The organism is Chelativorans sp. ZYF759 (assembly GCF_012911015.1).
GTDB lineage: Bacteria > Pseudomonadota > Alphaproteobacteria > Rhizobiales > Rhizobiaceae > ZYF759.
Window position 1 is genome coordinate 222,388 of the sequence record NZ_WVVV01000003.1, and the last position, 56,814, is coordinate 279,201.

The 56,814-nt window shown below is 64.5% G+C and carries 53 protein-coding genes and 1 tRNA gene (2 of these 54 cut by a window edge); 25 read left to right on the plus strand and 29 right to left on the minus strand.

Translation table 11 applies throughout. The features are described from left to right. The 5 genes from GRZ55_RS07200 to GRZ55_RS07220 form a co-directional block, all read right to left on the minus strand. Positions 1-1,524, minus strand: the 5' portion of a protein-coding gene (locus GRZ55_RS07200) for a carboxyl transferase domain-containing protein (RefSeq protein WP_169286225.1). Its footprint begins 84 nt before the window's first position; the window shows 1,524 of its 1,608 coding nt (coding positions 1-1,524); the start codon lies at positions 1,522-1,524; its stop codon lies off the left edge, out of view. 14 nt (positions 1,525-1,538) lie between these two features. After that, positions 1,539-1,940 carry a DUF1622 domain-containing protein gene (locus tag GRZ55_RS07205; protein ID WP_169286226.1) on the minus strand — a complete coding sequence of 134 codons (402 nt, stop codon included), beginning with the start codon at positions 1,938-1,940 and terminating at the stop codon, positions 1,539-1,541. Between the two features lies 1 nt (position 1,941). Then, on the minus strand, positions 1,942-2,322 hold the full coding sequence (locus GRZ55_RS07210) for a type II toxin-antitoxin system VapC family toxin (RefSeq protein WP_169286227.1): 381 nt from the start codon (positions 2,320-2,322) through the stop codon (positions 1,942-1,944). Then, positions 2,322-2,645, minus strand: a complete 324-nt coding sequence (locus tag GRZ55_RS07215) for an AbrB/MazE/SpoVT family DNA-binding domain-containing protein (protein ID WP_169286228.1) — start codon at positions 2,643-2,645, stop codon at positions 2,322-2,324. The genes GRZ55_RS07210 and GRZ55_RS07215 overlap by 1 nt, the downstream gene beginning before the upstream one ends. Before the next feature lie 73 nt (positions 2,646-2,718). Then, positions 2,719-3,882 carry an isovaleryl-CoA dehydrogenase gene (locus tag GRZ55_RS07220; protein WP_169286229.1) on the minus strand — a complete coding sequence of 388 codons (1,164 nt, stop codon included), beginning with the start codon at positions 3,880-3,882 and terminating at the stop codon, positions 2,719-2,721. A 179-nt stretch (positions 3,883-4,061) separates the two neighbouring features. On the opposite strand from GRZ55_RS07220, the gene GRZ55_RS07225 reads away from it, so the two are divergent. Continuing rightward, positions 4,062-4,985 carry a DUF4189 domain-containing protein gene (locus GRZ55_RS07225; protein WP_169286230.1) on the plus strand — a complete coding sequence of 308 codons (924 nt, stop codon included), beginning with the start codon at positions 4,062-4,064 and terminating at the stop codon, positions 4,983-4,985. A gap of 37 nt (positions 4,986-5,022) precedes the next feature. Here the strand turns inward: GRZ55_RS07225 and GRZ55_RS07230 are convergent, their stop codons facing one another. After that, on the minus strand, positions 5,023-5,511 hold the full coding sequence (locus GRZ55_RS07230; RefSeq protein ID WP_169286231.1) for a hypothetical protein: 489 nt from the start codon (positions 5,509-5,511) through the stop codon (positions 5,023-5,025). A 223-nt stretch (positions 5,512-5,734) separates the two neighbouring features. Between GRZ55_RS07230 and metH the strand changes: the two genes are divergently transcribed. Then, positions 5,735-9,532 carry a methionine synthase gene (metH, locus tag GRZ55_RS07235; RefSeq protein ID WP_169286361.1) on the plus strand — a complete coding sequence of 1,266 codons (3,798 nt, stop codon included), beginning with the start codon at positions 5,735-5,737 and terminating at the stop codon, positions 9,530-9,532. Positions 9,533-9,534: 2 nt separating this feature from the next. Here the strand turns inward: metH and GRZ55_RS07240 are convergent, their stop codons facing one another. The 4 genes from GRZ55_RS07240 to GRZ55_RS07255 all read right to left on the minus strand — a co-directional run bounded on the left by GRZ55_RS07240 (position 9,535) and on the right by GRZ55_RS07255 (position 14,628). Beyond that, positions 9,535-11,244 carry a SulP family inorganic anion transporter gene (locus tag GRZ55_RS07240; protein ID WP_169286232.1) on the minus strand — a complete coding sequence of 570 codons (1,710 nt, stop codon included), beginning with the start codon at positions 11,242-11,244 and terminating at the stop codon, positions 9,535-9,537. Then, on the minus strand, positions 11,241-12,356 hold the full coding sequence (locus GRZ55_RS07245; RefSeq protein WP_169286233.1) for a pyridoxal phosphate-dependent aminotransferase: 1,116 nt from the start codon (positions 12,354-12,356) through the stop codon (positions 11,241-11,243). Before GRZ55_RS07245 ends, GRZ55_RS07240 begins: the two co-directional genes overlap by 4 nt. 137 nt (positions 12,357-12,493) lie before the next feature. Continuing rightward, entirely contained in the window at positions 12,494-13,222 is a 729-nt protein-coding gene (locus GRZ55_RS07250) for a TorF family putative porin (RefSeq protein ID WP_169286234.1), read from the minus strand. Between the two features lie 239 nt (positions 13,223-13,461). Continuing rightward, positions 13,462-14,628, minus strand: coding sequence for a serine hydrolase (locus tag GRZ55_RS07255; RefSeq protein WP_169286235.1), 1,167 nt, complete (start codon positions 14,626-14,628; stop codon positions 13,462-13,464). A gap of 226 nt (positions 14,629-14,854) precedes the next feature. Between GRZ55_RS07255 and GRZ55_RS07260 the strand changes: the two genes are divergently transcribed. Beyond that, a tRNA-Ser gene (locus GRZ55_RS07260) sits at positions 14,855-14,945 on the plus strand. Between the two features lie 207 nt (positions 14,946-15,152). Here GRZ55_RS07260 and GRZ55_RS07265 read toward each other — a convergent pair. From GRZ55_RS07265 to GRZ55_RS07300, 8 genes are all read right to left on the minus strand, one after another. Continuing rightward, positions 15,153-16,265, minus strand: coding sequence for a serine hydrolase (locus GRZ55_RS07265; protein ID WP_169286236.1), 1,113 nt, complete (start codon positions 16,263-16,265; stop codon positions 15,153-15,155). A 113-nt stretch (positions 16,266-16,378) separates the two neighbouring features. Further along, positions 16,379-17,407 carry an ABC transporter ATP-binding protein gene (locus GRZ55_RS07270; protein WP_169286237.1) on the minus strand — a complete coding sequence of 343 codons (1,029 nt, stop codon included), beginning with the start codon at positions 17,405-17,407 and terminating at the stop codon, positions 16,379-16,381. Positions 17,408-17,426: 19 nt separating this feature from the next. Further along, entirely contained in the window at positions 17,427-18,278 is an 852-nt protein-coding gene (locus GRZ55_RS07275) for a carbohydrate ABC transporter permease (protein ID WP_368856596.1), read from the minus strand. After that, on the minus strand, positions 18,278-19,180 hold the full coding sequence (locus GRZ55_RS07280; RefSeq protein ID WP_169286238.1) for a carbohydrate ABC transporter permease: 903 nt from the start codon (positions 19,178-19,180) through the stop codon (positions 18,278-18,280). The genes GRZ55_RS07275 and GRZ55_RS07280 overlap by 1 nt, the downstream gene beginning before the upstream one ends. A gap of 36 nt (positions 19,181-19,216) precedes the next feature. Continuing rightward, the gene (locus tag GRZ55_RS07285) at positions 19,217-20,461 is read right to left on the minus strand and encodes a sugar ABC transporter substrate-binding protein (RefSeq protein WP_169286239.1); all 1,245 of its coding nucleotides are present in this window, start codon (positions 20,459-20,461) and stop codon (positions 19,217-19,219) included. A gap of 20 nt (positions 20,462-20,481) precedes the next feature. Continuing rightward, a complete protein-coding gene (locus GRZ55_RS07290; protein WP_169286240.1) occupies positions 20,482-21,390 on the minus strand; it encodes an SMP-30/gluconolactonase/LRE family protein in 909 nt (302 codons plus the stop codon). After that, complete coding sequence (locus tag GRZ55_RS07295; RefSeq protein WP_169286241.1) at positions 21,387-22,184, minus strand: SDR family oxidoreductase; 798 nt, start codon at positions 22,182-22,184, stop codon at positions 21,387-21,389. Before GRZ55_RS07295 ends, GRZ55_RS07290 begins: the two co-directional genes overlap by 4 nt. Continuing rightward, positions 22,181-22,948: a FadR/GntR family transcriptional regulator gene (locus GRZ55_RS07300; RefSeq protein WP_169286242.1), complete on the minus strand. Its 768-nt coding sequence runs from the start codon at positions 22,946-22,948 to the stop codon at positions 22,181-22,183. Before GRZ55_RS07300 ends, GRZ55_RS07295 begins: the two co-directional genes overlap by 4 nt. A gap of 150 nt (positions 22,949-23,098) precedes the next feature. On the opposite strand from GRZ55_RS07300, the gene GRZ55_RS07305 reads away from it, so the two are divergent. The 3 genes from GRZ55_RS07305 to GRZ55_RS07315 are packed head-to-tail and all read left to right on the plus strand — an operon-like array spanning position 23,099 to position 25,484. After that, complete coding sequence (locus GRZ55_RS07305; RefSeq protein ID WP_169286363.1) at positions 23,099-24,223, plus strand: mandelate racemase/muconate lactonizing enzyme family protein; 1,125 nt, start codon at positions 23,099-23,101, stop codon at positions 24,221-24,223. Positions 24,224-24,282: 59 nt separating this feature from the next. Beyond that, a complete protein-coding gene (locus tag GRZ55_RS07310; RefSeq protein ID WP_169286364.1) occupies positions 24,283-25,149 on the plus strand; it encodes a DUF6772 family protein in 867 nt (288 codons plus the stop codon). Beyond that, the gene (locus tag GRZ55_RS07315) at positions 25,149-25,484 is read left to right on the plus strand and encodes a hypothetical protein (protein ID WP_169286243.1); all 336 of its coding nucleotides are present in this window, start codon (positions 25,149-25,151) and stop codon (positions 25,482-25,484) included. The genes GRZ55_RS07310 and GRZ55_RS07315 overlap by 1 nt, the downstream gene beginning before the upstream one ends. Positions 25,485-25,639: 155 nt before the next feature. Here the strand turns inward: GRZ55_RS07315 and GRZ55_RS07320 are convergent, their stop codons facing one another. Genes GRZ55_RS07320 through GRZ55_RS07340 form a run of 5 tightly spaced genes read right to left on the minus strand, consistent with a single transcriptional unit; the run spans position 25,640 to position 30,877 of the window. Beyond that, positions 25,640-26,500: a DUF296 domain-containing protein gene (locus GRZ55_RS07320; protein WP_169286244.1), complete on the minus strand. Its 861-nt coding sequence runs from the start codon at positions 26,498-26,500 to the stop codon at positions 25,640-25,642. Between the two features lie 3 nt (positions 26,501-26,503). Continuing rightward, entirely contained in the window at positions 26,504-27,271 is a 768-nt protein-coding gene (locus tag GRZ55_RS07325) for an SDR family NAD(P)-dependent oxidoreductase (RefSeq protein WP_169286245.1), read from the minus strand. After that, positions 27,268-28,854, minus strand: coding sequence for an acyl-CoA synthetase (locus GRZ55_RS07330; RefSeq protein ID WP_169286365.1), 1,587 nt, complete (start codon positions 28,852-28,854; stop codon positions 27,268-27,270). Before GRZ55_RS07330 ends, GRZ55_RS07325 begins: the two co-directional genes overlap by 4 nt. A gap of 32 nt (positions 28,855-28,886) precedes the next feature. Next, complete coding sequence (locus GRZ55_RS07335; protein ID WP_169286246.1) at positions 28,887-30,056, minus strand: acetyl-CoA acetyltransferase; 1,170 nt, start codon at positions 30,054-30,056, stop codon at positions 28,887-28,889. Next, complete coding sequence (locus tag GRZ55_RS07340) at positions 30,053-30,877, minus strand: IclR family transcriptional regulator (RefSeq protein ID WP_169286247.1); 825 nt, start codon at positions 30,875-30,877, stop codon at positions 30,053-30,055. Before GRZ55_RS07340 ends, GRZ55_RS07335 begins: the two co-directional genes overlap by 4 nt. Positions 30,878-31,098: 221 nt before the next feature. Here GRZ55_RS07340 and GRZ55_RS07345 point away from each other — a divergent pair, with 221 nt between their 5' ends. From GRZ55_RS07345 to phoU, 8 genes are all read left to right on the plus strand, one after another. Beyond that, complete coding sequence (locus GRZ55_RS07345) at positions 31,099-32,103, plus strand: DctP family TRAP transporter solute-binding subunit (protein ID WP_169286248.1); 1,005 nt, start codon at positions 31,099-31,101, stop codon at positions 32,101-32,103. A gap of 65 nt (positions 32,104-32,168) precedes the next feature. Continuing rightward, positions 32,169-32,654: a TRAP transporter small permease gene (locus GRZ55_RS07350; RefSeq protein ID WP_169286249.1), complete on the plus strand. Its 486-nt coding sequence runs from the start codon at positions 32,169-32,171 to the stop codon at positions 32,652-32,654. Then, entirely contained in the window at positions 32,647-33,972 is a 1,326-nt protein-coding gene (locus tag GRZ55_RS07355) for a TRAP transporter large permease (RefSeq protein ID WP_169286250.1), read from the plus strand. The genes GRZ55_RS07350 and GRZ55_RS07355 overlap by 8 nt, the downstream gene beginning before the upstream one ends. 201 nt (positions 33,973-34,173) lie before the next feature. Beyond that, complete coding sequence (locus GRZ55_RS07360; RefSeq protein ID WP_169286251.1) at positions 34,174-35,205, plus strand: substrate-binding domain-containing protein; 1,032 nt, start codon at positions 34,174-34,176, stop codon at positions 35,203-35,205. A gap of 88 nt (positions 35,206-35,293) precedes the next feature. After that, positions 35,294-36,673 (plus strand): phosphate ABC transporter permease subunit PstC, encoded by a 1,380-nt coding sequence (pstC, locus tag GRZ55_RS07365; protein WP_169286252.1) that lies wholly within the window; start codon positions 35,294-35,296, stop codon positions 36,671-36,673. 3 nt (positions 36,674-36,676) lie between these two features. Further along, a complete protein-coding gene (pstA, locus tag GRZ55_RS07370; protein ID WP_169286253.1) occupies positions 36,677-37,966 on the plus strand; it encodes a phosphate ABC transporter permease PstA in 1,290 nt (429 codons plus the stop codon). Between the two features lie 21 nt (positions 37,967-37,987). Beyond that, on the plus strand, positions 37,988-38,797 hold the full coding sequence (pstB, locus tag GRZ55_RS07375; RefSeq protein WP_169286254.1) for a phosphate ABC transporter ATP-binding protein PstB: 810 nt from the start codon (positions 37,988-37,990) through the stop codon (positions 38,795-38,797). Between the two features lie 28 nt (positions 38,798-38,825). Further along, a complete protein-coding gene (gene phoU, locus GRZ55_RS07380; RefSeq protein WP_169286255.1) occupies positions 38,826-39,524 on the plus strand; it encodes a phosphate signaling complex protein PhoU in 699 nt (232 codons plus the stop codon). 10 nt (positions 39,525-39,534) lie between these two features. Here the strand turns inward: phoU and recQ are convergent, their stop codons facing one another. Then, a complete protein-coding gene (recQ, locus tag GRZ55_RS07385; protein ID WP_169286256.1) occupies positions 39,535-41,337 on the minus strand; it encodes a DNA helicase RecQ in 1,803 nt (600 codons plus the stop codon). Between the two features lie 458 nt (positions 41,338-41,795). On the opposite strand from recQ, the gene GRZ55_RS07390 reads away from it, so the two are divergent. Then, a complete protein-coding gene (locus GRZ55_RS07390; protein ID WP_169286257.1) occupies positions 41,796-42,917 on the plus strand; it encodes a porin in 1,122 nt (373 codons plus the stop codon). 75 nt (positions 42,918-42,992) lie between these two features. On the opposite strand, the gene GRZ55_RS07395 is transcribed toward GRZ55_RS07390, so the two are convergent. The 3 genes from GRZ55_RS07395 to GRZ55_RS07405 form a co-directional block, all read right to left on the minus strand. Continuing rightward, positions 42,993-43,346: a hypothetical protein gene (locus tag GRZ55_RS07395; RefSeq protein WP_169286258.1), complete on the minus strand. Its 354-nt coding sequence runs from the start codon at positions 43,344-43,346 to the stop codon at positions 42,993-42,995. 195 nt (positions 43,347-43,541) lie between these two features. Further along, positions 43,542-44,435 carry an alpha/beta fold hydrolase gene (locus GRZ55_RS07400; protein ID WP_169286259.1) on the minus strand — a complete coding sequence of 298 codons (894 nt, stop codon included), beginning with the start codon at positions 44,433-44,435 and terminating at the stop codon, positions 43,542-43,544. Positions 44,436-44,472: 37 nt separating this feature from the next. Further along, entirely contained in the window at positions 44,473-46,584 is a 2,112-nt protein-coding gene (locus GRZ55_RS07405; RefSeq protein ID WP_246734577.1) for a lytic transglycosylase domain-containing protein, read from the minus strand. 273 nt (positions 46,585-46,857) lie between these two features. Here GRZ55_RS07405 and dapA point away from each other — a divergent pair, with 273 nt between their 5' ends. The 3 genes from dapA (at position 46,858) to GRZ55_RS07420 (ending at position 49,095) form a co-directional block, all read left to right on the plus strand. Beyond that, a complete protein-coding gene (gene dapA / locus GRZ55_RS07410) occupies positions 46,858-47,742 on the plus strand; it encodes a 4-hydroxy-tetrahydrodipicolinate synthase (protein WP_169286260.1) in 885 nt (294 codons plus the stop codon). Positions 47,743-47,766: 24 nt separating this feature from the next. Further along, the gene (smpB, locus tag GRZ55_RS07415) at positions 47,767-48,240 is read left to right on the plus strand and encodes an SsrA-binding protein SmpB (RefSeq protein WP_169286261.1); all 474 of its coding nucleotides are present in this window, start codon (positions 47,767-47,769) and stop codon (positions 48,238-48,240) included. A gap of 87 nt (positions 48,241-48,327) precedes the next feature. Continuing rightward, complete coding sequence (locus GRZ55_RS07420; RefSeq protein ID WP_246734578.1) at positions 48,328-49,095, plus strand: glutaredoxin family protein; 768 nt, start codon at positions 48,328-48,330, stop codon at positions 49,093-49,095. On the opposite strand, the gene GRZ55_RS07425 is transcribed toward GRZ55_RS07420, so the two are convergent. After that, a complete protein-coding gene (locus GRZ55_RS07425) occupies positions 49,092-49,760 on the minus strand; it encodes a uracil-DNA glycosylase (protein WP_169286262.1) in 669 nt (222 codons plus the stop codon). The genes GRZ55_RS07420 and GRZ55_RS07425 overlap by 4 nt on opposite strands. Beyond that, a complete protein-coding gene (locus GRZ55_RS07430) occupies positions 49,760-50,341 on the minus strand; it encodes an NYN domain-containing protein (protein WP_169286263.1) in 582 nt (193 codons plus the stop codon). The genes GRZ55_RS07425 and GRZ55_RS07430 overlap by 1 nt, the downstream gene beginning before the upstream one ends. 272 nt (positions 50,342-50,613) lie before the next feature. Here GRZ55_RS07430 and rpoZ point away from each other — a divergent pair, with 272 nt between their 5' ends. The 7 genes from rpoZ to rnc form a co-directional block, all read left to right on the plus strand. Continuing rightward, a complete protein-coding gene (rpoZ, locus tag GRZ55_RS07435) occupies positions 50,614-51,003 on the plus strand; it encodes a DNA-directed RNA polymerase subunit omega (protein WP_169286264.1) in 390 nt (129 codons plus the stop codon). A 102-nt stretch (positions 51,004-51,105) separates the two neighbouring features. Then, positions 51,106-53,337: a bifunctional (p)ppGpp synthetase/guanosine-3',5'-bis(diphosphate) 3'-pyrophosphohydrolase gene (locus tag GRZ55_RS07440; protein WP_169286265.1), complete on the plus strand. Its 2,232-nt coding sequence runs from the start codon at positions 51,106-51,108 to the stop codon at positions 53,335-53,337. A 181-nt stretch (positions 53,338-53,518) separates the two neighbouring features. Next, positions 53,519-54,160 carry a hypothetical protein gene (locus GRZ55_RS07445; RefSeq protein WP_169286266.1) on the plus strand — a complete coding sequence of 214 codons (642 nt, stop codon included), beginning with the start codon at positions 53,519-53,521 and terminating at the stop codon, positions 54,158-54,160. 231 nt (positions 54,161-54,391) lie between these two features. After that, a complete protein-coding gene (locus tag GRZ55_RS07450; RefSeq protein WP_169286267.1) occupies positions 54,392-54,982 on the plus strand; it encodes a DUF2062 domain-containing protein in 591 nt (196 codons plus the stop codon). Continuing rightward, a complete protein-coding gene (gene acpS / locus GRZ55_RS07455; RefSeq protein WP_169286268.1) occupies positions 54,979-55,380 on the plus strand; it encodes a holo-ACP synthase in 402 nt (133 codons plus the stop codon). Before GRZ55_RS07450 ends, acpS begins: the two co-directional genes overlap by 4 nt. A gap of 91 nt (positions 55,381-55,471) precedes the next feature. Beyond that, positions 55,472-56,212 (plus strand): signal peptidase I, encoded by a 741-nt coding sequence (lepB, locus tag GRZ55_RS07460; RefSeq protein WP_169286269.1) that lies wholly within the window; start codon positions 55,472-55,474, stop codon positions 56,210-56,212. A gap of 5 nt (positions 56,213-56,217) precedes the next feature. Beyond that, positions 56,218-56,814 carry the 5' portion of a ribonuclease III gene (gene rnc, locus GRZ55_RS07465; RefSeq protein WP_169286270.1) on the plus strand. It continues 105 nt past the right edge of the window, so 597 of the gene's 702 nt are visible here — the first part of the coding sequence; it begins with the start codon at positions 56,218-56,220; the stop codon falls past the right edge of the window.

Genomic DNA, 56,814 nt, shown 5'->3' on the forward strand with positions numbered 1-56,814 from the left:
CTTGGCCGGGTCGATGATGCCGTCGTCCCAGAGGCGCGCGGAGGAATAGAGCGGCTGGCCCTCATGTTCGAATTTTTCGAGGATCGGCTTCTTGAAGGCGGCTTCCTCATCGTCGGTCCATTCGCCGCCGCGCCGCTCGATGCCGTCGCGCTTGACGATGGACAAGACGGTCGCCGCCTGCTCGCCGCCCATCACCGAAATGCGCGCATTGGGCCACATCCACAGGAAGCGGGGTGAATAGGCCCGGCCGCACATGCCGTAATTGCCGGCCCCGAACGAGCCGCCGATGATGATGGTGACTTTCGGGACGGCGGCGGTGGCCACCGCGGTGACCAGCTTGGCACCGTCGCGCGCGATGCCGCCGGCCTCGTATTTCCTGCCCACCATGAAGCCGGTGATGTTCTGCAGGAAGACCAGCGGGATCTTGCGCTGACAGCACAGCTCGATGAAGTGGGCGCCCTTCAGCGCGCTTTCCGAAAACAGCACGCCATTATTGGCGATGATGCCCACCGGCATGCCGTGGATATGGGCAAAGCCGGTGACGAGCGTGGTGCCGTAATTGGCCTTGAACTCGTCGAACTCGGAGCCGTCGACGACGCGGGCGATCACCTCGCGCACATCATATGGCGTGCGGGTGTCGGCCGGGATCAGGCCGTGGATCTCTTGGCTGTCGTGAAGTGGCGGAATCGGTTCACGAAGATCGAGGCCTATTTCCTTCTTCCGATTCAGGTTTCTGACGATCCGGCGCGTGATGGCCAGCGCATGGGCGTCGTCCTGCGCGTAGTGGTCGGCCACGCCCGATTCCCGCGTGTGAACATCGGCACCGCCGAGTTCCTCCGCCGTGACGATCTCGCCGGTGGCCGCCTTCACGAGTGGCGGGCCGCCGAGGAAGATGGTGGCCTGGTTGCGCACCATGATGGATTCATCGGCCATGGCGGGAACATAGGCGCCGCCCGCCGTGCACGAGCCCATCACGCAGGCGATCTGCGGGATGCCCTGGGCCGACATGTTGGCCTGGTTGAAGAAGATGCGGCCGAAATGATCGCGGTCGGGAAAGACCTCGTCCTGGTTGGGCAGGTTGGCGCCGCCGGAATCGACCAGATAGATGCAGGGCAGCCTGTTCTGCAGCGCGATCTCCTGCGCGCGCAGATGCTTCTTCACGGTGAGCGGATAATAGGTGCCGCCCTTCACGGTGGCGTCGTTGACAACGACCATCACTTCCCGGCCCTCCACGCGGCCGATGCCGGCGATGAGGCCGGCCGAGGCGATGTCCTTCGAATACATGTCCCATGCCGCGAACTGGCCTATCTCCAGGAAGGGCGCGCCGGTGTCGAGCAGCTGGGCCAGGCGCTGGCGGGGGAGCAACTTGCCGCGCTCGACATGGCGCTGGCGTGCTTCCTCCGGTCCGCCCGCCTCGACGGTCCCGGCCTTGTCGGCGATGTCGGCGACGAGGGCCCGCATCCGATCGGCATTCGCCTGGAAGGTGTCGGAGGCGGAGGAGATCGAGGTGGAGAGCGGGGGCATGATGGATCAGACCTTCATTCGGGCGCGTCGTGCTTGCGGTTCTTTTCCAGCGCCTCGATCTCGCGGTCAAGGAACCAGGAGATGGCGGAGCGGATGACCACCAGCCCGGCCAGGAAGATCAGGCCCTGGATCTGCATGGTGAGGGCGGTACGGATGACGTCCGCCACGATCAGCACTTCGAGTGCCGCCAGAATGTAGCGGCCGAGCTCCAGGCGGGCCAGGTTCTGGCGCTCAAGCCGTGTGTCGCCATCCTTCGAAAAGAACTCCGAGCGCACGAGCCAGTAGGTGAAGCGGACCGCGCCGATGATGAGGATGACGACCGCCAGCACGTCGATTGCGCCGGTGACGTAGTGCAGCGCGCCTTCCAGAAACGGGAAGGGCATGGAGAACGGGCGGTCGAAGGAACTGAAGTCCATCTCAGCGTATCACCTTGATCGGGCAGGGCAGGTCCAGGGAAGCCCAGGCGCGGTCGGCGGTCAATGCGGTGCCGCCTGCGCGAATGGCGGTGGCGAGGCAAAGTCTGTCGGCAAGCGAAAGCCCCTTGTGGCGGGTGTCCCGGCGCAGTGCCATTGCCAGACTGGCCAGGCTGACATCGATATCGATCATGTCCACATCGAGCAGTTCCATCGCTTCCCAGGCTGCTTCATGTGTCATGCCGCCATCCATCAGCTTGCTGCCGACCTCCACGACGTTGGCAACGCTCACCAAGGCCTCGGATAGATGCGACTGCACCACCTCTCCACCGGCCTCACCGTTGAGAAGGGCCAAAATGGCCGAGGCATCGAGCACCGCCCGCATTATCCGTTCTCGTTTCTGGCATCAGCCCTCCGCTCGGCGAGGAGTTCGTCGACCAGTCTCGTGCCTTCGGGCACGTGCTGCCTGACGAGCCGCTGTGCCCGCCGGACGCCGGCTTCCCGGGAAATCAGTCTGAACTCTCCGTCGACGACCCGCGCAACCAGAACGTCTCCGACGGCCACCCCCATCGCCGCGCGCATTTCGGCCGGAATCACCACGCGGCCGGCCTTGTCGATCTTGAGCCGCGCATGGGGAACCGACCGCAGCTCGTCCGTCTGGCGGTCATAGGGTTGTTGGTCGTCGGCGAAACCTCTTTGGGCAGGCATGAGTGCCTCCTTTAGCTATCCCCGACAATGCCATGTCGGTCGCGAAATGGCAAACGAAGCAAAGGATGGCAGATCACGCACTTTCCCCCATCATTTCCCGTCCGATCAGCCAGCGCCTTATCTCGCTAGTGCCGGCGCCGATCTCGTAGAGCTTGGCGTCGCGGAGCAGGCGGCCGGTCGGGTATTCGTTGATGTAGCCATTGCCGCCCAGGAGCTGGATCGCGTCAAGCGCGGCCTGGGTGGCCTTTTCGGCCGAATAAAGGATGCAGCCGGCTGAATCCTTGCGCGTCGTCTCGCCCCGATCGCAGGAGGCGGCGACCGCATAGACATAGGCCCGGCAGGCGGCGAGCGTGACGTAGAGATCCGCCAGCTTGCCCTGCACCAGCTGGAACTCGCCGATCGCCTGGCCGAACTGCTTGCGCTCATGGACATAGGGCACGACGACATCCAGGCAGGCCGCCATGATGCCGAGCGGGCCGCCCGACAGCACCACGCGCTCATAGTCGAGGCCCGACATCAGCACCTCCACGCCGCGCCCTTCCTCGCCCAGGACATTGTCGAAGGGGACCTCGACATCCTCGAATACGAGCTCGCCCGTGTTGGAGCCGCGCATGCCGAGCTTGTCGAGTTTCTGGGCGACCGAAAAGCCGGCCATTTCTTTCTCGATCAGGAAGGCGGTGATACCGCGCGAGGCGCGCTCGGGATCGGTCTTGGCATAAACGACGAGCGTGTCGGCATCCGGGCCGTTGGTGATCCACATCTTGGTGCCGTTGAGCACGAAGCGGTCGTTCTTCTTCTCCGCCCGAAGCCGCATGGAGACGACATCGGACCCGGAGCCCGATTCCGACATGGCGAGCGCGCCGACATGATCGCCCGTGCAGAGCGATGGCAGGAATTTCTCCTTCTGCTCGCCCGTGCCCCAGCGATTGATCTGGTTGACGCAGAGATTGGAATGGGCGCCGTAGGAGAGACCGATCGAGGCGGAGGCACGCGAAATCTCTTCCATGGCCACGACATGGGCGAGATAGCTCATGCCCGTGCCGCCGAAATCGGAATCTGCCGTGACGCCGAGCAGGCCGAGATCGCCCATCTTCTTCCATAGGTGCGCGGGGAATTCGTTGGACGAGTCGATTTCGGCGGCGAGCGGCGCGATCTCGTCGGCCGCGAAGCGGCGAACGGTCTCGCGCAGCGCATCGACTTCCTCGCCCAATCCGAAATTCATGGCCTTGTCGTACATCTCTCTCTCCCTGCGATCATGGCTCTACGGACCGTCATCTTCAGCCAGATCGGGCGCAATTGCACAATGCAAATCCGCGCGACGTCGGGGGTGGCCGGCGCGGAAATGCAATCCCTGCTTGTGTGACGCAAGGGCAGGCGCTACGCTTTTGAGCGATCCACGATCTGGGAGGTGGTAGCATGCGGGCAGGGGCTTTCGGGGTGGTTGCAGTGCTGGCGATGGCCGGTGTCGGCGCGGCACAGGCGCAAAGCGCGACTCCATTCGAATGCGAGGGCGACGGCGTCACCTATCGTGTCGGTTACGAGGACGGGAATCCCGATTGGGTCTTCGTCGATGCGGAGTTCTTCGGCGCCCGTGCCGGCGAACAACTGGAGTTTGCGCTGCGCGCCGAGCCGGCCGGGTCCGGCTACCGCTTCGCGCGTGACTTTGCGGAGTTCCGGGGCAAGGGGGACGAGGCCTTTCTGGAAATTGAGGGCGAGCGCATCGACTGCGTTCCGGTCCGGGCTGCGCTGGGAACGGGCATGGGGGCGGGCCAGGTCGGCCGTGCCGGCCAATCGCTGGGCGGCAATCTGCGCGCCGGGCCAGGCACCCAATATGACCGGTTGGATGGACTGCCGGAGGGAACCCCGCTCGCCATCGAGGCCTATGCCGGGGTGCTGTTCGACGGCTACGAATGGTTCGAGGTGAGCGTCGGCGGGCAGCGCGGCTTTCAGTGGGGCGGGATATTGTGTTCGGAGGGTGAGCAGCTCCCCGGCTTGTTTGCTCAATGCGCCACGTTGGCAACCGATGCCGGGCCCGGCGGTCCGGACGCCTGGATGGCGTTTGCCGTCGACAGCCGGGGCGGCGTCGGCCATGGCGCGGCCTCGACTGAAGTGCAGGCATCGCTCTTCGCCGAGCAATATTGCGGCAACCCCGATTGTACAGTGGTCGACACCACCCAGGCCCAGTGCCACGCACTGGCGCATTTCATCGAAGGCGAAGCCTACTATTATGGCATCGCGGCAGGCGAACGGTTGGACAGCGTCGAGTATGAGGCGTTGGGACGGTGCGATTCGGCGTCGATCGGGGGCACCTGCGAACTGGCGTACAGCTTTTGCAAGTAGGTGCCCGAGCCCAAGGCTTCCGCCGTCACGTTTCCTTTTACCGGGATCTGGCGCCGGTCGTACCGCCCAGTGCGGCACGAAGAACCCCGTGCCGATGCTCGAAGATCCGTCTGATGAACCATCCCACGATCGGCCGCGCAAAGCGGGGCCGGAACGTCAGTTGATCGATCAGCACGACCGCCTCAGGATTGTTGGGATCTGGCTCGATCCGCCGCTCGTGCCGCCACAGCTCCATGGAGCCCATGGGCGATTGTTCGACGAAACCTCGACCGGGTTCGAACTCCATGAGCGTCATGTCGGAATGGCCGAAGGGAATGAAGCCGAAGAGAAAAATCCGGCTGCGGAACATCGGCTCGCCTGGAATGACCCGGATGTCGGCAAGCGAGCGCAGCCCTTTGGGCGTGGTCATGCGGAGATAGGGCCGCATCTCGGCCAGAATGCCGTCTACCGACGTAATCCACTTCCAGACCTGCTCGCGCGAGGCGTGAAGTGTCGATTCGAAACGGAGGGAAAAATCCCGGGTCAACCTCGCTCTCCAATCAACGCGTTCCGGTATCGCGGGACGCTGGTGGCCGGACAAGATGCCAGCAGAATGGCCTTGCTGGAACCCTGACGAACGCCAATCCTGCTCCGCCACTCATGTGCCAATATCCCGCTGCGGTTCAAGGCCGGCACTTGGCCCCGAGCCAGCTCCCATGTTGACATAAAGATATCCTTATGTGAGCATTCGCGCCTGCTGCAGCAATACGATGGTGAATGGCGTGAGCAACAAGAGCCTCGACGATCTTTTCGGACCCGAGGATGCCCCCCGAAATGGCACGGAGATACGCGAGGCGATCAGCAAGGCGGCGCGCGAACGTATTCTCGTGCTCGACGGCGCGATGGGCACGCAGATCCAGGGGCTCGGGCTTGACGAGGAGGCCTTTCGCGGCGCGCGTTTCGAAGGCTGCGCGTGCCACCAGCAGGGCAACAACGATCTGCTCAACCTCTCGCAGCCCAAGGCGATCGAGGAAATCCACTACCGCTACGCGATGGCGGGGGCGGACATCATCGAGACCAACACGTTTTCGTCGACCTCCATCGCCCAGGCCGATTACGGCATGGAGGAGGCGGTCTACGACCTGAACCGCGACGGCGCGCGGCTGGCGCGCCGCGCCGGCATCCGCGCCATGCAGAAGGACGGACGCCGCCGCTTCATAGCCGGCGCGCTTGGGCCGACCAACCGGACCGCTTCGATGTCGCCCGACGTGAACAATCCGGGCTACCGCGCCGTCACCTTCGACGGCCTGCGCGAGGCCTATGGGGAGCAGCTGCGCGGGCTGATCGATGGCGGCGCCGACCTGATCCTGATCGAGACCATCTTCGACACGCTCAACGCCAAGGCGGCGATCTTCGCCTGCGACGAGATATTCCGGGAAAAGGGCATCCATCTGCCCGTCATGATCTCGGGTACCATCACCGACCTTTCGGGCCGCACGCTGTCGGGCCAGACACCTTCGGCCTTCTGGTATTCGGTCGCCCACGCCAACCCGATCTCGGTCGGGCTCAACTGCGCGCTCGGGGCGGATGCCATGCGCCCGCATATGGCCGAGATTTCGGGCGTGGCCGACACGCTTACCTGCGCCTATCCCAATGCGGGTCTGCCCAACGAATTCGGCGAATACGACCAGGGCGAGGACGAGATGGCGGCGCAGCTCGAGGCGTTCGCGGCAGAAGGGCTGATCAACATCGTCGGCGGCTGCTGCGGGTCGACGCCGGAGCACATTGCGGCACTGGCCGAGATGGCCGCACGGCACGCCCCGCGCCTTGTGCCCAAGATCAAGCCGCTGATGCGGCTGTCGGGACTGGAGCCATTCACGCTCACCGAGGACATTCCCTTCGTCAATGTCGGCGAACGCACCAATGTGACCGGCTCGGCAAAGTTCAGGAAGCTGATTACATCGGGCGACTACAACACCGCGCTCGAAGTCGCGCGCGACCAGGTCGAGAACGGTGCCCAGATCATCGATATCAACATGGACGAGGGCCTGCTCGACTCCAAGCAAGCGATGATCGACTTCCTCAATCTGGTGGCCGCCGAGCCGGACATCGCGCGCGTGCCGGTGATGATCGATTCCTCCAAATGGGAGATCATCGAGGCCGGGCTGAAATGCGTGCAGGGCAAGGCCGTCGTCAATTCGATCTCGATGAAGGAAGGCGAGGCGGCGTTTCTCGAACAGGCGCGGCTCTGCCGGGCCTATGGCGCGGCGGTGGTCGTGATGGCCTTCGACGAGCAGGGCCAGGCGGACTCGAAGGAGCGCAAGGTCGAGATCTGCAAGCGCGCCTACAAGATCCTGACGGAACAGGCCGGCTTCCCACCGCAGGACATCATCTTCGATCCCAACATCTTCGCGGTTGCCACCGGCATCGAGGAGCACGATCCATACGGCATCGCCTTCATCGAGGCGGCGCGCGAGATCACGCGCGACCTGCCGGGCGTGCACGTATCGGGCGGCCTCTCCAACCTGTCCTTTTCCTTCCGCGGCAACGAGCCGGTGCGCGAGGCGATGCACTCGGTCTTCCTCTATCACGCCATCCAGGCGGGCATGGACATGGGCATCGTCAATGCGGGCCAGCTCGCGGTCTATGAATCCATCGATCCCGAACTGCGCGAGGCCTGCGAGGACGTGGTCATGAACCGCAAGCCGAAAGGCGAGGGCACCGCCACCGAGCGGCTGCTGGCGCTTGCCGAAGGCTATCGGGGTGCGGCCGGCGGCGGCGGGCGCGAGAAGGATATGTCGTGGCGCGAATGGCCGGTCGAAAAGCGGCTGGAGCACGCGCTGGTCAACGGCATCACCGACTTCATCGACGCCGATACGGAGGAGGCGAGGCAAAGGGCGGAGCGACCTCTGCATGTGATCGAAGGCCCGCTGATGGACGGCATGAACGTCGTCGGCGACCTGTTCGGCTCAGGCAAGATGTTCCTGCCGCAGGTGGTGAAATCCGCCCGCGTCATGAAGCAGGCGGTCGCCGTGCTGCTGCCCTATATGGAGGCCGAAAAGGAAGCCGGCGGCAAGCGCGAGAATGCCGGCAAGGTGTTGATGGCGACCGTGAAGGGCGATGTCCACGACATCGGCAAGAACATCGTCGGCGTGGTTCTGGCCTGCAACAATTACGAGATCATTGATCTCGGCGTCATGGTGCCTGCCCAGAAGATCCTGGAGACGGCGCGCCGGGAGAAGGTCGACATTATCGGGCTCTCGGGGCTGATCACGCCCTCGCTCGACGAGATGGTGCATGTGGCCGCCGAGATGGAGCGCGAGGGCTTCGACCTGCCGCTCCTGATCGGTGGCGCCACGACCAGCCGCATCCACACGGCCGTCAAGATCCACCCCAAATACAAGAAGAGCCAGGCGATCTACGTGACCGACGCCAGCCGCGCCGTCGGCGTTGTGTCGAGCCTTCTGTCGAAGCAGACGAAGGACAACTACATCGAGACGGTGCGCGCCGAATACCGCAAGGTCGCCGACGCCCATTCGCGCAAGGAAGCGGCGAAATCGCGCCTGCCACTGCCGGCGGCGCGCGCCAACCGCTTCAAGGTCGACTGGAACGCCTATGAGCCGGCGCGGCCCTCCTTCCTCGGCACCCGCGTCTTCCAGGACTGGGATCTGGCCGAGCTCGCCCGCTATATCGACTGGACGCCCTTCTTCCAGACCTGGGAACTGAAGGGGCGCTATCCGCAGATCCTCGAGGATGAGGAGCAGGGCGAGGCGGCGCGCTCGCTCTTTGCCGACGCCAAGGAGATGCTGGCCAAGATCATCGAGGAGAAGTGGTTCAGGCCGCAGGCGGTGATCGGCTTCTGGCCCGCCAATGCGGTGGGAGACGACATCCGCCTGTTCGAGGACGAGTCACGCGGCAAGGAACTGAAGACGCTGCACACGCTGCGCCAGCAGCTGGCCAAGCGCGAGGGACGGCCCAACGTCGCGTTGTCGGATTTTGTCGCGCCGCAGGACAGCGGCAAGAGCGATTATGTCGGCGGCTTCGTGGTCACGGCCGGCATCGAGGAGGTGGCGATCGCCGAGCGCTTCGAGCGCGCCAATGACGATTACTCCTCGATCCTGGTCAAGGCGCTGGCCGATCGTTTCGCCGAAGCCTTCGCCGAGCGCATGCACGAGCGCGTGCGCACGGAGTTCTGGGGTTATGCGCCCGACGAGGCATTCTCCTGCGAGGAACTCGTCGGTGAGGCCTATGCCGGCATCCGCCCGGCGCCCGGCTACCCCGCCCAGCCCGACCACACCGAGAAGGACACGCTGTTCTCGCTGCTGGACGCGGAGAAGGCCATCGGCGTCAGGCTGACCGAGAGTTTCGCCATGTGGCCGGGTTCCTCCGTCTCGGGCCTCTATATCGGCCATCCCGACAGCTACTATTTCGGCGTCGCCAAGGTCGAGCGCGACCAGATCGAGGATTATGCGCGGCGCAAGAGGATGGCGGTTGAGGAGGTCGAACGCTGGCTCTCGCCCATCCTCAACTACGTGCCGGGAGCCGATGCGGCCGACGAGGCGGCGTAAGCCTAGCCGATCTCGCGGCGAAGCTTCGCCAGTGCAACGTCAATGCTGCGCTCGTAGCGCACCAGCGGCGGCTTGATGCCGTGCAGGAACAGTTCGTGGCGGATCGGCCGCGAGGTGCCGGTCAGGACGATCCGGATGTCGCGTCGGGCAGCCTTGTGGGCCAGAACCTCGATCGTGTTGGCGGCCGTCGCGTCGACCAGCGGCACGCCCGAGAAGTCGATGATGAGCGCACGATGGGCATCCGAGATGCGGTCGAGCACCGAACCGATCGATGCAGCCGCACCGAAGAAGAAGACGCCGGAAATGCGATAGACCACGATGGAGGGATCGGTTGCCGCCGTTTCCTCATAGGGCGTCCGGTTTGCATCATCGGCTTCGTCCTCCCGCACAAAGGGGACATGGGTTGCCACGGCGGCCACCTGCGACATGCGGTGGATGAAGATCACCGAGCCCAGCGCGAAACCGACGATGATGGCCTCGGTCAGGTCGCGGAAGATGGTCAGCCCGAAGGTCACGCTCAGCACCGCGGCATCGCCCCAGGAGGCGCGCATGAGCATGGCGATGGCGTGCTTCTCGATCATGTTCCAGGCCACCACAGCCAGCACGCCGGCGAGGGCGGCCAGCGGGATGTAGCTGGCCAGCGGCGCGGCCACCAGCATGAAGGCGAGCAGGAAGACGGCATGCAGCATGCCGGCCACCGGACCGTGCGCGCCGGACCGCACATTGGTGGCGGTGCGCGCGATGGTGCCGGTCACGCAGATGCCCGAAAACAGCGCCGAGGCGACATTGGCGACGCCTTGCGCCACCAATTCGCAGTTGGAGCGGTGGCGCCGCCCCGTCATGCCATCGGCGACGACCGCCGAAAGAAGGGATTCGATCGATCCCAGCAGCGTGAAGGCGAAGGCGCTTGGCAGCACCGCCACAACCCGATCGAGGGTGATTTCGGGCAGCGTGGGCATCGGAAGGGCGGATGGGATTCCACCGAACTGCGTGCCGATGGTGGCGACCTCGAGGTCGAGCGCCCAGGCAGCGAGCGAGGTCGCGGCGATGGCGATCAGCATCTCCGGGAGGCTCGCCCGCCAGCGCTTCAGCCCGACGATGAGAAGGATGGTGGCCAACGCCAGCGCGACCGTCGCCGGATCGAAACCGGGCAATGCCGCCCACAGGACCGGCAGCTTCTCGAGCAGCGGACCGGGTTCCGGGCCGGTGAGCGAGAGGCCCAGCATGTCGCGAATCTGGCTGGCGAAGATGATGACGGCGATGCCGGCCGTGAAGCCCACCGTAACGGGGTAGGGGATGAACTTGATGTAGGTACCAAGCCGCAGGAAGCCCACCGCCGTCAGCAGGAGGCCCGACAGCAGGGTGGCCAGGATCAGCCCGTCCATGCCGTGTGCCATCACGGTCGCCGCCACAAGCACGATGAAGGCGCCGGCCGGCCCGCCGATCTGGAATCGGCTGCCCCCGAGCAGCGAGACGAAGAAGCCGCCGACTATGGCGGTGTAGAGACCCTGCGCGGGCGTCGCACCCGAGGCGATGGCGATGGCCATCGACAAGGGCAGGGCGACGATGGCAACCGTCAACCCGGCAATGGCGTCGGCCCGCAGATGGGAAAGGCGATAGCCTTCGCGCAGGACGGTGACGAGCTTGGGTGTGAAGAGGTCGCCGAAACCCGGCTCCTGCGCTCTGCCCCCTATCGCTGTGCCGGTACTCATGAGGATTGCCGGGCGGCCTCGAGAGCGGGACCGAACGCGGCCTCGAACAGGTCGATTTCCGCTTCGGGCCCGACGCTGATGCGCACGGTGCGGTCGAGCACCGGCACCATCGGCTTGCGCACGAAGACGTCTCGGGCCAGGAGTTCCTGCATCACCTTGAGCGCGAACGCCCCGTCGCGGCCGCAGTCGATGGCGACGAAGTTTGTCGCCGCAGGCAAGGGTTTCAGCCCATGCCCCGTCGCGATCTCCGCGATCCGGTGCCGGCCGGCGGCCGTGCGCGCCACGATCCCGGCCAGATAATCCTGGTCGTGGAGCGCGGCGAGACAGCCCGCCTGCGCCATGCGGTTCATGCCGTAATGGTTGCGCACCTTCTCGAAGACCCGGATCGTGTCGGGATGCCCGATCGCATAGCCGCATCTGAGGCCGGCCAGCCCATAGGCCTTGGAGAAGGTGCGCATGCGCACGAGATTGGGCCGCGAAACGTCTATGGCGGGCAGGGCATCCGGCGGCGCGGTCTCGCCATAGGCCTCGTCCAGGATCAGAATTGTCGTCTCCGGCAGCGCCTCGAAAAAGGCCTCTATCTCGGATGCCGCCCACCAGCTTCCCATAGGGTTGTCCGGATTGGACAGGTAGACGAGCGGCGCGTTTTCGCGTCTCACAGCATCGAGCAGGGCGCCGAGATCCTCGCGGTCGTCCCGGTAGGGCACGGTGACGAGGCGGCCGCCGAAGCCGGCGACATGGTAGTTGAAGGTCGGATAGGCGCCGAGCGATGTCACCACCGCATCGCCCTCGCGCACGAAGAGACGCACCGTCAGTCCAAGCAACCCGTCAATGCCCTCGCCGATGACGACATTGCCCGCCTGCAGCCCGAGATGGGCAGCGATGCCCGACTTCAGGTCGAAATTGTCGGGGTCGCAATATTTCCACATCTCGCCGGCGGCTTCCGCCATGGCGGCCACGACACGCGGGGAAGGGCCGAAACCGTTCTCGTTGGCGCCGAGGCGCGCGCGAAAAGGCCTGCCGCGCGTACGCTCCTGGGCTTCGGGCCCGACGAAGGGAACGGTGTCTGGAAGCAGGCGCGCGAGCGGGGTGAGCGGAAGTCGGTCTGTCATGGCGAATGCCGGTCTGGTGAGTATGGCGCGGACACTACGCCTCGGCTTTCGGCCACGCAACCGAGCCACGAGGTCGCGCCAAGAAAAGAGCCCGGCCAAAGGCCGGGCTTCAGTCAGGCTCAGGAAAGAACGATCGCTCAGCGCATCATGTTGCGCAGGGCGGAAATGGAGCTGTCGAGCGAGATCGAGGCCACGAACTTGTTGCGGAACATGTCCGGGTCGTTGCGGTTCGAGCCGTAGTAGCGAAGGTCGAGCGTCACCGTCTCGGCATAGGTGTACGAAATTCCCGCATTCCAGTCGACATTGCCGCGGAAAGTGGTGCCGACACCGCCGGAAAGCTCGAGATCGTAGGGCAGCGCATAGGCCAGGCTGGCGACGCCATAGTTGGTCCGGTTCTCCGGATCCCAGTAGAGTTCGACGCCCGGGGTCAGGCCGACATCGGTGAAGGCGTAGGAGGCCTTGCCGTAGATCTCGCCGCCGGCATCGCCGGTACGGTTGTAGTAGTAGCGCGCATAGCCGATATCCAGCGACAGGTCGCCGAAGGTCGGGCGAATGCCGCCATAGAAGTCGATCTCCACCGTGTCCGGAGCGCTGAGCGGGCCGCTGAGGCTGGATGCCCAGACGCCGATATAGACCCATTCGTAGGAGCCTTCGACATAACCCTGGATGGCGGGGCCGTTGCTGTAGTCGTAGCCGCGCGACACATAGGCCGTGGTGGCGGTGACGCCGAAGGCGAGATCGATCGCCAGATCGGCCTGCTCGGGCGTGTAGCTGGGCTGGGCCGGCGCGTAGATGGCGTCGGCTGCGAAGGAAGGCGCGGTAGCGAGGGCCATCACTGCGGCACCGGCGATTACGATCTTTTTCATGCGAGTCCCCAACGATGAGATAGGTGTCCGATCCGCTAGCCGATCCCTCCCGCCAAACATGGCGAATCTGCTTGCTGGATTTATTTCATCTGTAAATCGTTCTGCGGCAACAAGCAGTTTAGGTAGTCGGCAAGCAGATCGCCTACGCGTTGCATAGAAGCAACAGCTGACCGCCTAATCCTGCGGCAAACGCCTCCTGACGGCGCGCAGGCGTCTGGAACTGCCTTGAGAGTGTGCAATCAGAAGGCGCGGGCCAGCGCGGAGACGAGCGCGATATCCTGCTGCGTCTCGTCATCGTCGCTGGCCGCCGGCCGCGAGGCGGTGCGCGCGACGACCACCCGGTTCGAAAAGTCGACCCACAGATACTGGCCGTGAATGCCGATGGCGGCGAGTGTGCCACGCCCGTCGCCCACGTCGTACCAGCCCGAGCGATAGCGGCCATGGGCGAACATGTCGGCGAAATCGCCATCGATCCATGCCTGCCGGTCGCCGCCCTCGCGCATGTCGTCGATCCATGCCCGGGGCACGACCTGGCTGCCGTCGGGACCGCGGCCCCCGTCGAGCACCAACTGGCCGATGCGTGCCAGATCGGTGACGGTGAGGCAGATGCCGCCGGCGGCCCGCGCGGTGCCCACGCGGTCAACCGTGACATAGGCCGGACCCGCAAGGCCAAGCGGGCGCCACAGCCGCTCGGCGACATAGTCATGGAAACGCCTGCCCACCGCGCGTTCGAGCGCGATTCCCAGCAGATCGGTGTTGGGCGAGGCATAGTGGAAGCGCAACCCGTGCCCGTGGCCCTGCGCGGGCAAGGTCGCGAGGAAAGCCTCCATCGTTTCCGGGTGCGTACCGGCGCGCTCGGGGTTCCACAACATGGCGCGCCGGTAGCGGTCGAACGCCCCGCCATGGTCGACATAGTCTTCGTCGAAGTCGAGATCGACCGTCATGTCGAGAAGGTCGCGCAGGCGGGCGGAACCGTAGGTGGAAGGCTCCATGCTTGCCACAAGGTCGACGATCGGGGTCTCCGGATCGATCAGCCCGTCGCCCTGGGCAATGCCGACGGCAAGGCCGGCAATCGATTTGGAGATGGAGAAGATGAGATGCGGCACGTCGAAATCTGCATGCGGCGCGCTCCATGAAGCGAGCGCCCGACCCCCGCGCATGACGAGCAGCGAATCGGTGTGGCGCCGGGCCAGGAGTTCGATCGCCGGTGTTGCCTGTCCCCTTGCGTCCTCGATCCGCATTTCATGCAACGGGCCGGCGGGCGGCGGCGCGACCGGCGTTGCCGCGGCCTGCGCAATCGTCGCCGTCGGCACGAATTCGCTGGCGTGCTGGAAGCTCCAGCGCGCGGCGGGATGGCTGCGCCAGTTTTCGAGCGTGATGGCGGCGCGTTCGGCGGGCGTGATCATGGCGTGACTCGCGGGGAAAGAGGGACGGACGGGTCGGGCGGATCTGGTTAGGGCCGGCGATCGGCGGGCGTCAAGCGCGACGCGTTTCGGCAGGACAAACGCCGGCGCCGTGCGGTTGCAGCCCTCCCGTTACGCGCCGTCTGCGGCACCCTTCCAAAGCCAACTGCGGCGCGCCGACAGAAAATCCTTGAGCGACAAGGGATGTATGGCTATCAGGGGCGGCGCTGGAGAGGTGGCCGAGTGGTCGAAGGCGCTCCCCTGCTAAGGGAGTAGGGCTCAAAAGGCTCTCGTGGGTTCGAATCCCATCCTCTCCGCCATCATATCGCTCACGGCAGTTTCGCTTCGCTCCACGCCTCCGCGAGGGCGGCCTGACTGGCCGGCGGGCGGTCGCCCGCGTGGCTTTGAGTTCGAAGGTTTCTCCGAACTCTCCGCCATCATATCGCTCACGGCAGTTTCGCTCCGCTCCACGTCTTCGCGGGGAATGATCGATGGCCGCAATTGTCCCTCGCGATGATCAATCCGCCTCAGCGCGGCGCGAGCGTGGCGATCAGCCGGTTCGCCACGCGGGCCATGGCTGTCGCGGCAGAGAAGTCGAACTGGTTGATGGCGATGAACACGCCGACGCCACGGGTCGGTGCGAAGGCGATGTAGCTGAAGATCCCGTCCGTGCCGCCTGCCTTCTGGATGACCAGGGGGCGGTCGCCTTCCGGCATCATGATGACCCAGCCCAGACCCATTGCGTCCATATGTCCGGATTCGTCCATGCCGGAGACCGGGTCGAGACCGTCGCGAATGATCCAGCCGGCATGGCTGATTGCCCGGGCCTCGGCGCCGTTCTGGCCAGTGCGGTCGAGGTTCCAGTGGAGAAAGCGGACCATGTCGTTGGCGCTGCTGTACAGCGACGAGGCGCCGAAGCGGTTTGGGATGGGATCGCCCGGGTCCATCTCGACGCCATTCCAGTCATAACCGGTCATGACGTTGTCGCCGTGCGGCCGCGCAAAGCCCGTCGAGGCCAGGCCGATCGGGTCGAGCACCTTCTCCTGAAGGAGCTCGTCATAGGGCATGTCGTACAGTCCCGAGAGCGCCATCCCGAGGAGATCGAAGGCGACGTTCGAGTAGAGAATGCCGGTCTGGGGCGTGAAGAGCAGAGGATCGCCCGCAAGACTGGCAGCGAAGGAGGCGTCGCTGTGCCGATCGACGCCTGCGACGGGCGAGGGCTCGCGCGGCAATCCGCTGGCGTGGATGGCAAGATCGATGAGCCGGATCGCGTGACCGTCGCGCTCCGGCAGGGTCTCGACGATGCCGACATGTGGCTCGGCCGGATCGGTCAAGGCGGCCTTGCCGTCGGCAACGGCATGGGCCAGCGCGAGGCCGGTGAAGGTCTTGCTGATCGATCCGATGGCGATCTGCGTTTCGCCGTCGGGCTTGAGACCGCTGCCCCTGGCGACCTCCCCGAAACCGAAGACGACGCTCTCGCCGCCACGTACCGCGGCAATGACCATGCCGGGAACGCCGGTGTCGAGGTGGAAGATCTGGCCCGTGAAGCCGACCGCCTCCTTGAGCAACGCATCATCCGCGAAGGAGGGTGTGGCCGCAAGCAGGGCGGTTATGGCGGCGGCGGCGCAAACATGTCTCATCTGGCGATCCGGGGTTCGAGAGCGGAAGCGCACATGATGGGGAATGTGTCCTAACGTTTCATTCGCGTCTCGATCGGGGAGGCGCGTGAATCCCGTCGAAAGACGGACATCGGCTAGGCCCGGGAAAGCCCGAACGCCAATCCGTCCGCATCGAAGTAGTGCAGATTCTTCGGATGCGCGGTCAGTCCGACCTGGGCATCCGGCTCCGGGGCTTCGCCATCCACGACGACGAGACAGGTCTCGCCGCCTGCAAGCGTGACGTGAAGCAGTGTTGCCGCCCCGGTATATTCCGCGATGACGACCTTCCCCACGATGTGGCCCTCGTCGGGCGCGACAAGCGACAGATGCTCCGGCCGAATGCCGACATGCACCGTGCCGTCGGGCTGCGCACCGAAGCCGCCTGCTGCGGAGGCCGGCAGGATGTTCATCTTGGGACTGCCGATGAACTGGGCAACGAAGATGTTGTCGGGCCGCTCATAGAGTTCACGCGGGCTTCCAACCTGTTCGACGCGCCCGTCGCGCAGCACGACGATCTTGTCGGCCAGCGTCATCGCCTCGACCTGGTCGTGGGTCACGTAGATCATCGTATTGCCAAGCCGCTTGTGCAGCGCGGCGATCTCCGCACGCATGTGAACCCGCAGTTCTGCGTCCAGGTTCGACAAGGGTTCGTCGAAGAGAAACACGTCGGGGTGCCCGACGATGGCGCGACCGATGGCGACGCGCTGGCGCTGGCCGCCCGAGAGCTCGCGCGGAAAACGATCGAGCAACGTGTCGAGCTTGAGCAGTGTGGCAGCCTCGGTAACGCGCCGCTGGCGCTCGGCGACCGGCACTTTGCGGACCTTGAGGCCGAAGCCCATATTGTCGCGCACGTTCAAATGCGGGTAGAGGGCGTAGGATTGGAAGACCATGGCGACACCGCGCCTGGCGGGCTGCACTTCGTTGACAATGCGGTCGCCGATGCGCAGTTCGCCATCGGTCACGTCCTCCAGCCCGGAGATCATCCGCAACAGGGTGGACTTGCCGCAGCCGGAGGGACCGACAAAGACGACGAATTCGCCATCGGCGACGTCGAGGTCCACGCCCCGGATCACGTCGACGCGGCCGAAGCTTTTCTGGAGATTGCGAAGGGTGAGGCTGGACATGGCGTTTCCGTTCTCTCAGTCAGCCCTTGACGCCTGAAAGCGCGAAACTCTCGATGATCTGACGTTGCGCGATCAAATAGACGATCAAGATTGGCACGACGGCAAGCGTGGTGGCGGCAAGCTGCAGGTGCCAGAGCGGCGAGCCGTAGGGATCGGTGAAATTCGACAGGGCGAGCGGCAGCGTGAAGTTCTCAAGCGACGAGATGAAGATCAGCGGCTCGAGAAACAGGTTCCACGAATTGAGGAACGTGATGATGGCCACGGCGGCAAGCGCGGGCCGCGACATGGGCAGCGCAATCCGCCACCAGACGCCGAAGCGCGACAGGCCATCCATCTTTCCCGCTTCTTCCAACTCCTTGGGCAGGGCCATGAAGTATTGACGCATGAGGAAGGTGCCCACGATGCCCTGCGGGCCAAAGACCGGCAGCAGGATCAGCGGCCAGTGCGTGTCACTCAACCCCATCCAGCGGATCAGGAAGAAGTTCGGGATGATGGTCACTTCCTCCGGGACCATCAGCGCCGACACCAGGAAGAGCGCAACGAGCGCGGCACCGGCAAAGCGCAGTCTCGCCAGTGCGTAGCCGGCAAGCGATGAGATGAAGAGGGTCAGAATGGTGACCGTGACGGCGACATAGAGCGAGTTGAAATACTGCCTTGCGAAGGGCTGGTAGGTGAACACCTCGACATAATTGCTCCAGCGAAACGTCCGCGGGATCAGGCTCGGCTGCCCGAAGATCTCGGTCGGCCCCTTGAGGCCCGAGGTGATCATCCACAGAAACGGGAACACGAAGGGGATTGCCACGATGCAAAGCGAAATCGTCCAGCAGATCTGCTTGATCAGCCGAAGCTGGGGCTGGGTGAGGGCGCCGATCACGTGTCCCTCCTGCGTAGCGCAAGCTGAACGATGGTGAGCGTCATGACGATGACGAACATGATCATCGCGAGAGCCGAGGCGTAGCCCACATCGAAGAACTGGAAGCCCTGCTGGTAGATGTAGAATGCGAGCACCAGCGTGCCGTTCTCCGGTCCGCCGCCCGTCATCAGGTAGATGTGGTCGAATACCTTGAACGAGCCGATGGTAGTGATGACCATGATGACCAGCGTCGTGGGCCCCAGCAACGGCCAGATGATCATGCGGAAGATCTGCCAGTTCGAAGCCCCTTCGAGCCGTGCGGCCGCCTCGTAGTCGCGCGGGATGGCTTGCAGCGCGGCGATGTAGAGGATCATGTTGAGCCCGACCATCTTGATGACCCTGGTCAGGATGACGGCGACCATCGCCCAGTCGGGATGGCGCAGCCAGTTCGGTCCATCTATCCCGATCCCGGCGAGCATCTGGTTGACGAAACCGGCCTCGCCCTGGAGCAGGAATTTCCACACGATCGCCCAGGCGACGGCCGAGGTGACGACCGGCGCAAAGAATACCGTGCGAAAGAAGATCACCCCGGGAAAGCGCCGCGACAGGGCCAGTGCCAGGGCCAGTGCCAGCGCCATGTTGAGCGGCACCAGGCCGATCGCAAAAACGATGGAATTGCGCACCACCTGCCAGAAATCGGGATTGCGAAAGAGTGCATCGTCGTAATTGGCCAGTCCGACGAAGGTCGATTGCTGCGACAGCAGGTTCCACTCGCTCAGCGAGTAGACGACCACCGCGATCAGCGGCCCGACAAAGAAAATGAGGAAGCCGATGAGCGTGGGGCTGAGGAAGATCCATGCCTCCATCGCCTCGCGCATCTTCAGCGTAAGCCACGGCGCGCGCTCTGCGCGCGCCGTCATGCTGGTAGCCGGCTTCCCCGTCACTTGGCGATCCCCCTAGAGAAGCGGCTGAATGGCTGCGCAGACGGCTTTCAGCGAGTCTTCCACATTGGCCTCCGCCCGCCACAGGGCGTCGACGCGTGGCCGCATGGCCGCGAGAATCTGCGGGCTGCGCTCGTGGCTTGGGAGCACGTTGCCCGTGGCGATGGCCTCACCGACCACCTCCATCTGTTCAGCGGGGATCAGATTGTTGGAGGTGGTGAAGGCCTCGCTGGACAGGACGCTGTTGCGCGCCGGTGGAAAGAACTGCGCCATCTTGGCGACGTTCGCCTCATTCGTCATATGGGCGACGAACTCGGCGGCAAGTTCCTTCTGGCGTCCTGCGGCGAACACCACGATGGCGGCCTGGCCGATGACCGGCGCCTCGCCGCCGGGGCCGGTGGGCAAGGGCGCGATACCCCATTCAAAGCCGGCATCGGCCATCAGCGAGGCGCGCGAGATCTGGTTGATCGTCATCGCCGCGTTGCCGGAGAAGAAGTCGCCATTCTCGCCGGGTGGCACGATCGAGCGATCGGTGAAGACCATGTCATGCAACTGCTGCACCGCTGCGATCGCCTCGGGCTTGTCGAAACCGCATTCCTGATTGGCCCAGACGTCGCCACCATAGGCGCGGATCGGCGGCATCAAAGCGTGCATGATGCGCGAATCGTATCCCTGGCCGTCCTTGAACTCGAACCCCCAGGCATCATTGGCTTCGGTAAGCTCCTTGGCGACTTCCTGGAACTTGTCCATGTCCCACTCGCCTCTGGCGGCAAGCGCCAACGGATCGTCGAGTCCCGCCGCGTCGAACATGTCCTTGTTGTAGAAGATCACGAAGGGCGAGGTTGAAAAGGGAACGCCCCATACTTCGTCGTCTCCCCGCCACAAGCCCATTGCCGGCTCGGAGAAGTCGGCGAGATCATATCCTTCTGCGGCATTCAGCGCCGGAGCCAGATTCTCCAGGACCCCGGCATTGGCGAAAGTGGAGGCGGCGTCTTCCATCATCCAGCCGGCATCGGGCGGATTGCCGCCGGCAAGCTGAAAGGTCAGGCGCTGCGTGTAGTCGCCGGCCGGAATCGTCTCAAATCTCACCGTCACTTCGGGATGCGTCTCCTTGAAGCTTTCCGCGATCTCGTTGAGCATGGTGAGATGGGCCTGGTTGCCCGTCCACACGGTGAAGCGGAGTTCGGCTGCGGCAAGCGCCGACGACATCATGCCGAGCGCAAGCGCCGACAGGGTTATGCTTTTCACAACGGACTTCATGGCTTTTCCTCCCTTGGGTTTCATCCCGTCTTCAGCTTGGCTGGCTCGAGCGAGGAGACGACCGGCAGTGAAGTCGCTTGCGGCTGAGGCCAGCCCTTCACGCCCGGCTCCACGGCAAAAAGCGAACCGGCCCATTTTTCGCCGTCCGTTCCCATCGACATCGATGTGATGACGAGCGTCGAAAGCGTCTCGCCACAAAAGGCGAGGTTGGTCGGGCGCGAGACGGGCAGCTTTATCGCCCCGATCTCGTGGCCCTGCGGGTCGAGGCGAACGATCAGCCCGGCATCGATGGCGGCAAACCAGTAGCAACCGTCCGTGTCGACCGCCGCGCCATCCGGGCGGCCGCGCGCCGGGCGGTGGAAAACGCGCCGATTGGCCAGCGTGCCCCTGGTGACGTCGAAGTCGAACGCCCAGATGGTCCGCACATCCGGATGGCTGTCAGCGAGGTAGAAGGTCGCGCCGTCCGGCGAGACCGCGGCGCCGTTCTGGGTGCCGAGCCCATCCAAAACCTCGACGGCCCCAGCCTCATCAAGGCGATAGAGCTTCCCGCATGGCGTCTTCCCGGGCTGGGTCGGTACGGTCCCCGTCCAGAACCTGCCGGCGGGATCGACCACGCCGTCATTCATGCGCATGCCGGTGGGTGAACCGGGCAGGGGGGCGAGCAGCTCGAAGGAAGCATCGTCGGCGAGGCGGTACCAGCCCGTGCCGCCTGCCACGACGATGTCGCCTTCCCCGTCCAGCGCGACCGCGCCTGGCATGAAGGATGTCTTGATGCTCGTCACCTCGCTGGTGGCGAGGTCGAGTCTGCGGATCGCGCGACCTGCAATGTCCACCCACCACACGGCATTCGCGGCCGCATCCCAGAGCGGACTTTCGCCCACCATGTCGGCGCCCGCATGCCAGATCCTGATCGGAGCGCTGGTGCTCATGAAGGCTCTCCCGGCAAGGCGCCCGGCGCGTCGCCGATCGTCCACCCACCGTCAACGGGAATGTTGGCGCCCGTTATGTAGGCCCCGGCATCCGAACACAGCATCAGCACCGGCCCGGCAACCTCCTCCGGCCGGCCCGGCCGCGCGGCAGGTATTTTCGCGGTGACCGCGTTGCGGAAATGCGGATCGGCATAGCGCTCAGCGAGGCGGGAGGTTTCGATGGCGCCGGGAGAGACGACGTTCATCGTCACGCCATCCCGCGCCACGTCACGCGCGATGGCGCGCAAGGCCGTTAGCTGGGCGGATTTTGCGGCGGCATAGGCCACCGTTTCGGCGCGCGGGCGGGCCGCAATCACACTGCCGATCGCAACCACGCGTCCCCAGCCGCGCGCGGCCATTGGCGGCACCAGAACCGACGCCAGCGAGACGAGTGCCATCACCCCGGCAGCAAAATGCGCCTGGAGATGGGCGGGCGTGGCTTCCGTCCAGGGCAGTCTGCGTTCGATCGCCGTGCAGGACACGAGAATGTCGATGGGGCCGTGCTCGGCCATGATCTTGCCGGCAAAGGGTACGACCGAGGAAAGGTCGAGAAAATCTGCTTCGACGACCGCGGTCGCGCACCCTTGTGCGCGCATCTCACCAGCCAGTCTTTCCGTTTCGTCGGCGGCGCCCAGATGATGCAGGACCAGCTGCGCTCCCTGGCCACCCAGCCCGCGCGCGATCGCCGCGCCAATATCGGAATTGGCACCCGTTACGAGTGCGCGGCGGCCAGCGAGGGAGAACGGCCCGCTCACCGCGTCCGATCCTTTTCTTCGCCGAGCTTTTCGGCGACCTCGAAAGAGGCGATGTCGGCCGCCTCGAAATGGATCTCGATGTGGGTCTGGGCGAGGTCGGCGTCGCCAGCCACAATTGCTTCGTAGATATCGCGATGGCGCTCGACCGTTGCGTCCCAATCGGCGTCGGTACGATTCGATCGGCGCGAAAACAGCTCCGAGACCTCGCGCTGGACAGCGCGCATGCCCTCCATCTGGACCCGGATCATCGTGTTGCCGGTCGCCATGGCCATACCGAGATGGAAGAGAATATCGGCCTCGGTGAAGCCTTCAGGCTCCTTCAGTGCACGTCGCATTTCATCCAGCGCGCGCTCCATCACCGCCAGTCCCGATTTTTCCTGGCGTTCCGCCGCCAGCCGGGCGATGCCCGTCTCGACCACGCGCCGCATCTCGTTGGCCTCGCGCAGCCGCGTCAGGCTCGATCTGACCGCATAGCCATAGATGCGGTCGAGCGGTTCGCCATTGAGTTCCTTGGCACGCGCCACCTTTCCCTGCTGGGTGGAGATCAGGCCAGCGGATGTGAGCTGCCGCAGGGCCTCGCGTGCGATGGGCTTGGAGACGCCGAACTCCCTGGCAATCTCTCCTTCGGCGGGCAGCGCATCGCCGGGCGCGATCCGCCCGTCCAGGAGCGCCATCGCGATCGCATCGGAAACAGCGTCTGCAAGCCTGGCGGGCGCGGCCGGCTTGGCGTCGACGAAGAACTTTCTGGTGGATTCCGTGCTCATGGTCCCCCCTCGGATTGCAGTCACCTAGCATACATCCTTCCAACCTAGCAACTAAGATTATAAGTTGCCAAGAAATCCAGTTAGCGGGTAAAGAGGCGGGGGCGCTTTTGCGCTGCTGCTGGAGGGAGCCACGTGACAGACACATCAAGCATGAGCGCGGACATCCGCATTACCGACGTGATCGCGCATCCGCTGACCCAGACCCTGCCGAGACCGACTGTCACCTCCTGGGGCCAATATTCGGAGGTTTCGATCGTTCTGGTCGAAGTGCGCACGGATGCCGGCATCGTCGGCGTGGGAGAGACGCTGGCCCGTTTCGCGCCCAAGGCCTATGCGGAGGCCATCGAAACGCTGCTGAAGCCGCGGCTGATCGGCCAGAACCCGACCGACATCAGCGCCTTGTGGCGCAGCATGCGGCGCGCACTTTCGGGCCGCTCCGGCGGCATGCTGTTCGAGGCCATCGCGGGCGTCGACATCGCGCTGTGGGACATTCTCGGCAAGGTCGCGAACATGCCGATCCACAGGCTGCTGGGCGGCATGGGACGCAGCGAAGTTCCCTGCTACGCGGCATCGGTCAACTGGGGCGAGGATGCCTTCATGGAGCGCGAGCTCGACCGCTACCTGGAGAAGGGTTTTCCCCGCATCAAGGTGAAGATCGCCAATCCCGTCAAAGACGCTTGCCGCCGCATCGCGCTTCTCAGGAAGCGGGCGGGAGACGACATCGAGCTGTGCGTCGATTCGAATTGGGCCTACTCGCTGGAGGAAGCAGTCGAAGTGGGCCGCGCGCTGACCGACAATCGCTACTTCTGGTTCGAGGAGCCCCTGCGTCCGGAAGACGAAGCCGGCTACGAGGAACTGCACCGCCGATGCGCAACGCCGCTTGCAGCAGGTGAAAGCAACTATACGCTGGACCAGACGATGCGCCTTGTCTCCAACCGGACGCTGTCCTTCATCCAGCCCGACGTGGCGCGATCGGGCGGCATCTCGGAGACCCGGCGCATGGCCGAGTTCGCCGCCGCCCATGATGTCCAGTATGCGCCCCATATCGGCATGTCGGGCATCATCTGCGAGACGGCGAGCGTGCATCTGGCCGCCGCCATGCCGAACATCAAGGCGATGGAATGCGAGACCGACGAGAGCCCGTTCAAGACGGCCATCACGGGCGCGGCACCCGGCGCCGACCGCCAGAAGAACGGGATGCTGCCCGTGCCAACCGGTCCGGGTCTCGGCATCGAGGTCGACTGGGAGGCCGTCAGAAGCCTGCGCGTGTCATGACCAAAACGCAGAGGAGCACCATGACGACATCACCGACCCCGAACGAGATGGCGGAGGCATTGCGTCTCGCGATCTTGCGCGCCGATCCGAAGCTGTCACGGTTTGATCCGCTGCCTCGCATCATCAGTCACGACGAGTTCGCGAACGGGCATTGTGGCTGGTCCCAGCTTGTCGGCAACTACCAGGATGACCTCGACACGATGCTGCCGGGCTACGCACAGCACACTGGCGCGATGCTTTCCACGCTTGGCCACTGGGATTCGGGCTCGCATGGCGGCATGGGCTCTTCCTACGCTCTCAAGATCGCCACCCGCCCGCACAAGGGCGCGCAGAATGTCGCGATCAAACGCCATACGTTCCGCCACCGGGGCCGTATCCGGTTCGAGGTCTATTTCACTTTCAAACCCGAGGCATCGGAGTTGAAGCTTAGCGAGACCGACGTGCGTTCCATCGGTTTTCTCTTCGACCTCCAGGCCGGCGACAATGACAAAGGCGCGGAGCGGGTCATGCCGCATTTGCGCTTTCTCAACGCGCTCGACGGCAAGCACGTCGAGAAATGGCAGTTCAAGCAACAGGGTACGTCGTTTCGGCCGGTCGGGGACGGTGACAAGACCTTGAGCCACTACCACCTTTCGCCCGACGGCTGGGAGGACCTGCCCGGCGGCGATCAGCGGCTTTGCTACAACGAGATCGCCACCAAGGTGAACTGGACCTATCTGCGTTTCGATTTCGATCTCGGCGCGATGGAAGCGCTCGATTTCCAGTGCAACGACCGTGTTTTCGACATGTCGAAATTCGGTTCGATGCGCATGCCGGCAATGAAGAACCTCTGGTGCATGCTGAATTTCTGCCTCTTTGCGGAGACCGACACCGACAAGAGGGCCTTTCTTTATGTCGACTCCGTCTGCATCTCGGGGGATTTCTGATGCTGCCCGAAAACATCACCTCGGTCGTTGCCCGCAACGAGACATGGACGGGCAAAGCGGCCAGCGAACCGCACGAGGCCGGCTGGGCCCGCGAGGCTGTCATCTTCGTGCGGGCGCTCAAGGATCCGAAAGGTTCGCAGCCGATGGCGCGGGTCGAGATTTCGCCGGACGGCATGCGCTGGATCGCGGAAGGTGCCGAAGCGGCGATGCCGTCCGTGCGCGACGGCATTGCCGTGATGCGGGTCGCCCATTTCGGCAACTGGCTGCGTGTGGCGGCCGATTTTGACGACGGTTGCGAGAGCACCGTCCTTGTCACGATCCATCTGAAGGCTTGATGCCGGCTGCCGGTGTCGGGAGGCCCACCACTCAGGCCCGTTCAACGTGAGCGCCCTGTCCCTGGAGGATCGAGCGCGTTCCCGTCAGGTGGCAAAGTGTCGGGATCGCCACCAGCGTGCAGGTAGGCAAATGTGATCGCCAGCGCGGTCACGATCTACGCAGGCTCTCTCTGTCGGCCCACGAGCAGGAGTTCGAAGGTCACGGACACCGCATTGCCTGTCGGCGCGAGCTGGCCACGTACCATCTGGCCCGAATGATCGACGAGCGCGATTTCAATCTGCGGCTCATCGGCCCGGCTGGGATCCCATGAACCGCTGACGATCAGGGCTTCGTTGGCGTGCCAGGCAAGGCTTCCCCCGCCCGCCAGTCTGCAGCCGACAAGGCTGCCGATCCCGAAAATGTCGGGACGGTCGAGGTCGTTCAGGCGCGCGATCTCCCGGATCGAAGCGACCAGATCCTCATTGGGACGGACCGAGGCAAGCACGGCGCGCCGGCCCGCCATCAGCGAGCCGGTCGACGGTGCCGCGCTTGCCGCAAACAATTTGAAATTGGTCTCGTGGTCGTCCCGGGCAACCATCGCGGCCCCGTCGATGCCCCAGGCCCGCGCCTTGCAATCTTCCGCGACCACGCTCTCGAAGGGCAGGAGGTGGCCCATTCGGACGCCGTCGCCGGAATCCCAAAGTCCATGGCAGTGCACAAAAGCTTGGCCGTCGCGCCACCCTGCCATGCAGCCGGCCCGGAGGATGGTGCCCGGCTCCATTGTACGGGTCGTGCTGTACCAGGCGATGTGTTCTTCATCGGGTGAGACGGCAGGAATGACATACTGCAACCGGGTCAGGGCAATATCCTGCAGCCAAACATAACCAGCGGAACAGCCCGCATCCGCAAGCCCGCGGGCGATCGCTTCATTGACGCTGAGCCCGGCCTTCAGCTGGATCTCGAGCGCGAAGGCCTCGCAGCGCACCGCTTCCACCCGCCGTGCGGCCCGGGGCCCCGGATGCTTGACCGTTCGCATCGTCTAGTTCGCCAGCCCGGCATTCACGAAACCGCCATCCACCGCGAGGATCTGTCCGTTGACGTAGGAGGCCTCAGGCGAGATCAGGAATGCCACCGCACCGGCGACCTCCTCCGGCAAGCCATAGCGCCGTTGGGGCACGCGCTCCATCCACTGGCGGCGGACATCGTCGGTGTGGACGCTGCGGGCGAGCGGGGTGTCGATCGGGCCCGGTGCGACCGCGTTGACGCGTATCCCGTGCGGGCCGAGTTCGCTGGCCATCACCATCGTGAGGGTGTTGACGCCGCCCTTGGAAGCGCCGTAGGCGCTGCGGCCCTTGTTGCCGGTCATTCCCGAAATGGACGAGATGTTGACGATGGCGCCCGCCCGACCCTGGTCGAGCCAGATGCGCGCCGCCATGCGCGCCACGACGAAGCTGCCGATCAGATTGACGTCGAGAATGCGCCGGAAATCGGCGACGCTGGTGTCCACCGCAGGACGGTCGAGGCCGATACCGGCGGAATTCACCACGGCAGACAGGCCGCGGGAGGCCAGACGGGATATCACGGACTCAACGGCGCCCTCATCGGTGACGCTGCAGGACGAGGCGCAGGATCGATCCAGGCCGAGCTCGTCGCAGGCGGCCCACAGCGCCGCCTCGTTCATGTCGACAAGATGCGGCACCCATCCTCGTGCGGCCAGCAGGCGAGCGGTCTCGAGCCCGATGCCGGAGGCACCGCCGGTGATCAGAACGGTGCCCGCGCCAGCCGGAATGCTGTCCGGCGCGCTCATGCCGGCGCCTTCTCGTCGTGCTGCGCCGGCTCCAGATCGCCGCGGCGCTCCAGTTCCTCGCGGATCAGCTTCTTGGCGATCTTGCCATAGGCAGATTTCGGCATCCCGTCCCAGAAGACGAAGCGCTTCGGCATCTTGTAGCGGGCGATCTTGTCGGCGAGGAAGTCGCGCAACGTAACCTCGTCGACCGCCATGCCCGCACGGGGAACGCAGACGGCGATTCCCACCTCGCCCCATTTCGGGTCCGGCACGCCGAGCACGGCCACTTCGGCCACCGCCGGGTGGGTGAGAATTTTCTCCTCGATCTCGCGCGGATAGATGTTGGAGCCGCCCGAGATGTACATGTCGGAGGCGCGGCCGGTGATGTAGACGAAGCCTTCCGCGTCCATGTGGCCAAGGTCGCCCGTCCGGAACCAGCCGTTGCGAAATGCCTTGGCGTTGGCTTCCGGATTGTCGTGGTAGCCGGCGAACACGGCCGGCCCGATGACGCAGATCTCGCCGGTCTGCCCCGTCGCGACCTCGCCGCCTTCCTCGTCCTGGATCTGCACCTGCATGCCGGTGCGCTCGAAGCCGCAGGTGCCGATGCGGGCCATCGGTCCGTCTTCGATGCGGTGAAGGGCAGGGGGCAGCACCGTGATGTTGCCGGTGACCTCGCCAAGGCCGAAATACTGCACCAGCACCGGCCCCAGCTTCTTCAGGGCATGGATCTGGTCGGTCCGGTACATCGGCGCGCCGGCGTAGATGACATAACGCAGCGAGGAATGATCGAACCGGTCGACGGCTGGGTCCTCGACGAGCATCTTGAGAATGGTGGGAACCGTAAAGGCATTCGTGACCTTCCACTTCTCCACCAGGGACCAGACGGCCGCCACGTCGAGCCTTTCGCCCGCCGGCAGGATGGTCTTGGCGCCATGGGCGACCTGGGCCAGCTGGTGGATGCCCGCACCGTGCGAAAGCGGCGCCACGACAATCGAGGCGTCGTCGGGACCGGTGCCCGGCATCAGGTCGCAGAGATGGTTGGTCAGCACGAACCCCATCTGGCCATGGGTCAGCACGGCAGCCTTTGGCCGACCGGTCGTGCCGGAGGTGAAGAAGAACCAGCATGGATCGTCGCGGTCGACGGGAGCGCTGGTCTGCTTCGTCCCGAGATATTTTTCCACCAGTTCATCGTAGTCGGGACCGAAGTCGGCAGCGCCGATGGCGATGGCAAAGGAAAGCGCCGCGGCTTCGGATCTGTAGGCGGCCGCGTGGTCAGGGAATTCTGCCCCGCAAATGATCCCCTTTGCGCCACTTGCCGCTGCCAGATATGCGACCTCCGAAGGCGACTGCCGGTAATTTGTCGGCACCCAGACCGCGCCGAGCCGGAAGCAGGCGAACATCGATTCGAACATCTGGTTGCAGTTCGCCGACTGAACGAGCACGCGGTCGCCCTTCGCGATCCCGAACTCGCTGGCAAGGGCCGCGGCCATGGCCTCCACCCGCGCCTCCATCTGCGCCCACGTCCACCGGCGCTCGCCCCACACGAAACCAACCTCGTCAGGATGCCGGCGCGCCGCCTGGGTGAGGAAATGGGCGAGATTCATCACCCGGGTCGAGCAAGGCACGATGGCATTCGTCACTTCAGCCTCTCAAGGATGGAGACGTAGTTTGCCACCGCCGCGCCGCCCATGTTGAAGACGCCGCCGATCTCGGCGCCGGGAAGCTGCATGTCGCCAGCCTCGCCGGCAAGCTGCATGGCGGCCATGATGTGCATGGAGACACCGGTCGCGCCGATCGGGTGGCCCTTGGACTTCAAGCCGCCCGACAGGTTGATGGGAAGCTTGCCCTCGCGGGTGGCCGTCCCCTCGCGCACGACGCGGTGCCCTTCGCCGGGCGCCGCCAGCCCCATCGCCTCGTATTCGATCAGTTCGGCGATGGTGAAGCAGTCGTGGGTCTCGACGAAGGAGAGATCGTCGAGCGACAGGCCGGACTGCTCGAAGGCGCCCGCCCAGGCGCGCCTTGCGCCCTCGAAGGCAAGCACGTCGCGCCGGCTCATCGCCATGATGTCGTTGGCATGGCTGCGGGCGCGGAAGGCGATGGCACGCGACAGGTTGGCCGCCACCTCCTCGTCGGCCAGCACGATCGCCGCCGCCCCATCGGAGACCAGCGAACAGTCGGTGCGCCTCAGCGGGCGGGCCACGTAGGGGTTCTTGTCGGAGACCGTGTTGCAGAATTCGAAGCCGAAATCCTTGCGCATATGGGCGAAGGGATTGGCCATGCCGTTCGAATGGTTCTTGGCCGCGATCATGGCCAGTTCCTCGGAACGCTCGCCATAGCGCTGGAAATAGTTCTGGGCGATGCGGCCGAACAGGCCGGCGAAGCCGCCATCGATTTCGGCCTCCTCCTTGCGGTAGCTGGCGCCAAGCAGGATGTCGCCGACTTCCGCCGTGGGTGTGGCGGTCATCTTTTCCGCCCCGACCACCAGCGCCACACGCCCGCGGCCAGCCTCGATGAAATCCATCGCCGCATAGAGCGCGGCCGAACCGGTGGCGCAGGCGTTCTCGGTCCGCATGGCCGGCACATGCGCCAGCCGCTCGTCGCCCATCGCGACCAGCGCGCCCTGGAAGTCCTGTTTCGAGAATCCGTTGTTCATCACCCCGACGAAGATGCCGTCGAGATCGGTGGCCTCGACGCCCGCATGCGCCAGCGCCGGACCGACGACGGCGGCCATCAGCTCTTCCGTACCCTCATGTTCAAGCTTGCCGAAGGGCGAGTGCGACCAGCCGACGATATGTGCCTTGCTCATGTGACGTTCCTTCCCTGGATGCGCCGCTCCGCCGCGACGGGGGCTTTCACGCGCGATGCGAACATCTGCGCTACCTTCTTTTCCACCCTGCCGGCCTCCTCGATGAGCAGGGCGCCGAGTTCCTTCTGGCGCGGCTCCTGCATGCGGCTGTCGATGGCGGCGATGCTGAGCGCGCCGGCCGGCATGCCATCAGGATAGCGCACAACGGCGCCGAGGCCCCAGGAATTGGGGACGATGAGGCCCGGATTGAGCGAATAGCCCCGCTGGCGGGTCTCCTCGATATCGGCACGAATGCGCTCCGGCGGCAACAAAGGATAGTCTTCGCCCAGAACGGCCTCGTTGGCGGCAAGCACGGCGTCGACCTCGTCGTCTGGCAGCGCCGCCAGCAGCGCCAGCGATCCGGCACCGCAGCCGAGCGGATGCTCGAAGCCGGCCTGCAGCGCATGTGTCCGGATCGGGAACGTGCCTTCCTCCCGGTAGAGACAGACGGCATAGGTGCCGCGCCGCACCGAAATGAAGCTGGCATCCTCGGTCCGCCGCGACAGCCGCACGAGGCTGTCGATCGCCAGTTCCAGCAGCCCGAAGCGGCGCGCCGCCAGGCTGCCCAGCACATAGGTCTCTTCGCCGAGGAAGTAGCGCCGCGACTTCTCGTCCTGCTCGACCAGGCCGGCGCGGATGAGGGCGAGCAGCAGGCGCCGCACCGTCGGCTTGTTGAGCCCGCTCTCGGCGACGATAGCCGTCAGCGTCTCACCGCGTTCGGCAGCCCTCCCGACCATCGTGAGGATGGCCAGAGCGCGGTCTACGCTCTGCGAACCGAACATCACCAAGAAGCACCGCCGTCAGTTGGGTCCATATTGTGGATCGCATGAATGGTAGAAGCTGCGCTGAGTTTTGTAAAGCACAGGCGTTTGGAGTTGCATCACGTCCGAAACTCGTTACGTTGCGACATTCCCCCGCAAAAATGGGGTCCATATAGTGGAGCGCATACGAAACCCGGAGGAGACCGCAGGGCCTTTCGAGTGCGAGAACCGGAGGAAAGAGCATGAATTTCGTGAAATGGGGCGCGACCGCGCTCGCCACTGCAATGATCGGTGCAGCGCTCGTCGGAGGAGCGGCGGCGGAGACCTTCCGCCTGTCGCACAACACGGGCGACACCACCACCTGGCACCGTGGTGCCGAAAAGTTCAACGAGCTGTTGCGCGAGGCGACGGACGGGGAAATGGACATCCGCATATTCCCCAATGCGCAATTGTCGGGCGGCGACCAGATGCGCCAGGCCGAGATGGTCGGCCGCGGCGCGCTCGACTTCGTCGTCACTTCGGCAATCAACGTCACGCCGCTGGCGTCCGAGATGGCGGTCTTCTCGCTGCCCTATCTTTACGGCTCCTACGAGGACGTCGACGCGACCACCGACGGCGCGCCGGGCGAGCGCATGAAGGAGATCATGGAGGGGCACAACATCATCGTCCTCGCCTGGGGCGAAAACGGCTTCCGCGAGGTGACCAACAACACCCGACCCATCCGGTCGCCGGAGGACATGCGCGGCCTCAACATGCGCGTTGCCGGCCCGATGTATATCGACGTGATGAACGCGCTCGGCGCCAACCCGCAGCAGATGCAGTGGACGGAGACCTTCACCGCGCTCCAGCAAGGCGTCGTCGATGGCCAGGAGAACCCCATCGGGGCCGTCATCATTCCCCAGCGCGTCTACGAGGTGCAGAAATACCTGACCGCCTGGCACTATTCCTACGATCCGATCTTCCTGGGCGTCAGCAAGCAGCTTTGGGATTCATGGGACGAAGATACCCAGGCCAAGGTCCGCGAGGCGGGTGTGGAGGCCATGAGCTACCAGAAGCAGATCACGCGTGACGACACCGCCGCCGGCATCGAGTATCTGCGCGAGCAGGGCATGGAGGTCTACGAGCCGACGGACGAGGAACTGCAGGCCTTTCGCGAGGCAACCCAGCCGGCCTTCGATTCCTGGGCCGATCAGGTGGGCACCGACCTGGTCTCGCTTTTCCAGGAAGCGATCGACGGGCGCGACTGAACCTGTCATTCCATCGGTTTCAGGAGGGCGCCGATCGGGGCGCCCTCCCTCTGGAGTAGCTCGCGATGGCGTTCATCCTGCGGGATGCGGAGAAGATCATCTGCGCCGCCCTGTTCCTGGGCATGACGCTGCTTGGCTTTGCCAATGTGCTCGTGCGCTACCTGACGAATTTTTCCTTCGCCGCGTCGGAGGAACTGCTGACCAACGGCTTCCTGATCCTGACCATCTTCGGCGCCGCCATCGCCGCGCGACAGGGCGACCATCTCGCCGTGACGCTCATCTACGACTCGCTGCCGCCGCCGCTGCGCAAGGTGCTCTGGTGGTTCTCGGTCGCCGCCTCGGTCCTGCTTCTGGTTCTCTCGGCCTGGTATTGCTGGCAGCTGGTGGTCAACCAGCAGGCCAGCGGCATCCGTTCCTACGGCCTGCGCATCCCCGCCTGGTATTACAGCGCGGCGCTGCCATTGGGCTTCGCGCTCATCACCATCCGCTACCTCGAATACGCGCTGGAGCATCACAGGCGTGTGTCGGCCGAGGAGGCCGCCAATGCCTGACATCGGCGCCGGCACCCAGATGGTGCTGCTTTTCTTCCTGCTGATCTTCCTGCGCATTCCCGTCGCCTTCGCGCTGGGGCTCTCCTCGCTCTACGCCATGTGGCAGATCGGTTTCGGCCTGGAACTCGCCGGCGATCTCATCGCCACCGGCGTGGCGCGCTACTCGCTGCTGGCCATCCCCTTCTTCATTCTCGCCGGCACGCTGATGGGCACGCTCGGCATCGCCGAGCGGATGATCCGCTTCTTCCGCATCCTGATCGGCGGCCTGCCGGGCGGCATGGGCGTCGTCGGCACCGTGGTCTGCCTGTTCTGGGGCGCCGTCAGCGGTTCGGGGCCTGCCTCGGTCGCGGCCATCGGGCCGCTGATCATCAAGGGCATGGAGGAGGACGGCTATCCGCGTGCCTTCGCGGCCGGACTCGTGTGCACCGGCGCGGCGCTCTCCATCGTCATCCCGCCCTCGATCGGCCTCGTCATCTACGGCGTGATCGCCGAAACCTCGATCTCCCAGCTTTTCATTGCAGCCATCATCCCGGGCCTGGTGCTGGGGCTGCTGATGCTCTTCACCCTGCCGCTGGCCAGAAAGCGGACCGCCGCGCCCGCCGCCGCGCCCAGCCTGGACCGGCTCATGCCGATGCCCGATCCGTCGCTGCCCTACGGCACCAGGCTGTGGCGCTCCTTCGTCTCGTCCTTCTGGGGTCTGATGACGCCCGTCGTCATTTTGGGCGGCATCTATTCCGGCATCTTCACGCCCACCGAGGCCGCGATCGTGGCAACCGTCTACGCGCTTCTGGTCGGCGGGCTCATCTACCGCACCCTGACCCTGCGGCTGCTCTACGATTCGCTCGTCGCCGCCAGCGCTTCCTCGGCCGTGGTGATGCTGGTGGTGGCCTATGCAAGCCTGTTCGGGTGGGTTGTCACGGTCGACGATCTCGTCGGACATTACTCCTCCGCGCTGCTGGCCATCAGCGACAATCCCTGGATCATCCTTCTCGTCATCATGCTGATCCTCCTGGTGACGGGCATGTTCATGGATGCCGTCACCATCATGTTCATCACCCTGCCGATCTTCCTGCCCGTCGCCCGCGAGCTCGGCTGGGATCCGGTCTGGTTCGGCGTGCTGGTGATGATCAATCTCGCCATGGGGCTCTTCACCCCGCCAGTCGGCATCAACCTCTATGTAGCGGCAAACATTACGAAGCTGCCGCTGGAACGCATCGCCCAGGGGGCGCTGCCGTTCCTGATGACCAGCGCGATCGGGCTGGCGATAATCGCCATCTTCCCGCAACTGACACGGGTCCTGGTCGACATGCTGCGCTGACGCAAATGCGCCGCAAACGGCGTTTCGCAGCGGCCTGGCGGGACGTGAAAGCTTTTCATTTTCAATGGCTTGATAGGATTCTCCTGCCGCCGAACACCATTCACAATGGCTGTTACACGTCTGTCACAGAACCTCGCTAGTTTCCGCCTCGTCCGGGGCGGAGACCGCGGAACAGAGATTTCCAGGTGACAGGAGAGAGCAATGAACAAATTTGTGGCCGTCGCGGCGGTTTCGGCCCTCGCGATCACGGCTTCGGCCGGCGTCGCCGCCGCCCGTGACCAGATCCGGATCGTCGGTTCGTCGACAGTGTTCCCCTACACGCAGGCAGTCGTTGAAGAATTCACCAACATGGGCAATGCAGCCCCGGTTCTGGAATCGACCGGCACGGGCGGTGGCATGCGCATCTTCTGCGGCGGCGTGGGTGTCGACCATCCCGACATCACCGGTGCCTCCCGCCCGATGACTCAGGGCGAGTACGAAAACTGCGTCGCAAATGGCGTCGACAATGTCACTGAGGTGCTGGTTGGTTATGACGGCCTCTCCATCGCCCATTCGGTCAGCGGCCCCGACCTCGACCTGACCGAGGCGCAGATCTTCCAGGCGCTGGCCGCCCAGGTGGAAGTCGACGGCGAGATCGTCCCGAACCCCTATCAGAACTGGAGCGAGATCGATCCTTCGTTCCCCGACAGCCCGATCGTCGTCTTCGGCCCCCCGCCGACCTCGGGTACGCGCGACGCTTTCGTCGAGCTCGTGATGCATGACGGCTGCAAGGCATTCCCCGCGATCGACGCACTCGAGGGCGACGCCCGCCGTGATGTCTGCGACCGCATGCGCACCGACGGCCCCTTCATCGAAGCAGGCGAGAACGACAATCTGATCGTCCAGCGCCTTCAGGCCGATTCCAACGCCCTCGGCATCTTCGGTTATTCGTTCCTCTACGAGAACCAGGACACACTGAAGGCAGTAGCGGTCAACGGCATCGAGCCGAACGAGCAGACGATCGGCGAAGGCACCTACCCGGTGGCCCGTCCGCTGTTCTTCTACATCAAGAACGCGCATCGTGGCGTCATCCCTGGCCTGCAGGAGTTTGCCGAGGAATATGTGTCGGAAAACTCTTTCGGCCCCAACGGATATCTGCATGAGCGTGGCCTGATCACCCTGTCCGACGCCGACCGCGAAACCACCCGCGCGACGGTCGCCGAGGGCCGCCACTTCGACCGCCACACCAACTGAGGCGAGATCCATTGCCTTGCCGGTCCCGGTCGCGCCCAAGTCGCGACCGGGATCACGCTTTTGACGCACGATAAGCGGGCCATAAGCCGTGACCGGATATCTCTTTCTAGCGATCCTGCTCTTTTCGCTCACCGCATTCTATGTCGGGCGCTCGGCCGGAAACGGGTTCGTGACAGCGAATGGCCGAAACGTCCATTCACGGCCGATCTATCATGGCGCCTTCGCGGCGATCTGGGTCGGCGTGCCGACGCTGATCCTGGTGCTGCTCTGGCTGCTTCTCGAAGATTCCGTCATCGAACAGCTCCTGGTGGCCTCGCTGCCCGCAAGCCTGACGGACGGTGCTTCGCCGGCGCAGATATCGCTCATCGTCAGCGAGATCCGCAACGTCGCCTCGGGCCGAATCTTCTCCGAACCAAGTCCCGAGATCGTCGCAGCCGCGGAGCGCTACGCCAGTTGGGGCATGATCGCACGATGGGCGATGGTGGTTGTGGCGCTTTGCGCCATGGCTCTTGCGCTGTTCCTGGCCCGCACCCGGATGGCCCCCCAGTTTCGCGCGCGCCAGGCCTTCGAGCGCACGCTGACCATCATGATGGTCTTTTCCGCGACTGCCGCCATTCTCGTCACGCTCGGCATCGTGGTGTCGCTGACCTACGAATCGCTTCTCTTCTTCTCCATGGTGCCTCCAACGGAATTCTTCTTCGGCCTGAACTGGGAACCGCAGATCGCGATCAGGGATGACCAGGTGGCGGGGACGGGCGCATTCGGCGCCGTACCGGTGTTCACGGGCACGCTGCTGATCGCTTCGATCGCCCTCCTTGTTGCGGTGCCGCTCGGCCTGATGTCGGCCATCTATCTGGCGGAGTTCGCCGACGCCCGAGTGCGTGGCGTCATCAAGCCGATCCTGGAGATTCTCGCCGGCGTGCCGACGGTGGTCTACGGCTTCTTTGCGGTGCTGACCGTTGCACCGGCAGTGCGGGACGCCGGATCGCTGTTTGGAATCGCCATCTCGCCCAACAGCGCGCTGGCCGCCGGCGCGGTGATGGGCATCATGATCCTGCCGTTCATTTCCTCGCTCTCCGACGACGCGATTCAGGCGGTTCCGCGCGCCATGCGCGACGGCTCTCTGGCCATGGGGGCAACCAAAGGCGAGACGATCACGCGAGTGCTGCTTCCCGCCGCGCTGCCTGGCATTGTCGGCGGTATCCTACTCGCCGCCAGCCGAGCGATCGGCGAGACGATGATCGTGGTGATGGCGGCCGGTCTGACGGCCAATCTGACGGCCAATCCTCTGGAAGGCGTCACCACGGTGACTGTCCAGATCGTCACGTTGCTGATCGGTGACACGTCGTTCGACAATCCCAAGACGCTGTCGGCCTTCGCACTCGGTCTCGTGCTGTTCGTCGTGACCCTGTGCCTCAACGTGCTCGCCCTGCGCATCGTCCAGAAATACCGCGAAAGATACGAGTAGATCATGGCCGTTTCGACCGCCCAGACCACACCGCCGCGTCAGACATCGGACAGGGCCGCCCAGCTGCGGCGCCGCCGGTACGCGGCCGATCGCAGGCTGAAATTCTTTGGCCTTGCAGCCATCGTGACCGCCATCGCGCTGCTCGGCATCTTGCTCGGTTCGCTGATCCTCACCGGCTACCAGGCCTTCGTGCAGACGCATGTGACGATCGAGGTCGCGATCGACCCCGAACTGGTCGACAGGGATAATCCGGCATCCGGCAACTATCGCGCCGTCGTGGCGGACGCCGTGCAGCGCCTGTTCCCGGAGGCCGATGATCCGGCGGTTCTGCAGGAAGGCAGCCGCATCGTCACCAACGGTGCGCAGGTAATTCTGCGCAACATGGTCGTCGGCAATCCCGGCCTCGTGGGCACGACTTTCAGTTTGCAGGTGCCGGTCTCCGACCCCTACGACCAGCTGACCAAGGGCGTCATCCAGCGCGATTCACCGGAGAACCGTCGCCGACTCAATGACGCGCAGATCTCGCTCTACGAAACGCTGGAAGAGCGCGGCCTAATCGAGACCAGGGCCAACTGGGCGCTGCTGTTCAACGCCGACAGCCGCTTCCCCGAACTGGCCGGCCTCTCGGGCGCCATCGTCGGCTCCTTCTACGCGCTGCTGGTCTGCTTCCTGATCTCGTTTCCCATGGGGATCGCGGCCGCCATCTATCTGGAGGAGTTCGCGCCGAAGAACCGCTGGACCGACATCGTCGAGGTCAACATCAACAACCTCGCGGCCGTGCCTTCCATCGTCTTCGGTCTGCTCGGCCTTGCCGTCTTCATCCAGCTGTTCGGCCTGCCGCGATCCGCGCCACTCGTTGGCGGCATGGTGCTGTCGCTGATGACGCTGCCTACGATCATTATCGTCACGCGCGCCGCGCTGAAGGCCGTTCCCCCGTCGATCCGCGAGGCCGCGCTGGGTGTCGGTGCCTCGAAACACGAGGTGATCCTGCATCACGTGCTGCCGCTGGCGATCCCCGGCATCCTCACCGGCACCATTATCGGCCTGGCTCAGGCGCTCGGTGAAACCGCGCCGCTGCTCTTGATCGGCATGAACGCGTTCCTCACCAGCCCTCCTGGCGGCATCATGGAGCCGGCAACCGCGCTGCCGACACAGATCTTCATCTGGGCTGACAGCCCGGAGCGTGGTTTCGTAGCCCGCACCTCGGCTGCGATCCTGGTGCTGCTCGGCTTCCTGATAACGATGAACGCCATCGCCATATATTTGCGCGCCCGCCTTGAGCGGCGCTGGTAGGGGTAAAGAGATATGGATCAGATGACCAATACCCGGTTCGATGCGGTCACCGCTGCGCCACACAACCATTCGACGCATGCCAAGGTCGTCGGCCAGGACGTCAACGTCTTTTATGGCGACAAGCAGGCTCTTTTCGACATCAATCTGTCTATCGGAGAACGTCAGGTCACGGCGCTGATCGGCCCCTCGGGCTGTGGTAAATCCACTTTCCTGCGCTGTCTCAACCGGATGAACGACACGATCGACATCTGCCGCGTGACCGGCAAGATCGAGCTGGATGGTGGCGACATATACGACCCGTCGCTCGACGTGGTTGAATTGCGCGCGCGCGTCGGCATGGTGTTCCAGAAGCCGAACCCGTTTCCGAAGTCGATCTTCGAAAACGTCGCCTACGGTCCGCGCATCCACGGGCTGGCATCCGGAAAGGCCGAACTCGAGGAGATCGTGGAGCGCAGCCTGCGCAAGGCGAGCCTGTGGGAAGAGGTCAAGGATCGCCTCGCCGAATCCGGCACCGGCCTTTCGGGCGGGCAGCAGCAGCGCCTGTGCATCGCGCGCGCCATCGCGGTGTCGCCGGAAGTGATCCTGATGGACGAGCCCTGCTCCGCGCTCGACCCGATCGCCACGGCCAAGATCGAGGAACTGATCAACGAGTTGCGTGAGAACTACACCATCATCATCGTCACCCACTCCATGCAGCAGGCCGCACGCGTTTCCCAGCGCACCGCGTTCTTCCACCTGGGTGTCCTGGTCGAGGAAGGTCCAACCGACGAGATCTTCACCACGCCGAAGGACCAGCGCACGATGGATTACGTAACCGGCCGCTTCGGCTGAGCCGACGACTCCTCTGGGGGACAGCGAGATGCACGAACACACGCTTTCGGCTTTCGACGAGCAGCTTGACTCGATCGCCGCCGACATCGCCGAAATGGGCCGCATGGCGCGCAAGTTGACCGGCGATGCCGTCGATGCGCTGACCGCCTCGGACGTGGCCAAGGCCCAGGCCATTATCCCCGCCGACAGGCCGATCGACGAGATGCAGCAGCGCATCGAGCAGAAGGCGGTGCTGGCGATCGCCAAGAATCAGCCCATGGCCATCGACCTGCGGGTTCTGGTTGCCGCCATGCGCGTGGCCAACGACCTCGAGCGCATCGGCGATCTCGCCAAGAACATCGCCAAACGGACCATCGCCATCGACGAGCCGCTGCGCTCGCAGAAGCTGATGACCGGCTTCGGTCAGCTGAGCAAGCTGGTGATCGCACAGATCGACGAGGTGCTGGACGCCTACCGGACGCGCGATGGTGCCAAGGCTGCCGAGGTGAGGGCAAAGGACGGCGAGATCGATGCCATCCACACCTCCGTCTTCCGCGAGCTTCTGACCTACATGCTCGAAGACAACCGCAACATCGCCATGTGCACGCATCTTCTCTTCTGCGCCAAGAACATCGAGCGTATCGGCGACCACGCGACCAACATCGCCGAGACGCTGCACTACGTCCTGACCGGCGAGATGCTGGAGGACGACCGCCCGAAGGCCGATGCGAGTTCGGAGCGCGAGTAGCCGCCGCGCCCTAGGCAGCCTGTTCGGCGATGACGGCCAGGAAGGCCGGCCCGTAGCGGTCGAGCTTGGCGTCACCCACGCCCGGCACCTTGGCCATTTCCCCGCGTGACGTCGGGCGCGCCACGGCCAGTTCGATCAGCGTCTTGTCGTGGAAGATCACGTAAGGCGGCACGTTCTGCTGGCGGGCGATGTCCATCCGCTTCTGCCTGAGCGCCTGGAAGAGCGCCTGGTCCCGCTCGCTGATCGCCGATTGGGCAGCCGTGCTTTCGACCTTCTGGCGACGCGCGCGCGGGGGCGCGGGCACGCGCAGCATCAAGGCCGGCCGGTCGCGCAGGAATTCCCGACCGCTATCGGAAATCGACAGCCCGCCATGCCCGGCGAGATCGACGTCGACGAGGCGTTGTGCGATCAGCTGGCGCAGGATCGCCCGCCATGTGCCCTTGTCGTGTTCCTTCCCGATGCCGAAGGTCGACACCCGGTCATGGCCGAACTGGGCGATGCGGTCATTCTCGATGCCCAGCAGAACGTCGACGACATAGGCCTGCCCGAAACGTTCGCCGGTCCGGTAGATGCACGAGAGCGCCTTCTGTGCCGCAATCGTGCCGTCGAAGAGTTTCGGCGGCGTGGCGCAGGTGTCGCAATTGCCGCAAGGCGCGCAATCGTCGCCGAAATAGGAAAGAAGCGCCTGCCGTCGGCAACCCGCGGTCTCCGCCAGCCCCAGCAGCGCGTCGAGCTTCTGGCGCTCCATGCGCTTGCGTTCGTCGGGCGCCTCCGATTCCTCGATGAAGCGGCTGCGCAGTGCGATGTCCTCGGACCCGTAGAGCATCAGCGTGTCCGACGGCAGTCCGTCGCGCCCGGCGCGGCCCGTCTCCTGATAATAGGCCTCGATGCTGCCCGGCAGGTCGAGATGGGCGACGAAGCGGACGTCGGGCTTGTCGATCCCCATGCCGAAGGCGATGGTGGCGACCATGATGACCGCCTCGCCATGCTGGAAGCGCTGCTGGTTGGCTTCCCGCTCGGACTTGTCCATGCCGGCGTGATAGGCCAGCGCGTCGTGGCCCTGGTCGCGAAGCCAGGCAGCCGTTTCCTCCGTCTTGCGCTTCGACAGGCAGTAGACGATCCCGCTCTCATCCTTGTGACGCCTGAGGAACTCCTTCAGCTGCGCGCGCGGATTGTCCTTCTCCTCTATCGCGTAGCGGATGTTGGGGCGGTCGAACCCCGCCACGAAGGCGTCATCGGCCCCGATTTCGAGATGCGACAGGATCTCGGCGCGGGTGGGCTCGTCGGCGGTCGCCGTCAACGCCATGCGTGGCGTGTCGGGGAAGCGACGCACGAGAATGTCGAGCTGGCGGTAGGAGGGACGGAAATCGTGCCCCCATTGCGAAAGACAATGCGCCTCGTCGATCGCGATCAATGAAAGCCGCACGCCCTGGAGACGATCGAGCACACCCTCGCGCAGGAGAGTCTCGGGCGCGACATAAAGAAGGTCGAGCTGTCCCTCGTGAACCTGCTGCCACAGTGCGCGCCGCTCTTCGGCCGGCAGATCCGAATTGAGCGCGGCTGCCCGCACCCCCGCCACGCGCAGCGCGGCGACCTGGTCGGCCATCAGTGCGATCAGCGGCGAGACGACGAGGCCCATGCCGGGGCGGGCCAGCGCCGGAATCTGGTAGCAGAGCGACTTGCCCCCGCCCGTCGGCATCAGGACAAAGGCGTGGCCGCCGCCGATGACATGGTCGACGATCCGGGCCTGCGGGCCGCGAAACGCGTCGTAGCCGTAGATCGTCTTTAGAATATGCAGAGCGGGGGAGGTCATGAGGATGCGCACACAGAATCGTTGTCTCGCCTCTCCTTAGCAGCTGGATGCCCGCAGCGGCGATTGCTCGAAGCGAGACGCACAATCCGAGCGAATCCCGTGCAGGACGAATCGAAATCGAGCGTCCGCAGTCGAATTCCGGTCGATGGCCGGGTGATTCCGTCCCGATTCAGGCTTCGCCGCCACAAATTCGCCCGCCTGAGGGCTCCGAGGGTTAACGATGTCCTAATGACCCCCTCCAAAACGTGTCTTTTGCGCAACAGCACCCTCCCATAGGCGCCCCGACGCGCCACCTTGCCGCCATTATCGGTTGAACGGCGCCGGCCCATGCGTATTGTCGGTCTCGAAGCAGGGGCGACGAAGCGCCTTCTTCGCAATTGGGGATGGGGCAGGGAATGCTGTCCTTCAGCGAAGAAATACCCAGACCCGTTTTTAAACTTTTGACTGGAGGTCAGAAAATGAAAATCAAGAGCCTTCTCCTCGGCTCCGCGGCAGCTTCGATGCTCGCCGTCTCGGGTGCTCAGGCAGCCGATCCGATCATCTACGCCGAGCCGGAAGCCATGGAATACGTTCGCATTTGCGACGTCTACGGCGCTGGCTTCTTCTACATCCCCGGCACCGAGACCTGCCTGCGCATCAGCGGCTTTGCTCGCTACCAGATCGGCGCAGCTCAGGACGGCGCTCTGAACCGTACGCCGAACTACCACGGCTTCGGTGACGGCGGCTGGAACAAGTATGCTCGCGGCCGCATCAACTTCGACGCGCGTTCCGAGACCGAGTGGGGCACGCTGCGCGGCTTCGTTCGCTTCGAGGTCAACTCCGGCCAGGCCGTGAACTCCTCGGGCACCGCTTCGGGCACCATCATGCCCTGGATGTTCGTCTCGCTGTCCACCCAGCAGGGTGAGCTGCTCGCTGGTTACCTCGAGTCCGCATGGGCCTGGTCCGGCCCGATCGGCAACTACGGCATCCACTCCGACACCGGCGGCTCCTACGGCTTCCAGCGTCGCAGCCAGATCCGTTACACCTTCAACGCACCGGAAGGCTTCTTCGGCGTTCTGTCGGTTGAAGACAACAACCGCGCCGGCCAGGCTCGCCAGTGGATGCCCGACGTTGTCGGTAAGCTCGGCGTCAACCAGGCTTGGGGTGGCGTGTACGGTGCATTCGGTTACGACGCGGTTGACGAGTCGTGGGCCGCTCGCGTCGGCGCACAGCTGAACGTGCCGAACGCTCCGGGCTCCTCGCTCATCGGTACCTTCTTCTGGGCCAACAGCGTCGACAACGCATACGCTCCGCGCATGTACTACGCTGCTGCTGATGCCACCGCGGCTGCCCGTTGGTCGGGTGCGGTTAGCTACGAGCACCGCTTCAACCCGCAGTTCGCTGCTGGCGTTGGCTACCAGTACCTGAGCGGCTTCGGCGCAGGCAACCCGCACGTCCACATGGTCGATGCGAGCCTGATCTGGACCCCGGTCCGCGATCTCGAGATCCGTACCGAAGTTGGCTACCACAAGGCCCGCCAGGCCGGCACCAACCTCGACGGCGCCTTCTCGGGCTTCCTGCGCTTCCAGCGCAGCTTCTGATCAGGTCTGACCTGACATAAAGAGGCCCGCGGTCTTTGGACCGCGGGCCTTTTTTATATGCGTAGGACGTTCGGCTTACAGAAGGCCGATGTTCTCACACCACTGGACCGTCACGTTGCGGTACTCGGTGGGCGCGCCCTCGACCTGCTCGCAGGTGGCAATCGCCTCGGAGCGCTGCTCTTCCGTCATGCCATCCCAGGAAGCCTGGAAGTCGGCTTCGGGTGCCAGCTCGGAATAGGTCTCATCGGTAAAGAAGCCGCCCCAGGTCTCGCCGTGCTCCTGGAACATCATCTCTTCCTGCTGCGAACCCCACTGGGCGGTCTGCGGGTCGCCCTGATCGGACGTGCCGGCGGCGCCGGTCGTCTGGGCGATGGCCGAGCCCGTGAAGGCGGTGATGGCGGCGGCTGCGAGAAGTGCTTTCATACGCATGGGTGAATCCTCTTTGTTTTTTCAAACTTTCTGCCTCGGGGGCAGCTGGATGAAGAACGCCGGCCTCCGCAGGCCGTTCCCTGCCAAGCGGCTGAAAGACTGAATTAATCGTGAGAATCCCTGGAGGAACAAAACGGCGCCGTGCTGCTGGCGATGTGATTGGAACAGGGGCACGCAGCGGCGCGCCGGGAAGCCTCAGCTTCCCCGATCGACCCGCGCAAGGAAGGCCGCGATGTGCTTCGGCAGCTTGCCGGTTTCCAAGAGGGGAGGGTGCCCCTGGCCTTCGGCGGTGACCACTTCGGTAGGGGCGACGCGGTCGGCCTGCATCTCTTCCACGCTTGCGGAAGACAGCACATCGGATGTTTCCCCGCGCAATATCATCATGGGCACGCGGTCGAGCCCGCGCCATTGCTGCCAGTAGGTCGGCAATGGCTGCGAGAAGTCGATGGCTTCCAGCGTCTTCAGGAGCTTCGGATCGTAGTCGGGAACGAGCTGGTTCTTCTCATTGCGGTAGATGGCACGCACCTGCCGTGTCCAGTCCTCCTCCGACAGCGCTGGAAACTGCTTGCCGTGCGCCTGCTTCTGCAACGCAACCGCCTCGGCCGCGTCGCCCGGTCTGGGCTGCTTGCGAAGCTGGGTTCGGATGCGGGCCAGCCCCGCGCCTTCGATGACCGGCCCGATGTCGTTGAAGATCGCGGCCGCAATGGCGCCCGGCCGCATGCCGGCCAGCATCATGGTCACGAGGCCACCCCGCGACGTGCCGATGAACACGCAGCGTTCGATGCCCAAGACCGTCAGCGCCGTCGAGACATCGCGGGCTTCCTTCATGATGTTGTAGTTGCGCCAGTCAGGATCGTAGCCGGACTTGCCGCGCCCGCGATAATCGAGCGTGAAGACGTGGCGGGGTCGGACACCGTCATTGGCCAGAAGCCGGGCAAGCGGATCGAAGTCGCGGCAGTTGCGGGTGAGCCCGGCAAGGCAGATCACCGGCAACATGTTGTCCCGGTGACTGCCATATTCGCGTGCGTACAGCGTCAATCCGTCCTCGGCGGAGAACAGGTGCTCGCGGAAAGCGGCCGTGTCGTTCATGCCGGCTTCGGTGCCGGGCGGGCTCGACGCGCTCAAATCAGCGCCGCCGCCCGCTGGTGAGATCCCCGACAATGTCCATGCGTCCCGAAAGGCGCATCTTGTAGACCTGGTAGTTCTCCATCACGCGCTGCACATAGCCGCGCGTCTCGGTGAAAGGAATGCGCTCGATCCAGTCCACCACCGCCTCGATGCTCTGGCCGCTCGGGTGGCCATAGCGGTCCACCCACTGGCGCGCGCGCGTCGGGCCGGCATTGTAGGCCACGAAGGTGAGGATGTAGGACCCGTCGAAGCGCTCCAGCTGCTCGCCGAGATAGGCGGCACCCAGTGCGGCGTTGTATCCCGCATCGGTTGTCAGCCGCGCCTGATTGAAGGACACGCCGATCTTGCGCGCCATGTCGCGGGCCGTACCCGGCAGGAGCTGCAGGATGCCGAGCGCGCCGGCGCCTGAACGCGCGCCGATGTTGAACTCGCTTTCCTGGCGCGCAATGGCATAGGCCAGCGCCTTGCCGGCCATCGAGATATTCGCGGAAGCGGGAATGGCGCCGACCGGATGGGCGAGCGCGCCGACCTCGAGCCCGCGCGCGGCCGCCCATTTTCCGACGCGCAGCGACAGGAAATGGCTGCGCCGTTCCGCCATGACGGAAAGCAGCGCCAGCTCGCCCGGGCTCGATATCTGACGGGCAAGCTCCCTATAGAGAGTGTCGGCGCGGGTCTGGTGCCCGGCTTCCTCCAGCCGCCGGATGGCCTGCACGGCCTGGCGGTTCTGGAAATTGCGCCGATCGGTGTCGGAGGCGCTCGGGAAATCGGCCGGAATGGTGTTGCGGCCGAGCTTGGCGGCGGCCAGCTGGCCATAGAATGCGGTACCGTGAACGGCCGCGCGTTCGTAATATTGCCGTGCGTTGCCGCCGCCGCCGGCCTCGGCAGCGCGCCCGAGCCAGTAATTGCCGCGCGACACGGAGATGGGTCCTTCGGATATCTCCACGATGCGCGCGAAGTGGCGATGCGCCGTGCGTGCGTCATTCAGCGCCCGCAGCGCATACCAGCCGGCATGGAAGGCGGCGTCGACCTGCGTGGCAGGCGTGCCGCCCACATGCGCGGCGACCACGCGATAAGCCGTCTGCGCGTCGCCGATGTCGAGAAGTTCGCGCGACAACACGCGACGCTCGAACCAGTAGCTCTCCGGATCGACCTGCATGAGGGCGTCGTTGGGCGCCTGCAGGATGACCTGCGCGGCTTCGCGGTATTTCTCGCCGTTGCGGCGCAGATGGCGGGCCTTGGCGAAATAATAGCCGGCAGACCGCTGCGCCTGCGGCACGGCATCGAGCAGGGCGGTGGCATTGCGTTCCCCACGCGTCACCGCCGCCCACGCCTTCGTCAGCGCCTCGCCGCCGGCCAGCGCCGCGACGCGCTCGGCCGCCGTGATGCGGTCGATATAGAGCATGCGCTCCATACGGGCACGGTGATCGGCGGCCGGGATGACCCGGCCAAACTCGCGGATGATGGCCGCTTCCTCGGCCGGCTCCAGCCGCTCCGTCCGCCAGAGTGGCGACAGCACCGCGCGGGCGCGGTCCAGGTTGCCGACGGCAACATGCGCGCGGGCCAGGATGATGGCGCCTTCCACGGTCTGCGGCTGGGTGTCGCCGAAGGCGCGCAGCACGGCCTGCGGACCGGGATTCTCGCGGTGCATGGCCCGCTCGGAATTGTTGCGCAGCGTCGCCATGCCAGGCCACCCCGAGAGCTCGTGGGCTGCCTGCGCGATGTCCGAGCTCGGCACGTTCGGGTCGCCCGATACGGCGATCGCCCATCCGAGAATCGCCCGGTCGAGCGAATTGGCCGGCAGCGCGTCGCGCACCGAGCGCGCCCGCGCCGCATTGCCCGAGCCGAGTGCGTCGAGCCCCGCCTTGAGGCGCGACACGTCGCCGCCCACCACAAGGTTGGCCGCCTGCGCCGCGGCCGTTTGCGCCACCACCGATCCGGTGGTGAAGGAGCTCACGCCGCCCGCCTGGCTCGACATGTCATAGGGGCGCGCGCGCGGGATCGGCACGTTCTCGGGCATCACCACTTCGGCCGCCGCCGGTGCCGACAGGCCGGCAGCCAGAGCGAAAGTGGCGAGGGAAGTGGTGCTGCGGTGGCGCTTCATTGCGGTCATCTAAGATCGATCCCAGGTCAATTACGAGGTACGGATCCGACATGGATCACGACGACCGTAGCCGGGTTTCGGTGAAAACAACGTAAATCAAAGGTTAGCGGGCTTGGGACAATCCCCGCTTCTTGCGCCCCTTTGGCCGGCAAAGGCGACAAGACTATGGTATGGCGCGCGACATTGCGCTAGAAGCCGCGCAAGATGCCGCCCTTGTGGGCGCCGGGTGCTGCCATCACGGCCTGCCGCCCGCAAGCGAAGACGGACCGGAGTTTCCATTTCATGTTCAAGGGCTCGATCACGGCGCTGGTGACACCATTCACGCAGAACGGCGACTTCGACGAGAAGCGCTTTCGTGAATTCGTCGAATGGCAGATCGCCGAGGGCTCCAGCGGTCTCGTGCCGGTGGGCACGACGGGCGAATCGCCGACGCTGAGCCACGAGGAGCATCTCCGGGTCGTCGAATGCTGCGTGGAGGTGGCCTCCGGCCGCGTGCCCGTGATCGCCGGTGCCGGCTCCAACTCCACCGACGAGGCGATCTGGCTCGCGCAGAATGCCGAGAAGGTCGGCGCCGACGCCCTTCTCGTCGTCACTCCTTATTATAACAAGCCGAGCCAGCGCGGGCTTTATGCGCATTTCGCCGCCGTCGCCCAGGCGACCGCGCTGCCGATCTTCATCTACAACATTCCCGGCCGTTCGATCATCGACATGAGCCCGGAGACCATGGGCCGTCTGGCGACCGACTTCTCCAACATCGTCGGCGTCAAGGACGCGACCGCCAAGGTCGACCGCGTGTCGGAACAGCGTGCAACCTGCGGCGCCGATTTCATCCAGCTCTCGGGCGAGGACTCGACTGCGCTCGGCTTCAACGCCCATGGCGGCGTGGGTTGCATCTCGGTGACGTCGAATGTGGCGCCGCGCCTGTGCGCGGAGTTCCAGGCGGCCACCGTCAATGGCGGCGACCGGGCCCGCGCCATCGAACTCCAGGACCGGCTGATGCCGCTGCACAAGGCGCTGTTCGTCGAGCCCAACCCGGCCGGCGCCAAATATGCCTTGTCGCGGCTCGGCAAGATGGAAGCCACGGTGCGCTCGCCGATGGTCGACGTGGAACCGGCGACGGCCGCCCTGATCGACGCGGCCATGCGTCACGCGGGCTTGATCAATTAGCGCTTGAGGTCCACCTGAAGCGCCATGGCACCCAAGAAAGAACATAGCGGCAAGACCGTCGCCGAGAACCGCAAGGCGCGCTTCTCCTACGAAATCGAGGACACGCTCGAGGCCGGCCTCGTGCTGACCGGCACGGAGGTGAAGTCGCTGCGCGAGGGCAAGGCCAACATCCAGGAATCCTATGCTTCTGTCGAGGATGGCGAGATCTGGCTGATCAATTCCTACGTGCCGGAATATTCGGGTGGAAACCGCTTCAACCATGAGCCCAAGCGGCGGCGCAAGCTGCTCCTGAACAAGCGCGAGATGGCGCGCATGTCCCAGGCAGTCGAGCGTGAGGGCATGACGATGGTCCCGCTCAAATTGTACTTCAACGAGCAGGGCCGCGCCAAGCTGCTGCTGGCAACGGCCAAGGGCAAGAAGCTCCACGACAAGCGCGAGACGCAGAAGAAACGCGATTGGGGCCGCGAGAAGGCCCGGCTGCTCAAGGATCGGGGATAAGGGCGCTTCGCCCGTCTCCATTTCCCTTCATGGAACATCTCCGCGACGGCTGCATTCGCCTTGCAAGGTAACGCAAGGGGATCACGTATGATGCTTGATGGAAGATCCGTGGCCGATCAGCGCAAGGCCGTGCTTTATCGCATGGTTATGGAGGATCACCTGTGCCCCTTCGGCCTCAAGTCGAAAGCGCTTCTGGAATCCAGGGGTTTCGAGGTCGAGGACCATTGGCTGGAGAGCCGCGAGGAAACCGAGCGCTTCAAGAAGGACCAGGGAGTCGATACGACGCCGCAGACCTTCATAGGCGGGCAGAGGATCGGTGGCTATGACGACCTGCGCGTCCATTTTGGCGATGCGGTCCCTGAGGCGGACGAGACAAGCTACCAGCCGGTCGTCGCCATCTTCGCGATCAGCGCACTGATGGCGCTGGGGATCAGCTGGTTCGTCTTCGAGACCATCTTCACGCTCCGTGCCGTCGAATGGTTCGTGGCCATCTCCATGTGCGTTCTGGCGATCCAGAAACTGCAGGACCTCGAGAGCTTCTCGACCATGTTCCTGAACTACGATCTGTTGGCGCAACGCTGGGTCCGTTACGCCTATCTCTACCCGTTCGGAGAGGCGCTGGCGGGAATTCTGATGATTGCCGGCGCGCTGATATGGCTGGCCGCTCCCGTGGCGCTGTTGATCGGAACGATCGGCGCGGTATCGGTCGTCAAGGCAGTCTATATCGACAAGCGCGAACTAAAATGTGCTTGCGTGGGCGGCTCCAGCCGCGTGCCGCTTGGCTTCGTGTCGCTGACCGAAAATCTGATGATGATCGCCATGGCGGTCTGGATGGGCGCACGTGCCCTAATCTAGGCCGCGCCGCCATCCAGATGCGTGCGCACCGCCGCGAAGACCGAGCGGAACATCTCTTCGGTCAGCCTGCCGGTATTCGTGTTGTAGCGGGAGCAGTGATAGCTGGAGAAGATCGACAGGCCGTCGATCTCGCTGCATGCGCCATGCCCGAATGGATGCGCCTGCACGCGGGCGCCGAGCGCACGCACGGTCGATTGATGGGCGATGGTTCCGAGCGTGACGATGGTACGTAAATTGGGAAAACGTCGCAGCGTCGGCGCGAGAAAGGCGCGGCAGGTGTTGATCTCGGCCCCGACCGGCTTGTTTTCCGGCGGCACGCAACGGACGGCATTGGTCACCGCAGCGCCCACCAACTGCAGCCCGTCATCGGGCCGCGCTGCGAATGTGCCGCGGGCGAAGCCGAATTCGCCCAGCGTGCGATAAAGCAGGTCGCCCGCATAGTCCCCCGTGAAGGGCCGCCCGGTGCGGTTGGCGCCGCGAAGTCCCGGTGCGAGCCCCACCACGAGCAGGCTTACATGGTCGTCGCCCCTTGCGTCCGCCCAGGTCGGTACCGGCGCATTGAACCACGTCGGTTCGCGCTCTCGCCATGCCGCGATGAAGCCGTGCAGGCGCGGGCAGAGGGGACAGTCCCGCGCCGGCTCAACTTTCGCAGTGTTTTCAGGCATCAATCGTCGTTGTCGGTTTCAAGTTCGGGCTCATGCCGGCGCGCGGGGCGCTCGGACGGGTCTCGACCTATTTCGGCCTTCAGCGACATGAGATCAATGAAATTGTCGGCCTGGCGCCGCAGATCGTCGGAAATCATTGGCGGCTGCGACGACATGGTCGAGACAACGGAAACCTTGCGTCCCCGCCGCTGGAGGGCTTCCACCAGGGTCCGAAAGTCGCCGTCTCCCGAAAAAATGACATAATGCTCGACGATATTCGACAATTCGAGCGCGTCGATCGTCAGCTCGATATCCATGTTGCCCTTGATCTTCCGGCGGCCCGTGGAATCCGTGAATTCCTTGGCAGGCTTGGTGACGACCTTGTAGCCATTGTAGTCGAGCCAGTCGATCAGTGGCCGGATGGACGAATATTCCTGGTCTTCGATCAGCGCGGTGTAATAGTAGGCCCGCAGAAAGTGACCATGAGCCTGGAAGTGACTCAGCAGGCGACGGTAGTCGATATCGAAACCGAGCGCCCGCGATGTAGCATAGAGATTCGCACCGTCGATGAAGAGCGCAATCTTTTCGCGATGGTCGAACATGGTCTTTAATCCCTATCCTGAAATGGAATTGGTACAAAAAGTGCAGATCGGACTGGCATTCCGCCAATAGTAGGCCAGCCACATTGAATTACCGCCCGCCCGGATTCGTTCCAACAACATCGGTACCCGGAACGAATTTTTCTGATCACGTTTTCGAGAACGCCGCTGGCTGTCCTTGACTCCGTCCGGGCAAACTCCCGACTTGTAATTTAAGCGCGTTCGCGCTATCGACCGCCCAAATCCCGAAATTCGATCCATGAAAGGGGCATCGCATGGCCCGTGTCACCGTTGAGGACTGCATCGACAAGGTCGACAATCGGTTCGAACTCGTTCTTCTCGCCGGACACCGTGCGCGGCTGATCTCGCAGGGCGCACCGATCACGGTCGATCGCGACAACGACAAGAACCCGGTTGTGGCCTTGCGCGAGATCGCCGACGAGACTCTGGCACCCGGCGACCTCAAGGAAGATCTGATCCATTCGCTCCAGAAGCATGTCGAGGTGGACGAGCCCGAGGCGGACCTGCCCGAGCAGCTTCCGCAGGCATCCGAGGTACAGGACGAGGCGCCCGAGGAGACCATCGCTTTCGACCGCATGAGCGAAGAAGATCTTCTCGCCGGCATCGAAGGGCTCGTCGCTCCCGAGAAGAACGACGATTTCTGATGACGGGCGGCTTCCGCCCGATCTGATTCGTGTCTATCTAGTACAGGCGCCGCGCATCCGCACGGCGCCTGTTCTTGTATTGCGCGATTGGATTGCAAAAGAATGATGCGCCAGTACGAGCTTGTCGAGCGCGTGCAGCGCTACAAGCCCGACGTCAACGAGGCACTGCTCAACAAGGCCTACGTCTATGCCATGCAGAAGCATGGCCATCAGAAGCGCGCTTCGGGCGATCCCTATTTTTCGCATCCCCTGGAAGTGGCTGCGATCCTTACCGACATGCATCTCGATGAGTCGACCATCGCCGTCGCGCTCCTTCACGACACGATCGAGGATACGACGGCCACCCGGCAGGAGATCGACCAGCTGTTCGGACCGGATATGGGCAGGCTGGTGGAGGGCCTGACCAAGCTCAAGAAGCTCGATCTCGTCTCCAAGAAGGCCGAGCAGGCAGAGAATCTGCGCAAGCTGCTGCTGGCCATCTCCCAGGACGTGCGTGTCCTTCTGGTGAAGCTGGCCGACCGGCTGCACAATATGCGCACCCTCGACCACATGCGCGACGACAAGCGCCTGCGCATCGCCGAGGAGACCATGGACATCTATGCGCCGCTGGCCGGGCGCATGGGCATGCAGGACATGCGTGACGAGCTAGAGGAGCTGTCCTTCCGCTACATCAATCCCGAGGCCTACAAGGCCGTGACCGAGCGGCTGGCGGAGCTGTCCGAGCGCAACCGTCACGTGATCGGCGAGATCGAGAAGGCTCTGGACGCGCTCTTTACCCGCTACGACGTCAAGGCCGAGGTCAAGGGGCGCCTGAAGAAATCCTGGTCTGTCTTTCGCAAGATGGAGGCCAAGGCGCTTTCCTTCGAGCAACTGTCGGATGTCTTCGGCTTTCGCGTCATCACCGAAAGCGTGGAGGATTGCTACAAGGCGCTCTGCGCCATCCACACCAGCTGGGCCATGGTTCCCGGCCGCTTCAAGGACTACATCTCGACCCCGAAGCAGAACGACTACCGCTCCATTCACACGACCATCGTCGGGCCGTCGCGCCAGCGCGTGGAACTGCAGATCCGCACCCGCGAGATGCACCATGTCGCCGAATACGGCGTCGCAGCGCATTCGCTCTACAAGGACGGGCAGGGGGCTTCCAATGGAGTCAGCCACGCGATCTCCAAGGAGACCAATGCCTATGCCTGGCTCCGCCAGACCATCGAGGCGCTCTCGGAAGGCGACAATCCCGAGGAATTCCTCGAAAACACCAAGCTGGAGCTCTTCCGCGACCAGGTCTTCTGCTTCACGCCCAAAGGCCGGTTGATCGCGCTTCCGCGCGGCGCCACGCCGATCGACTTCGCCTATGCCGTTCACACGGATGTGGGCGACTCCTGCGTCGGCGCCAAGGTCAACGGGCGCATCATGCCGCTGATGACCGAGTTGAAAAATGGCGACGAGGTGGAAATCATCCGCTCCAAGGCACAGGTGCCGCCGGCGGCATGGGAATCGGTCGTCGTCACCGGCAAGGCCCGCTCCGCCATCCGGCGCGCCACCAAGATCGCCATTCGCAAGCAGTATTCGGGGCTGGGTACACGCATCCTCGAACGCGCGTTCGAACGCGCCGGCAAGTCCTTCACCAAGGATGCGCTGAAACCGGTGCTCCATCGGCTGGCGCGCAAGGACGTGGAGGATGTGCTCTCCGCTGTCGGGCGCGGCGAGTTGTCATCGCTCGACGTGATGAAAGCCGTCTTTCCAGACCACAAGGACGAGCGCATCACGCCGGCCTCGAACCGGCGCGAGGAGGGATGGTTCAACCTGCGCAATGCGGCGGGGATGCTGTTCCAGCTTCCGGGGCGATCCTCCTCCACGCGCCGCCCGCGCAAGAGTTCGGCAAATGGCGCGGTCCCGATCCGTGGCGTGAGCGGCGACCTGCCCGTGGCCTTCGCGCCGGAGGGTGCCGTGCCGGGCGACCGCATTGTCGGCATTCTGCAACCGGGGACCGGGATTACCATCTATCCCATCCAGTCGCCCTCGCTGACGGCCTTCGACGACCAGCCCGAGAGGTGGATCGATGTGCGCTGGGACATCGATGAAGCCAACAAGGAGCGTTTCCCCGCGCGCATCGCACTCACCGCGATCAACGCGCCCGGCTCGCTGGCCGAGATCGCGGGCGTGATCGCCACCCACGACGCCAATATCCATACGCTATCCATGGGGCGGACCGCGCCCGACTTCACCGAGATCATCATCGATCTGGAAGTGTGGGATCTGAAGCATCTCAACAGGCTGATCTCTCAGCTGAAGGAAGCTTCCAGCGTCAGCGAAGTCCAGCGCGTCAACGGCTAGGCCGGCGCCGCGCTAGTGTCCGAGCGCCCAATTCCCTCTTCTTTCGTCCTTCCGCCTGGAACCCCTGGCGGCTGACCGTTGCAACGAATTCCTGGAACAACCGATACGGGTGTTGGTTGAGTTAGCGGGACGGATAGCAAAGGTGATGAAGATGAAAAGTACACCTCGAAGCTCCCCGTATATGATCGCAACCCTGGCCTTGGGCGCCGCCGGTTATCTGGCACTTGGGCCCGCACAGGCCAATCTCTGCGAGTTGCCGGCAAGATCCCTTACGCCCGCGCAGCTTGAGGCGATTGCCGAGCAAGGCTGCCCAGAGGACGCTGTCGGCGCAACATCCGCATCGCCCGGTCCGGGAAGTCCTGGCGTCCCCGGCGACCCCGCGGATCCTGCTGATCCCGGCACGCCCGTCGCGAACGACCCCGGCGGCGTCAATGTCGGTGTCGGCGGTGGTGCCGCCGACAATACGGGTGGCATCAACGTCGGGGCCGGCCCCGGCGCGGCCTCTGGAAACGAGTCCGGCGTCAATGTGGGTATCGGAACCGGTGCGGCGGCAGACACCACCGGCGGTGTGAATGTCGGCGCGGGCGAGGGCGCTGCTGCCGGCAACACGGGCGGTATCAGCGTTGGCGTGGGCGAGGATGCCGCGACCGGCAATACCGGCGGCATCAGTGCCGATGTGGGTGGCGGCGGCAGCGGCGCAGGAAGCAACAATGATGGCGGCATCGGCGTGGGTGTTGGCGGCGAGGACGGGATCGGCGTGAGTGTCGATTCCGACGGCATCGGCGCCAGCATCGGCGGCGGCGGCATTTCCATCGGGCAATAGGGCGAATCTAACCTGCCCGGCCCGGCCGGGCAGGTATGGCCTGCGGTCCTGCTTCCCCTAAAGTTGTGTCGCAGCTCGGCTTGTTGCGCGGCCCGTTTTGATATCTATTTGAAGAAGGGGACGAACGGTTCGATTTTTCGACACAAACCGTTGTTTAGGGAATCGGCTTCAGGATTGTCGGGACCGCTGAGTCGACTGGCAACCTCGTGGGCGGGAGCGCGTTGGGAGCACATGCTCTTCAAGAGAAGAAAGACATTGGGATTCTGGGACCGGGTCAAAGGGTTCTTCTGGCCGCGCAAGGCCTTCTGGCGCTCGGTTCCCTACTACACGAAACGTATCCTCCGCCTGTCGGCAACGCCTCACGCGATTGCGGCCGGCGTCGCGGCCGGCGTCTTCGCGTCGTTCTTGCCCTATCTGGGCTTCCACTTCATCGTGGCGGGCGTCCTTGCCTGGCTGTTGCGCGGAAACCTGGTCGCATCGGCCCTGGGCACCGCTGTAGGCAACCCCTTCACCTTCCCCTTCATCTGGGCGAGCACGTTGGCAGCCGGCCGCTTCATCCTCTACGGCAGCCAGCCTGAGGAGATCGTACCGCTACAGCTGGGACGCGCGCTGACCCATCTCGATTTCGTGCATGTGTGGGAGCCGCTGCTGAAACCGATGACGATCGGCGCCCTGCCGGTGGGCGGCGCGGTCGCGCTGGTCTTCTATTTCCTGACGCGCTGGGCGACGGCCGCCTTCCGCGAGGCGCGCCGCAAACGGCTCGCCGAGCGCGCGCGCAACCGCGCGATGCAGCTCGAGACCCAGGCGGCTGCCAACCGATGATCGTTGGCCTTGGCAGCGACCTGATCGACATCAGGCGCATCGAAAAGACGTTGGAGCGCTATGGCGAGCGGTTCGTCCAGCGTATCTTCACCGATATCGAGCAGCAGAAATCCGACCGCCGTCGCGAGCGGGCGGCCTCCTACGCCAAGCGCTTTGCCGCCAAGGAAGCCTGTTCGAAGGCCTTGGGTACCGGCCTGTCGCGCGGTGTGTTCTGGCGTGACATGGGAGTCGTCAACCTGCCGGGCGGCAAGCCCACCATGGCGTTGAGCGGCGGCGCCGCCCTGCGCCTGTCCGCCATGATGCCGGCGGGACACGAAGCCGTCATCCACCTCACCATCACGGATGATTATCCGCTGGCTCAGGCCTTCGTGATCATCGAGGCCGTAGCTTCGCCCTAGCCTGGCCATAAGGGTAGCAGCGGGCGTTGCCCCCTTCTGGCCAAGTCGCTATGAGGAACGCGTTTCCCGCAGAAATCAGGACGGTGCGAGCGTGGCGGACAATTCGAAGAAATCCGGCGGTGTGGGCGAGACGGTCAGCGTCATCATCCAGGCGCTGCTCCTGGCGATGGTGATTCGCACCGTGCTGATCCAGCCATTCTCGATCCCCTCGGGGTCGATGCGGCCGACCCTGCTTGAGGGCGACTACCTATTCGTCACCAAGTGGGCCTATGGCTATTCGCGCCACTCGCTGCCCTTCTCGCCCAATCTGTTCTCCGGCCGGATATGGGGCGCCGAACCCCAGCGCGGCGATGTGGCGGTCTTCAAATATCCGCCCAACCCCTCGCTCGACTATATCAAGCGCGTGATCGGCCTGCCCGGTGATGTCGTGCAGATGCGCGAGGGCGTGCTTCATATCAATGGCGAGCCGATCCCTCGCGAGATGATCGGCGTGGTGGAAGATGTCGATATCACCGAGCTTGCCCGCCCGGTGGAGGTCTGGCGCGAGACGATGCCCAACGGGGTCACCTACGACACGCTCGACCTCACGCCCAATTCGATCGGCGACAACACCCGCGCGTTCGAGGTGCCGCAAGGCCACTTCTTCATGATGGGCGACAACCGCGACAACTCCACCGATAGCCGCTTCTCGGTGGGCTATGTGCCGTATGACCATCTGGTGGGTCGCGCCAATATCATCTTCTTCTCGATGTCGGGCGGTGCAAGCCCGCTCGAGATCTGGCGCTGGCCGTCGGAGGTCCGCTTCGGGCGCATCTTCAACATGGTGCGCTGATCGCGATGTCGACCTCACCCAGCGATGACCAGCTCGTCGCCGCCATTGCCGAAATCACCGGGACGCGGGTGACGGACCGTCTGCGACTGCGCGCCGCACTGACCCATGCCAGCGCCCGAAAGGGTGATGCGGCCGATTACCAGCGACTTGAATTTCTCGGCGACCGGGTGCTGGGCCTGGCCGTGGCCGAAATGATCTTCGCCGATTACCCGCAGGCTCCGGAAGGTGAACTGTCGCTGCGCCTCAACGCGCTCGTCAATGCCGAGACGCTGGCCGAGATCGCCGACGAGGCGGGCATGCCCGACCTCATCCGCACCAGCGGCGAGGTGCGCGCGCGGTCGAGCCGCAACCAGGTCAATTTGCGCTCCGACGTCATGGAGGCGGTGATCGCCGTTCTCTATCTGGAAGGCGGCATGGCTGCCGCCCGTGCCTTCATCCAGCGTTATTGGGGTCCGCGCTCGAAGCTCGCCACCGCCGCCAGGCGCGACGCCAAGACCGCGCTGCAGGAATGGGCCCATCAGGCCCATGGCGCCACTCCCACATATGCGGTGGACAATCGCAGCGGACCCGATCACGATCCCGTCTTCACCGTCAGCGTTGCG

Bases quoted from the DNA above. Each gene is read 5' to 3' on its own strand.
- GRZ55_RS07205 (WP_169286226.1), bottom strand. From the start codon at position 1,940: ATGGACTTCAGTTCCTTCGACCGCCCGTTCTCCATGCCCTTCCCGTTT.
- GRZ55_RS07210 (WP_169286227.1), bottom strand. From the start codon at position 2,322: ATGCGGGCGGTGCTCGATGCCTCGGCCATTTTGGCCCTTCTCAACGGT.
- GRZ55_RS07215 (WP_169286228.1), bottom strand. From the start codon at position 2,645: ATGCCTGCCCAAAGAGGTTTCGCCGACGACCAACAACCCTATGACCGC.
- GRZ55_RS07220 (WP_169286229.1), bottom strand. From the start codon at position 3,882: ATGTACGACAAGGCCATGAATTTCGGATTGGGCGAGGAAGTCGATGCG.
- GRZ55_RS07225 (WP_169286230.1), top strand. From the start codon at position 4,062: ATGCGGGCAGGGGCTTTCGGGGTGGTTGCAGTGCTGGCGATGGCCGGT.
- metH (WP_169286361.1), top strand. From the start codon at position 5,735: ATGGTGAATGGCGTGAGCAACAAGAGCCTCGACGATCTTTTCGGACCC.
- GRZ55_RS07240 (WP_169286232.1), bottom strand. From the start codon at position 11,244: ATGAGTACCGGCACAGCGATAGGGGGCAGAGCGCAGGAGCCGGGTTTC.
- GRZ55_RS07245 (WP_169286233.1), bottom strand. From the start codon at position 12,356: ATGACAGACCGACTTCCGCTCACCCCGCTCGCGCGCCTGCTTCCAGAC.
- GRZ55_RS07250 (WP_169286234.1), bottom strand. From the start codon at position 13,222: ATGAAAAAGATCGTAATCGCCGGTGCCGCAGTGATGGCCCTCGCTACC.
- GRZ55_RS07255 (WP_169286235.1), bottom strand. From the start codon at position 14,628: ATGATCACGCCCGCCGAACGCGCCGCCATCACGCTCGAAAACTGGCGC.
- GRZ55_RS07265 (WP_169286236.1), bottom strand. From the start codon at position 16,265: ATGAGACATGTTTGCGCCGCCGCCGCCATAACCGCCCTGCTTGCGGCC.
- GRZ55_RS07270 (WP_169286237.1), bottom strand. From the start codon at position 17,407: ATGTCCAGCCTCACCCTTCGCAATCTCCAGAAAAGCTTCGGCCGCGTC.
- GRZ55_RS07280 (WP_169286238.1), bottom strand. From the start codon at position 19,180: ATGACGGCGCGCGCAGAGCGCGCGCCGTGGCTTACGCTGAAGATGCGC.
- GRZ55_RS07285 (WP_169286239.1), bottom strand. From the start codon at position 20,461: ATGAAGTCCGTTGTGAAAAGCATAACCCTGTCGGCGCTTGCGCTCGGC.
- GRZ55_RS07290 (WP_169286240.1), bottom strand. From the start codon at position 21,390: ATGAGCACCAGCGCTCCGATCAGGATCTGGCATGCGGGCGCCGACATG.
- GRZ55_RS07300 (WP_169286242.1), bottom strand. From the start codon at position 22,948: ATGAGCACGGAATCCACCAGAAAGTTCTTCGTCGACGCCAAGCCGGCC.
- GRZ55_RS07305 (WP_169286363.1), top strand. From the start codon at position 23,099: ATGAGCGCGGACATCCGCATTACCGACGTGATCGCGCATCCGCTGACC.
- GRZ55_RS07315 (WP_169286243.1), top strand. From the start codon at position 25,149: ATGCTGCCCGAAAACATCACCTCGGTCGTTGCCCGCAACGAGACATGG.
- GRZ55_RS07320 (WP_169286244.1), bottom strand. From the start codon at position 26,500: ATGCGAACGGTCAAGCATCCGGGGCCCCGGGCCGCACGGCGGGTGGAA.
- GRZ55_RS07325 (WP_169286245.1), bottom strand. From the start codon at position 27,271: ATGAGCGCGCCGGACAGCATTCCGGCTGGCGCGGGCACCGTTCTGATC.
- GRZ55_RS07330 (WP_169286365.1), bottom strand. From the start codon at position 28,854: ATGAATCTCGCCCATTTCCTCACCCAGGCGGCGCGCCGGCATCCTGAC.
- GRZ55_RS07335 (WP_169286246.1), bottom strand. From the start codon at position 30,056: ATGAGCAAGGCACATATCGTCGGCTGGTCGCACTCGCCCTTCGGCAAG.
- GRZ55_RS07340 (WP_169286247.1), bottom strand. From the start codon at position 30,877: ATGTTCGGTTCGCAGAGCGTAGACCGCGCTCTGGCCATCCTCACGATG.
- GRZ55_RS07345 (WP_169286248.1), top strand. From the start codon at position 31,099: ATGAATTTCGTGAAATGGGGCGCGACCGCGCTCGCCACTGCAATGATC.
- GRZ55_RS07350 (WP_169286249.1), top strand. From the start codon at position 32,169: ATGGCGTTCATCCTGCGGGATGCGGAGAAGATCATCTGCGCCGCCCTG.
- GRZ55_RS07355 (WP_169286250.1), top strand. From the start codon at position 32,647: ATGCCTGACATCGGCGCCGGCACCCAGATGGTGCTGCTTTTCTTCCTG.
- GRZ55_RS07360 (WP_169286251.1), top strand. From the start codon at position 34,174: ATGAACAAATTTGTGGCCGTCGCGGCGGTTTCGGCCCTCGCGATCACG.
- pstA (WP_169286253.1), top strand. From the start codon at position 36,677: ATGGCCGTTTCGACCGCCCAGACCACACCGCCGCGTCAGACATCGGAC.
- pstB (WP_169286254.1), top strand. From the start codon at position 37,988: ATGACCAATACCCGGTTCGATGCGGTCACCGCTGCGCCACACAACCAT.
- phoU (WP_169286255.1), top strand. From the start codon at position 38,826: ATGCACGAACACACGCTTTCGGCTTTCGACGAGCAGCTTGACTCGATC.
- recQ (WP_169286256.1), bottom strand. From the start codon at position 41,337: ATGACCTCCCCCGCTCTGCATATTCTAAAGACGATCTACGGCTACGAC.
- GRZ55_RS07390 (WP_169286257.1), top strand. From the start codon at position 41,796: ATGAAAATCAAGAGCCTTCTCCTCGGCTCCGCGGCAGCTTCGATGCTC.
- GRZ55_RS07395 (WP_169286258.1), bottom strand. From the start codon at position 43,346: ATGCGTATGAAAGCACTTCTCGCAGCCGCCGCCATCACCGCCTTCACG.
- GRZ55_RS07400 (WP_169286259.1), bottom strand. From the start codon at position 44,435: ATGAACGACACGGCCGCTTTCCGCGAGCACCTGTTCTCCGCCGAGGAC.
- GRZ55_RS07405 (WP_246734577.1), bottom strand. From the start codon at position 46,584: ATGACCGCAATGAAGCGCCACCGCAGCACCACTTCCCTCGCCACTTTC.
- dapA (WP_169286260.1), top strand. From the start codon at position 46,858: ATGTTCAAGGGCTCGATCACGGCGCTGGTGACACCATTCACGCAGAAC.
- smpB (WP_169286261.1), top strand. From the start codon at position 47,767: ATGGCACCCAAGAAAGAACATAGCGGCAAGACCGTCGCCGAGAACCGC.
- GRZ55_RS07420 (WP_246734578.1), top strand. From the start codon at position 48,328: ATGATGCTTGATGGAAGATCCGTGGCCGATCAGCGCAAGGCCGTGCTT.
- GRZ55_RS07425 (WP_169286262.1), bottom strand. From the start codon at position 49,760: ATGCCTGAAAACACTGCGAAAGTTGAGCCGGCGCGGGACTGTCCCCTC.
- GRZ55_RS07430 (WP_169286263.1), bottom strand. From the start codon at position 50,341: ATGTTCGACCATCGCGAAAAGATTGCGCTCTTCATCGACGGTGCGAAT.
- rpoZ (WP_169286264.1), top strand. From the start codon at position 50,614: ATGGCCCGTGTCACCGTTGAGGACTGCATCGACAAGGTCGACAATCGG.
- GRZ55_RS07440 (WP_169286265.1), top strand. From the start codon at position 51,106: ATGATGCGCCAGTACGAGCTTGTCGAGCGCGTGCAGCGCTACAAGCCC.
- GRZ55_RS07445 (WP_169286266.1), top strand. From the start codon at position 53,519: ATGATCGCAACCCTGGCCTTGGGCGCCGCCGGTTATCTGGCACTTGGG.
- GRZ55_RS07450 (WP_169286267.1), top strand. From the start codon at position 54,392: ATGCTCTTCAAGAGAAGAAAGACATTGGGATTCTGGGACCGGGTCAAA.
- acpS (WP_169286268.1), top strand. From the start codon at position 54,979: ATGATCGTTGGCCTTGGCAGCGACCTGATCGACATCAGGCGCATCGAA.